Genomic DNA, 55,800 nt, shown 5'->3' with positions numbered 1-55,800 from the left:
CCGGTCAGACGGACGAACAGGCCATCGCCGAAGCGGTTGGGGCGGCACCAGTCGGCATAGAACTCCGTGTTCGTGTTGGGGAGGATCAGTTCGGTCCCCGTGTGGATATGGCCGATCGGAGACTTCTCCACGGCTTCTGCCACATAGTCGAGCCGACCGTAATAGGCGTTGTAGGTCGATAGCGCGGAAGGATCTTTACCTATCTGCTTTACCATCACGTCGGATTTCCGGTTGGTCGGTCCCGAGGTCAGCAGGCCGCAACCGACACCGTCGAAGGCTCGCACAAAATCGGCAAGCGTCGAATTCCAGTGTTCAGGATCGACGGCCGATGCGTAGATCGCGGCCACGAGCCGGGAGAATTCGTCAACTGTGATCATCGACCACCCCTGTGGGGTCAGGTGTGCGGCGTCGCGCGTGTCCATTCGATTATCGCGGATCTCATCTGTTTGCACGAGGACAAAGCCGACAGCGAGTGATGTGCTGGTGGTGGATCCCGAACCCGGATTCGATCACGATGCCCGACCGGGGGCGCTGACAGATCAACCTGCGACCCGAAACTCCAAGGAGATCACGATCACTCTCCTGGTCGAGTCAGTCGAAACCGCTCCGCACACTCCGAGCTAGGCAGGTTGAAATGAATAGTCCAAGTCCAGCACTATCAGGGCCACTCATGGATCAGTGCGATGTTTGCATCGTCGGCGCCGGGATCGCGGGACTGAATGCTGCAGCGGTCGCTTCACAGTATCTATCGCGCGACCACAAGATCATTCTCATCGACCGACGCCACCGGCCCGGCGGGATGTGGAGCGACACCTACCCTTACATTCGGTTGCACCAGCCCCACCCACTGTTCACCGCCGGAAACATCAAGTGGACCTTGGGCCAAGAGAGATCGTATTTGGCGACCAAGCCCGAGGTTCTCGATCACTTCACGCATTGCCTCGACGTCATCAAGAAACGCGTTCAAGTCATCGAGTACTTCGGGTGGACAGTCGATTCCCACGCTGAGTCGGCGGATGGCAATCGCATCACTGCGCAATCGGAAACAGGACAACGCCTTGCGATCGCCGCAACGCGCGTCATCAAAGCGAATGGCTTCGGGGTCAACCCAAACGAACCGCTGTCGGTATCGAGTGAACAGATCCACTCTGTATCGCCGGATTTCTTCGACATCCGAAGCGAGGAGATGCATGCAAGCGATACGCCGATCTGGATCGTCGGCGGCGGAAAAACGGCAATGGATACCGCCTACGCAGCGGTAACCGAATACCCGGGCAGGGAAGTCAACGTCATCGCCGGGGCCGGAACGTACTTCATCAACAGGGACGACATGTTTCCCAACGGTGCCCGACGATTGTGGAAGGGAACGCTACCAACCCGCATGTTCAATGAGATCGCGCTTCGATTCGATGGCACAAACGAGGACGAGGTCAGGGACTGGTTTCAGGCAACCCACGGACTGGAACCGATCCAGCCATCACGACGATTCTTCAACGGACTGCTCTCGGAATCGGAGGCCGCGACGATCTCGTCCGGACTTAACACTGTCGACATGGAGTACTTTGACGACGCGATCGACCAGCCCGACGGACTCGAAATCCTATATCGCAGTGGAGAAACGAGGCTCATACAGCCCGGGAGCTGGCTGGTGAACTGCTCGGGTTATCTTCTCCGGAATGACACTGAATACGAACCCTATATTTCGACTTACGGTACGACATTGTCGATCAATACGCGGTCAGTGACGATTGGATTCTCATCGTTCGCCAGCTACTTTCTGACCCACCTGTTGTTCCTCGGCAAGCTCGACGAGGCACCACTCTACGAGCTCGATGGTGAAGATCTGGCCCGCAAGTCCAGAGAGACCTTGATCTGGACAGCACTTACGCTTGGTCAGTACAACCTCAGCCTCATCTTCGACGCCGTCCCGAACAAGGTCTTCCTGAACTGCGGTCTCAACTTCGATCGTTGGTACCCCATTCCGCGCAGGATGCTTGAAACTCTCCGATTCATGCGGACGCATCACAAGGACCGGGAACACCATCGGCAGACACTTGGCGCCGTTCGTGAGCGCTTTGACGTCAGATGCGGACCACTTTGATATCCGAGCACGTCGCAGTCGCGGTTCACCGATAGTACTTCGGGCGTCGGGATGCTGCAGAAATGCTGCTCATGACGTCCTCCCAGACGTCCATGACCGCTGATTCGGTTGGGGGCGGTTCGTATCGCTTCGAAGGCGAGGCGATCGGAGGCCGCGTCAGGTAGGTGGTGTGGGAACTGGACCCGTGGGTGTCGAACACCGTGCTCGGCGACCACCTCGCGCAACGCGTCGTCGACGTCCTTTGCCATCCGGGTGGCGTCGCCGCAGACGTACACGTGGGCGCCCTTTTCTAGCCAGGCAAGCAACTCCCGGCCCTGCTCGCGCATACGAGTCTGGACGTAGATCTTCTCGGACTGATCACGCGAGAGGGCCAGATCCAGGCGCGTCAGTACGCCGTCGCGGGTCAGTCCGTTCAGTTCGTCCTCGTAGATGAAGTCACTCGACTGATGCTGATCACCGAAGAAGTACTCGAACAGCGCCCGCGCTGCGGGGGAGATGCCGCCTGCCTGGGAAAACGACACCTGGCTGCCCGGCAATGGTTCGTCTGGGCAGATATGACGGCATGTATCCGTCAGGGCAAGGCGTCGCTGCTTCGCTGAAGCGACACCCGAATGGGATCAGATTACTGAGTGAAGCCTTAGTCAAGCTTCATCGATGTGAAATTCATCGTTGCAGGTCAGAGGGTTGCTTTGTAGGCCAGTGAGTAGGCGATCTTGCCCGGCTTCTCATCCGAGTACGGCTTCGACAGCTTGGCGAACTCGCCCTTCGATTCCGCTTTCCCGTCATTCCAGGCGGTCAGTACGCCAAGATCGCTGGCGGTGAAACCGCTGTCGACGACGGCGTTACCGGGCAATGCAGTCTGAGCCTGTGACACGGACTTGACGGTGCTGAGGTAGCTGGTGAGATCGTTGTTGTTCCAGCCGCTCAGATCGACCGGCGAGGCGTCGCGAACCCAGGCACCCCAGTAGAACTCCTGGAACGGGATCGAGCCGGGCGCAAAGCCGATGTCGCGGGCGAAGTACAGGAGGCTGCGGTACTTGTCGTCGGCGAAGTTGGCCAGGCCGACGCCCTTAGGCAATGACTGCACCGAAACCTGGTTGCCGTCGACGTCGCGCGTCCACACCCACTTGTTCTTCTCCATCTCGGCCCAGAATGCCGACTCGCTCAGGTTGCTGAGGTTGCCGAGCACTCGCAGTCGAACGTGCATGTCAGGGCCGCCGTCCGGTGTTTCGTAGAACGACGTGAGGGTGTGGTGTCCGTCGGTGAGGTAGAGCTCGCCGCGTGGCCCGACCACAACTGTCTTCATGGGCGCGATGCTCTCGGCGGTTTCCGAGCCGACCGGTTGTGCGCAGGTGAAGGATGCCGGATCCTTCAGTGATGATGTCTCCGAGGCTGTTTCGGCCTCAATTTGACCGTTGGCTTCGCACCAGTCGTCGAACTTCTTGTTGATCTTGTCTTTTCCGAGTGTGTATCGACCGAGTTTGTAGTACACCTCGTCGTATCCGAGGGAAGGCTGCGTGGCGTGTACGTCGCCGATGCGTACGTCGAGAAGGTCACCTTCCTGCGCACACAGGTACTCCGAACCGCCGGCCGAGCCGGAGAATGAACCAGTCGAGATACCGCCACACGCGAGCGGAGCGGCGACGGCGGGTGTGCCGGCCAATGTTCCGGTGCCGAGAAGCGCCAGCGTAGTGAGAGCCGAGATAGCGGAACGACGCATGTAGGGAAGTCTCCTGAGGATGTGGTCACACGTGAAGAAGCTTGCGCCACAATCGCTCAGAAGTGTTTCGGGCATACTGCCAACAGGCGACCGCACGGTGGCCGCCACGTGAATTCACGTAGCGGCCACCGTTGAGAGTGCCTGTGGTGTCAGCTCTTGTAGTTGTAGAAGCCCTCGCCGACTGCGATGCCGAGCTTGCCTTCGTCGATGTAGTTCTTCTTGATGTAGTCAGCGAATTCGCGCTGCTTCTCGCCGCCCTGGGAGGAAATGTTGTAGACGGTGGTCAGCCCGACGACATCCATGATCTGGAAGGGCCCGAACGGGGCCCCGGTGCCGATACGCCAAGTCTTGTCGACCATGTCGGGATCGGCAATGCCGTCGATCAGTAGGTCGGAGGCAGCATTGAGGAGCGGGACCAGGAGGGAGTTGAGTACGTAACCTGCCTTCTCCTTCTTGAGCTCGATCGGCACCATGCCGATGTTCTTCGCGAACTCGACAACCTCTCGGTACACGGCGGGGTCGGTGGACTCGGTGCCCATGACCTCGGCAGTGTTGTTGACCCACACGTGATTTGCGAAGTGCAGAGCCAGGAACTTCTCGGGGCGACCAGTGAACTCCTTGAGATCGCTCGGCAGGAGCGTCGAGGAGTTGGTCGCAAACACCGTGTGTTCCGGAGCTACTGCAGCGAGCTTCTCGTACGTATCGCGCTTGATGCCGATGTCTTCGGGAATCGCCTCGATGACCAGATCGGCCTTGGCCACGGCTTCGGCGAGATCGTGCGAGTACGTAATACGTTGCAGCGCTTCGTCAGCCTTGCCTTCGGCAGCGCCCTTGACGTTCTCCGCCTTGTAGGCGGCGGCCAACGATGCAAACCGGGCCTTGGCCTTGTCGATGACCTCCGCGTTGATGTCGTACGCGACCACGTCGAATCCGTGGTACGCGGTCTGATAGGCGATCTGCGAGCCGAGAACCCCGGTACCCAGAACGGTGATCTGCTTCAGTTCAGACATTGTGATCCTCAATCCTTTTCGGTGGGTAGTCCGGCAAGCGTCAATCGGACCTGTGCGGCAACGATGTTCGTGAGTTCGTCAGCCGTGATCCGGTCCAAGGCCGCGCGGGCTATCTCGAAATGCAGCACGTTCGAAATTGTTCGAGCTGCGGTGGTGGTGTGGGCGGTGTGGTCGGGATGAGCCTCGGCCAAGATCGCTGCAATCCGCGCTTGCAGGCGCTGCGACAGTTCCAGGCCTTCGGCCCGGAAACATTCGGTCGGCTCGCCGAACAACACTTCTCGTTGATAGATGCCGGTGTTCTCGTCGTTTCGGCGGCTGGCGATCAGCAGCGGTGAAACAAGCTCGAGTACACGGGTTTCCGTGTCCGTCGACTTGGCTTCACGTTCTTCTCCCAGTTCGATCTGCTTCCGAAACTCCGCGTTGTAGACCATGAGCAGTAGCTCGGCTTTGCTTGCGGCGTAACGAAAGAGGGTGCCGCCGGCTACATCGGCGCGGTCGGCGATTTCTTGTGTTGTGACCGCGCTGTAGCCCTTTTCTGCGAACAGTTCGGCTGCGGCTTCAAAGATGCGTGTCTGTTTCTCGAGTTTGTTGCGTTCGCGACGACCCAACTCGTGGTCTGGCTTCGTCATCCCGCTCACCTCGTTTCATTTCGGATCACGCTCATAAATGAGTCTACTCCGAAATGTTTCGAGTGGTTGTCTACCTCGTCACATCACTGCAGGCCGGCAACCCATCGCGCAAAGATGTCGCTGAAAACATCGTCCTCACACGCGTGCGCGGTGTCCGGGAAAGCGCAGTCCGGGAATCCCGAGACAATGTCGGTCAAGTCCACCCCGCAACATTGCGCCAGAAGTCCACGCAGCAGATCGGCCACCGACCAGTTTTCGGCAGCGGAGGCCAGGACACCTTCGTCCTCGTAGATGTTCACGAGATCGCCGTGATGCCAGGACATCTCCTCTGCGACTAGGGCATCGGGGTTGAATTCCATCGCGCGGTCGAGTGCTTCGCGCAGCATGAAGTGCGGATCTTCCTGTCCGCGAAGGAGAATCGCGATATCGGCCGGTGCTTTCTGCATGATGAACATCCAGGGTTTGCCGTCTGGAAAGGTTCCGCCGAATCCGGCGACGTGAAACGGCAGATGGCTACTCAGGAAGTCGGCTTCGACGTCGACGTGCTGATCGTCGCCGAGGTGAATGAAGTGACCCGACGCGATCTCTTCACTCTTCGCTTCGTCGGCCCACGTGTTGTTCCACAGATCCGTCATCCGACTGCCGTCGGGGAAATCGAGAAGTTCGAACAGGAATCCCATGGCTACGCCTCCCCGTCGAAATGCGAGCTCGTCCGACCACTGAGTCGGCTAACCGATTGAGCTGAGGTAGCGAGGACGACTCTGCTTGTCTCGAAGCCCATTTCATCGCGTTCGGAGTCCGATCCGGTCGCGTCTCCGGCAAGCGAGAATTCGAGTTCGACGCGCTGATCGGTGCTGGAGCGGACGGAGATCGTCAAGCCGAGGGTCTCGTCACTGAAAGTTGGCAGTGACAGCTCCGGGTGGAAGTCGGCCGCGGCGTGGAAGAAGAATGTCGACAGCCGTTCCACGAACCCGTCGTCGGCACGTCGGCTGAGGTACTGGTTGTATTCGTCGGGGCTGAGCAATCCTACGTCGAACACCAGGATCGGGGCCGCTGTGTCGAGCACCCGAGCCGGAACAGCGTGGCTGCGTAGGAAAACCGCGGCACCGCCGTAGCCGGGTAAGCGAAAACCTTCACGCATGTGGTGTGCTCCCGTCGATGCGATGTCCTACACACGGTAGGCCACCGGGCCGACAAGTGCTTTAGCTGTGCTCGTCATGGGCAGGCTGGTGTCACCAATTTGTAGATCTGCTCGGCTTGAGTCTGCGTCGCTTCCGTGCCGTCGTTCGCGGCGAGATCCCGGATCTCCTTGGTGACCTCTTGCTCGGTCGCACCGTCGGCGATGGCGTTGCACGAGCTGAACACAATTTCCTGGATGCTTTCGTCGTCGCGATCCTGAGAGAGATCCGCGTAGGCGGTGCGGAAGGCCACAACAAATGCTGCCAGTTTTGCCTGGTCGATCATTCCCAGATCGGCGGTGGAGGTGACGGAGCTGATTTGAACGGTCGTAGATTCGGCAGTGTTGCTGGTTCTGGTTGCCGTCTCTGTGTTTGTGTCGTCATTGCCACAGGCGGGCAGGGACACGAGGGCACCCGCGACGATGAGTGCTGCGATCATTCGTTTCATGAGTTCTCCACCCGTCGGCCGTTCTCGCTGCATATCCCGCACATCGGTGAGCGAAACATGCCGCCTGACGGGTCGTCGAATTATTCTGGTGGACAATGTTTTTGGAAAGTCGATGTTCGCCGACGGGTGCTCGGATGGCAGGATCGATCCATGAGTGCTTACTTGTTTCCTCCGGTTGATCCGTACGAATCAGGGATGCTCGACACCTCGGACGGGCAAACCTTGTACTGGGAGAGCGTCGGGATATCTACGGGTGTTCCGGTTCTGTATCTCCACGGTGGGCCGGGTTCGGGGTGCACGCTCGGCGCCAGACGGTTCTTCGACCCCGATATTTTCCGCGCCGTCCTGTTCGATCAACGTGGTTGTGGGCGTAGCCGCCCGCTGGCGGACGGGCCCGACGTCGATCTCACGGTGAACACAACGGCCCACATCCTCGACGATATCGAGCGCCTGCGCGAGTATCTCGGTATCGAACGATGGATCGTCACCGGTCTTTCCTGGGGCGTCAGTTTGGGGCTGGTGTACGCGCAGGCCTTTCCCGAGCGTGTGATCGCGATGGTGTTGGGTGCGGTCACCGGTGGCACCAACACCGAAATCGAGTGGATCACCCGCGCCATGGGCAGAGTGTTCCCTCGCGAGTGGGAGGAGTTCATCGAGCCGGTGCCGATGGATGAACGTGACGGAAACCTTCCGGCGGCGTACGCGCGGTTGCTTGCGGATCCGAATCCTTTTGTGCGGGAAAATGCTGCGCTTCAGTGGTGCCGGTGGGAAGACGTACATGTATCGCTGATGCCAGGGTGGACTCCGAGTAAGCGATACGAAAATCCGGACTTCCGGCGGGTGTTCACCCGATTGGTGACGCACTTCTGGAGCCACGATTGCTTCCTCGTGCCCAATCAGATCATGGACGGAATGCATCGTCTCGCAGAGATACCGGCGATTCTCGTACATGGGCGCTACGACGTCTCCGGGCCGCTCGATACTGCCTGGGCGATTCACAAAAGCTGGCCGGGTAGTGAATTGGTGGTTCGGGGCGACGCCGGTCACGGCGGCGGTGGATTCAACGAGGCAATAGTGGAAGCGCTGAATGCGGTTGGCCGCTCCGCGTAGGGCACGTCATTTCCGGGCAGGTAATTTCCACTGAAGCCCGCTCGGGCAATAGTGTTCTCGGTTGTGGTGCTCAGTACGCGTTTCCCCGGTAGTAAGACCTTCGCGAAGGTTCGCGTTCTACCGCCAGTTGTGAAGCTACTGCTTCTGTCGATGGTGTTGTTCAACATCGGGTTCTACCTCGTTGTGCCCTTTCTCGCGGTACATCTCTCGGAAGATCTTGGCTTTGCGGCATGGATTGTCGGCCTGGTTCTCGGGCTACGCATGTTCAGTCAGCAGGGCATGTTCTTCATCGGCGGAAGCCTCGCCGACCGATTCGGTAAGCGTCCGATCATTCTGTTGGGCATCGCCGTTCGAGTAGTCGGTTTTTTGATGCTCGGATTGGCCGAGAGTATGGCCGCCGTGATTGTCGGAGTACTCCTGGTGGGATTTGCCGCTGCGCTCTTTGCTCCGGCGGTGGAGTCGGCCAACGCTGAATACGGTCGCGAACTCGAGTCCTCGGGCATCATGCGTCGTACCGATTTGTTTGCAGTGGAACAGATGTGCAGCCGACTGGGAACCGTGATCGGTCCGGCGCTCGGTGCTGCTCTGCTGGTGTTTCCGTTCTCGTGGACGGCGTCGGCGGCAGCCCTGTTGTTCGCGATTATGTGGGTGGGGTTCTTCGTCTGGTTTCCCCGTCCGGGCGACGCGCACGAGGGTCCGGTGTCGACTTATACGCTGCGCGACGTGTGGCGAAGTGTGTTGACCAACAAAAGCTTCCTGATCTTCGCCACCCTGTGCAGCTTTCAGTTGGTTGCCTACAGCCAGCTGTACCTGATGCTTCCCGAACAACTCGAGCGCGGAATCGGGTCCCAGTCTGCGCTCGGTTGGTTTTACGTGGGCGCGGCGATACTGGTGATAGTGGGGCAGGGGCCGACGGTTGCAGTGGCTCACCGCATTGGTCATCGCCGAGCGATCGCCTTCGGGCTGGTGCTGATTTCCGGTTCGTTCCTGGTGCCACTGGCTACCGGTGTGAGTACCGAGGCGTCGGCGTCGACGCAGATAGTCGGGCTGGCGCTCTGGATCGGACTGCTCCACTTGGGTCAGATGCTGATGGTGCCACCGATGCGCGACACCATCGCGATCCTCGGCCGTGAAAGCAATCTCGGGGCGCACTTCGGCATGCTCAACACGATCGGAGGGCTGCTTGCGCTGCTGGGAACGGTGGGAGTCGGCTTTGTGTACGACCTCGTCGACAACGGCCACGCAGCGCCGGCGTCACCGTGGGTGATCGTTTCGGTCTGTGTGGCCGTGTCAGCTGTGGCGTTGTGGGTGTGGTCAGGTCGAACGAAGGCTATCGAGCCGCGATCGTCTGATTGATCTTCGCGACGAAGTCTTCCAGGACAAACGGAATGGTGAGTGGATTCGGCATGGACACCGCATCACTGACGATGGGGTCCAAGCTGATCAGGCCACCGGACTTCACGACGTTCAAATTGGTGAACGCAGCCTGCGTCTCCATCTCGGGGCGAGCCTTCTCGTAGTTGTCGAAGAGTAGGTAGTCGCATTCGAGAAGGTCGTAGTTCTCGGCGGAGATCTCGTAGTTCAGCTTGCCCGCAAATCGCTCCTTCAGTGCGGCAGGCGCCGTGAACCCCAACTGAGTAAGCAGCTGAGCCCGTGCGGCCTCGGGGCTGAATGCGCGCAGATTGCCGTCGCTCCACCGAATGACGAGTGCTGCTGTCTTGCCTTCGAACTGAGGGTTCTCGGCGCGAGTGCGAGTGATCAGATCCTGGACGTCCTGCACCTCTTGCTTGGCCTGTGCGGGAACGCCCACGGCAGTACCGATACGGGTTGTCACTTCCTGCCAGGGCAGAACCCAATCGGTCTGATCGGCAGCGTGCAGCACCGTGGGTGCGATTGCACTGAGCTGCTTGTACAGGTCTTCGTCGATCGCGTTGTTGACCGCGATGATCAAGTCCGGAGCCGCAGCGATAATCGTCTCGATATCGAACTCGGTGGTGGCGTTGGCCAATGGTGTCGGCTCAGCGCCCTGAACGGCCGAGTCGGCCCAGACACCGATTCCGTCGTCGGTTGAGCCCTTCCACACCGGGACCAGGACGGGCGTCAGCCCGAGGGAAAGTAGGACATCGGCGTCACCGATACCGACAGCTGCGATACGACTGGGGGCCTGCTCGATTGTGGTGGACCCGAATTTGTGATCGATCGTGACAGGGAAGGCGCCCGGTTCGGCGTGGCCGCCCTCGGCGCTCGTAGTGGACTCGTCATTCGCACTGTCACCGCAGGCAGCAAGGACAAAACCTGCTGCAGTGGCGAAGGTGACCGACAACATGGCACGGCGGCTCAACATGGGATTCACAGCAATCTCGTCCTTCAGTTATTGGGGTACCCTAACCATAGACGAGAAACACCTGACAAAGCGTCGGTACCTCTCTTCTGGGATGCTTGCGCCATGAATTCGGAACATCGCCAACTCGAGTACGGACTTCGATTCGACTGGGGCCGAGCAGGTGCCGAAGCGATTGCTACTGGTGTTGACCTGGCCATTGTGGTTGATGTTCTCTCGTTCACGACGACTCTGAGCGTCGCCGCTGATGCAGGAATCGAGGTCTTTCCTTATTCCTGGTACGACGAGAGTGCGGCTGACTACGCTCGCGACGTCGACGCGGTTCTGGCTGTGCGACGGAGTGTGGCTTCTGAAGGCCAGATCAGTTTGTCTCCCAAGTCGATTCGCGATTCGGAACGTCCGCGACGGTTGGTATTGCCGTCGCCGAACGGGTCGACGATCGCGTTTGCGCTGGCGGCCATTGTTCCGGTTTGTGTGGGTGCTTCGTTGAGGAACGTATCTGCCGTTGCAGATTGGGTTGTGCACGAACACGGTTCGCGATCCCGGGTGGCGATCGTTGCGTCCGGAGAGAAGTGGCCTGGTGGAGAATTGCGTCCGGCGGTGGAAGATCTGTGGGGAGCGGGTGCTGTTATCGAGGCGTTGATCGAGGCCGGCTGGAACGGGTCCGTATCGCCGGAGTCTCGGATGGCAGCAGATGCATGGGCGGCGGTATCGGATTCGATCGAAGACCGCCTACGGGACTGCGCCTCCGGGCGCGAGTTGATTGTTCTCGGGTTTCCGCACGACGTCGCCATCGCCTCCGAACTCGACGACAGCGACACCGTACCTGTTCTCGAAGATCGTGTGTTTCGAGCTCAGCGCACCGGGCGACGGTTGAACAAACTACGCGCCCAGAGGTAGGAGAGGAAGGTGATCGCGACGCACCACGCGACTGCGAGAATTGCGTTGTTTCCGATCGCTTCGCCGAGAAGTAGTCCCCGGAGCGTTTCGATGATCGGAGTGAACGGCTGATACTCGGCGAACCATCGTAATACGGTTGGCATCGACTCGGTCGGCACGAATCCGCTTCCGAGGAAAGGCAAGAGGATCAACACCATTGGAAGATTGCTTGCCGTCTCGACGCTCTTGCTCACAAGTCCGAAGGCAACGGACAACCAGATCATGGCAATCGACACCAAGATGAGGAGCGCAAACGTGGCGACCCATTCGACAACGCCGGCGCTCGGCCGGAAGCCGACGGCGACGGCCACCGCGATGACAACAACGAGGCTTACTATCGTTTGAAGAAGACTGCCCAGAACGTGGCCAGTGAGAACAGAAGTGCGTGTGATTGCCATCGTGCGGAATCGTGCGATGATCCCCGCAGTCATGTCGGTGGCAACGGAGATGGCAGTACCCTGCGCAGCCGCGGCAACCGTCATCAGAATGATCGCCGGGGCAACATAATTGACGTATTCCGCCCGGCCGCCACCACCGCCGCCCGGGGTGAGGCCGTTCCCGAGTGTCCCGCCGAGAACGTAGACGAACAGCAACAGGAAGACGACCGGCATCCCGACCAGCATCACCGTCATCGACGGATATCGCACGATGTGGCGAATGCTGCGGCGCAGCATGGTTTTCGAGTCCTGGTAGGCAAGAGTTGCAGTAGTCATCGCGCGTCGGTCCTTTCGGTGGCGGTCAGCGTCAGGAACACGTCGTCCAGGTCCGGTGTGTGGACGGAGAGTTCCTTGACATCGATCGAGTGAGCGTCGAGTTGGTCGAGAACAGAGCGCAGTGACCTGACGCCGCCGTCGCTGGGAACTTGCAGAACATAAGCAGCCTCGTCACGCGAGGAGTGGTCGAGAATATCTGCAGCAGAGTCGAGTTGGACTCGGTCTGCGAAATGCAGGCGAATATGTCCGCCTGGGATGTGTCGTTTGAGTTCTGCAGCGGTTCCTTCGGCCACGATCCGGCCGTGGTCGAGTACGGCGATGTGGTCGGCCAGTTGGTCGGCTTCCTCGAGGTACTGCGTTGTGAGGAAGATGGTGACGCCGCCACTCACCAACTCGCGGATGATCTGCCACATCGAGCGTCGACTCCGAGGATCGAGGCCGGTGGTGGGCTCGTCCAGGAAGATGATCTCCGGCCGGCCGATCAATGTCATTGCAAGATCGAGCTTTCGGCGCATTCCACCCGAGTATGTCGATGCGAGCTTTCCGGCGGAGTCGACTAGATCGAACTTCTTCAGGAGATCGTCAGTGCGAGTGCGGCGTTCGTCTTTGCTCAGGTGATGAAGGTCGGCCATGAGGAGAAGGTTCTCCTCGCCGCTGAGATAGTCGTCCACCGCCGAGAATTGTCCGGTGACACCGATGCGCGCACGCACCGCGTCTGGATCGTCGGATGGGTTGTACCCCGCGATGCGGATGTTGCCGCCGTCCGCGGGAACAAGGGTCGAAAGGATTTCCACGATGGTGGTCTTGCCGGCGCCGTTTGGGCCGAGAAGCGCAAAGACGGTGCCACTGTCGACGGAAATGTCGATTCCGTCCAGTACCGTTTTGTCGGAGTAAGACTTTGTCAGGCCCGTTGCGGTGATAGCTGGTTTGCGGGTCATCAGCGTTCCTTTCGCTAGATTTTTGGAGGCTCCGAACGTCGAATGACGATGTCGCCGTAGCTGGTATGTGCGCGGACATCCACCCTGCGCTCGGTCGATGCCGGTCCGTGTGTGGTGTTCATCTGGTTGTCGACGCGGCCGAAGGAGGTATGGGCGTCGAATCGAGCGGCGGTTCCGGATCGAACGCCGATATGAATCTTCCCGGCAGCGGTTTTTGCGGAGACAACTCCACTCTCGATGCTGTCGAAGCGAATGTCCCCGTTGGCTGTTGCGGCAGTGGCATCAGATTCGGCGTGCTCCACGATAACGTCGCCGTTTGCCGTTTTTGCCTTGAGCGTGCCCGTAATCGCGCCGATGTTGTTGTCGCCATTGGAGTTCTTGATGACCGCGTTGCCGTCGATGCGGCGTATGCGGATGGTTCCTGATCCGGTGCTCGCATCGAGGTCGCCCACGACGTGCTCGACCGTGATTGTGCCTGCGCCGGTGCTGATGTCGAGTGGTCCGGTGGTGTCGAGTGCGCATTCCCCGCTCGAGAGTTTCACGCGAGATCTTCCCAGTGTGCCGGTGGCGTGGAGGCTTGCGACTGCCGCGGTGCCCTCGAGTTCCGAGCCGGAGGGAAGTTGAACGGAGACGTCGACAGATCCGGTTTTGCCGAAGATGCCGAGTCCACGCTGTTTCGGCGTCTTGATCTGGAGTCGTCCACCAGCGAATTCGACGCGAGTCTGTTCGGCGACGCGGATGTCGGCGTCGTGAGATGAGTTGGTGGGCAGTACTTCCACGATGGTGTCGTCACGGTCGCTTGCGCTGATCCGGATATGTCCGACAGTTACGTCGATGCTCGCGATGATGGGGTCTGGTGTGCTGAATACAGGCATGGTGATACTCCCGATGATGTTGTCTTCGGTTGGTGAAAGGGGTTGGTGCGAGAAGAGAGTCTGGTGTCAGTGCACCCAGCCGGTGAAGCTCTCGGAACCTCGGGACGGTTGTTGCCTCGGCGTGTTTCGGCTCGGATTGCCTTCCAGTGCGGCCGCAGCCGAGCGGACCAGCCACGCGTTGACCGATATCCCGGCCTCTCGGGCAGCTGCCTCCACCCGGTCCTTGAGTTCTTGACCCAGGCGCAGGTTTATTCGAGTCATCGCCGCGTCGTCGGACTCCGTGATGGCGCGTGGAACTGGCGTCGGTTGCTCTTCGACGTCTGCCGGAGTCGGTTCGCTGAGGGCGGGTGTCACAACGAATTCTGGTTCGCGTCCCCGGAGGCGGAGATCCACCGAGCCTGGTGCGAGGTCGCGAGTGATTTCTGCTGCCGCCGCGGACAACGCGTCGAGGAGAGTGAGTCGCACTGCTGATTCCAGCGGTGCGGTCAAACGTTCGGCGAGTGCCTTTGCGTTTTCTCCGCCGGCTTCGGCAGCCACCGCGAGTTCGTGGCGAAGGTTGTCGACGTACGGTGTCAAGTCCATGGCACCACTATGGCACCACTTTGATGCCATGGCAATAGGCATGTGGCACACATTGTGATGCGTCAGGACATCGCAGGCACTTTTTCGGACTTTTCCGACTGATTTCGAATAACTATTCTATTCGAACAGGATTTCGATTACGGTTGGGGAATGTTCGATCCGGGGGTGGGAAGTTTCGGTATCTCAGCAGAGCTGAGTGGTACCGAAACCGATTGCGCCCTCGTTGATTTGATGGCCCAGTTACAGTCGTGTGAAGCGATGTTGGTCGAGCGGAAACTGGCCGTGGTGGCGGAGTTCTTCACCCGCCGCAGCGCTGAGCATGTCGAGGGCGATACCTGGACGTCGTCGGCGCACGAGTTGGCCGAATCCGAGGTCGGTGCGGTGTTGACGATGGGCCGTGCTGCTGCTGGAAAGCTCATCGGGTTGGGTTTTGCTTTGAAGACGCGGTTGCATCGCACGCGGGCGGCGATGGCCCGCGGCGAACTCGACTTCTACCGGGTCACGTTGATCGAATCCGCGACCGCGAATGTCAGTGACGAGCTGATCGACGAAGTAGAACGGCTCCTCCTAGAGCAGGTTCTCGCTCCACCCGTGGACGGCGGTACCGGTTTGACGGGTCGCCGGTTGACGGCGGCGATCGACCGGATCGTCGCCCGCGTCGATCCGGAGGGGATGCGGGAACGCCGCCGCCGGGCCCTGGCGGATCGGTTCGTGGGGGTCAGTGCCGCCGAGGACGGGATGGCCCGCATCTTGGGCAGTATCCCGGCGGAGCAGGCCCGCGCCTTTGACGGCCGGTTGCGGGAGTTGGCGATGTCGGTGTGTCGCCGTGATTCCCGTACGTATGAGCAGCGGCGCGCGGATGCGTTGGGCGCTTTGGTGAGTGGTTCGACGGTGTTGGTGTGCGACTGCGACCGCGGTGATTGCCCGCAGGACCGCAGTGGTTTGGTGATCATGCGCCGGCCGTTGGTCATGTCGTAGTACACGATTCCACCCTGAGTCCAGGATCGAACGAACCTGCACATCTCGACGGCTTTGGCGTGATCAGTGCCGAGCATGCCCGCGACATCGTGAAAGACGCAGACGTTCGGGAAGTGCGAGTACCGGAATCACCTGATCCCGCCTCGGCGACGGTGTACCGCCCCGGAGCGGCACTCGATGCGTGGCTGCGGGTCATCGCGGGAAGCTGCCAATGGCCGCACTGCGATGTCCCGGCCTGGAACTGCGACCTCGACCACAACGATCCGTTCAAGCACGCGGACCCTGCGAGCGGTGGGAAGACGGTTGCGTCGAATCTGAGCGCGTTGTGCCGCAACCATCACCGCCTCAAGCACTCCGGACGTTGGCAGCTCCACCCGAACCCGGATCGGAGCATCACTCTGACCTCGCAGACGGGCCATTGCTACCGCACCAGAGATGCCGGACTACTCGCGGGGATGCAGGAACCACCGCCACAGGAAGGCGGCAAACCGCGACGGACTCGTCTGGAAAACAAAGCTGCCCGCATCCGAGGTGAGCGGAAGCTCCGGCGTGTCAAGATTCAGCACCGCACAGCAACACACGCGGAACGGAAACGCCGCCGAACCTTCCCGATCTCCACACCCCGAAAGCGCGTGCCCCACAAAACCGTCGACTACGGCAACGACCCGCCGCCATTCTGAATCAAGCCATGGGAATTCTCAGCCGCCGACTCCGTCCCGGCAAGACAACAACAAGAGAACAATTGGAAGATGGATCACATGGCACACGTACAACGTTTCGACCACATCGGTATCACCGTCGCGGACCTCGACTCCGCAACGGCGTTCTTCGTCGGACTGGGTCTAGAGCTAGAGGGCACCGGGTCCGTGGAGGGTGAATTCGTGGAGACCGTCTGTGGCATCCCCGGCGCGCACTGTCAGATTGCAATGCTGCGGCCACCTGGCGAAGGGTCCCGGCTGGAGCTCTCGTCCTTCGTTACGCCCGATCACGTGCCCGGATCGCCAACGGCGATGGCCAACGAGCTTGGGCTGCGCAATGTGTCCTTCGAGGTCGGCGACCTCCAGGCGGCCGTCGACGCGGTGGCCGCAGACGGGTACGGCCTCATCGGCGGTATCGGAGAGTACGAGAACAGCGTGCGGATGGCCTACGTGCGTGGGCCAGAAGGGATCATCGTGTCCCTGTTCGAGCAGATCGGCTGACTGGCATGCGCCTGACCCACATAGTGCGGACATAACCTCTCGCTCAGCGATTGGATTCCGAGCGAGCTGGCACACTCGTCAGGGTGAGTCCTGCCGAACCGAACCGTCGACGTCGAATCCTGATCTGGATTGCCGGGGTCCTTGGCATCGTTGTTGTGGTCGGTGCCGTCGTTGTGGCATTCGCACCCTCGCGTTACTTGCCGTGGGATACTGCCGATTTCCCGGAAGTTGATGCGAGCAGACTCTCCTCGGATCAAGTGCGCGTACTCGAATTACTGCAGTCCGAGCATGAGCAGGACCGTCCAGGCACCTTCTACTCCGAGGGAATTGACGAGGAATGGTGCGCTGATTTTGTCAGCTGGATCATGCGAGAAGCCGGACGCCCGCTCTCCAATCCGAACTCCGGAAGTTGGCGTATTCCAGGTGTTTACACCCTCCAGGAGTATTACCAGGGAATTGACGCCTACGCCGAGAACGACGGCAGTTACACACCTGAAATCGGCGACGTCGTGATCTACGACAGTTCACGATGGTCCGGTCAGCACACCAATATTGTTGTATCCGTCGACGGAGACAAGGCAATCACCGTAGGTGGCAACGAGTTCGGGAAGGTTCGAGTACACGATTTGGATTGGGCATCCGATTCTGCGGTCGTTGGTTTCGGTCTCTTTACCCCCGATTCAACCTCGTAGTAGGGGTAGGGCTGAGATTCGTCTGCCGCCGCGCTGGCGTATTCGCCGTATTTATTGGCGCTGGTGGGAGCTGTTTTCCCATTCCCGACGCAAGTTCCTAAGGCTAACCTAATTAACATGACGCGACTTCTTTCTCCGACCACCACCGATCGTGACTACTGGGCGATCGTGAACAACCTGACCCGACGCGGATTCTTCGGCGTCGGAGCAGGCGTTGCCGCCGCTGCATTTCTAGCCGCTTGCAGCAGTTCAGAGGGTGCGACGACCGAAAACGCGGAGACCTTCGAGTTCACGCGCGGCGACGAGAAGCTGATCATTCCGACGGACCCGCAGAATGTGGTTGCTCTCGATCCGCGAGACGGCCTCGAACTCTCGATCCTCGCCGGATACCCGGTGACCGCCTACCCCGCCGGCGCCGCTGAACATCTCCGTCGTGAAGTTCCTGGTGCCACAGGCGTCGAGATCTTCGCCGAAGGTGCTTCGGATCCCAACTTCGAGTACATCTCGACCCTCGGTGCAGACCTTCTTGTCCTCAGTGCCGGGTGGTGGGACACCGGGTCGTACGGCAACGACCGGATGCAGCAGATCGCACCAGTCCTGCCCGTCGGCAAGGACTTCACCCCGGAGTGGCGAAAGGTCATGTCGGACTTCCTCACCGGCATCGGGCGCAGCGATCGCGCCGAAGAAGTACTCGCCGAGTACGACGCCCATGTGGCTCAGGTCCGCCCTACCGTCGAACCGCTGATGGCCGGCAAGAAGGTTGCCTTCGTTGCCGCCGCAGAGGATCAGATCGCGTGGTTCCAGAACGATTTCCGCACCGCCGTCGCCGAGGACCTGGGGTTCGAGGTGCTCCGTGAGGGCCCCGACCTTCGCGTGATGCTCGGGTCGGAGCAGTTCAACCGTCTCGAAGAAGCTGACGTCATCTTCGCCTTGGATCGCAGCGCCTCCGGCAGCGTGTACACCTCGCCCACATGGCAGCGACTGCCCGCCGCACAGGCCGGTCGAGTGATTCCCTTCGACTACTACAAGGCCGCGGGATACGCCTTGACCGCCAAGGTGCTGGTCGACGACTTGGCGGCCGGGGTCAAGCGCTAGAACTACCTTTTCAGCAGGGCGCGGATCGCGTCGGCCACGTCGGTGGGCGCCTCCTCTGCCATGAAGTGACCTGCGGACAGCGTGCGGTGCTCGAGATCGGGCGCCCACGCTTTCCACAGGGCCTCGGCGTCGTAGCCGAGCATCGAACCCCAGTCCTGCTGGATGGCGGTGACCGGCATACGCAGCTGGTGGCCTGAATCGCGATCAGCCTGATCGTGTTCGACGTCTATGCCTGCCGACGCGCGGTAATCGGCAACGATCGACGGCACCGCCCCCCTCGAGGCCCGCAGGTACTCCGCTCGCACGTCGGCCGGAATTGCTTCGCGATCAGTCGTCCAGACGTCGAGAAAATACTCGAAGAACGCGTCGGCGCTGGCGCTGATCATCTGTTCGGGGAGGCCAGGTGGCTGAGCCATCAAGTAGAGATGGAATGCCACGGCCGCATTCGATCCATGCAGGATGTCCCACATATCCAAGGTGGGCAGCACGTCCAGTGAACCGAGGTGTGTGATCACATCCGGATGATCCAGCCCGGCTCTGATGGCAACCAATGCACCTCGATCGTGACCGACGAGAGCGAATCTCTCGTGTCCCAGATTCTGCGCCACCTCGACGACGTCGGCAGCCATTGTTCTTTTGGAGTAGGTGTCGGGGCTTTTCTCGACAGGCTTGTCGCTGGCTCCGTATCCGCGGAGATCCGGGCAGATGACGGTGTGATCCGACGCCAATTCGGTGGCCACGTGACGCCACATGAGGTGGGTCTGAGGAAAGCCGTGAAGAAGGACGAGCGGTGCGCCGCTTCCGCCGATCGCGAGGTTGAGCCGCACGCCGTCGTGGGTGGAAATCTGCTGGTAGGCGAAGCCTGGGATGGTGATCGTCATCGGTCGCTCTCGTTTGTCGGGGTGATGGCAATCAGCATCGCCGCATTCGATGAGCATTCGATGAGCGCGATAGCGTGGGGACATGCGAGACCACACAGTTGGAAGCCCGGTTTTCGGAGTGCTGGGTCCGGTGGTCGCATGGAATAACTCGGGAGACCTGATCGATCTGAAGGGTCCACGACACCGAGCTGTCCTCGCTCGCCTGATCGTTGCCCGCGGCCGTGTGGTTCCGGTGGACGTGATTGTCGACGATCTCTGGGTCGATCCTCCGGCCGGAGCGACCAGCGCACTACGTACGTTCGTCTCGGCGCTGCGACGTGCGCTCGAACCCGGTCGTCCGCCTCGAACGAAGCCGAAAGTTATTGTGACGGAAGGGCGCGGCTATGCCGTTCAGGCCGCACCCGAAGCGGTCGATGCCTGGAAATTCGAGAGTCTGGTGCGGGAAGCCGCAGATTCATCGCCAGCGCAAACACTCGAACTGCTCCGAACCGCCCTCGAGTTGTGGCGAGGGCCGGCATACGCGGAGTTCACCGAAGAACCCTGGGCTCGATCGGAGCGATCCCGCTTGGAGGAACTGCGTCTGACAGCCGTCGAACGCTTGGCCTCTGCCCATCTGGATCTCGGGCAGACCACCGAAGCGATTCCCGATCTGGATGCCCATATGACGGAACACCCCTGGCGAGAAGATGGTTGGCGACTGCTAGCTCTCGCGCTGTACCGCTCCGACCGTCAGGGCGACGCCCTGGCTGTCCTGCGTCGCGCACGAAAGTTACTCGCCGAGGAACTCGGCATCGACCCTGGTCCGCGACTGACCGACCTCGAGTCCGACATACTTCGACGAGAGGGGCATCTGGATCCTGGAGCGGCAGAGCAGATCTTCAGTCAGGTGTCTGCAGCGTACGACCGAACCGTAGCGGCGGGATCGAAGTCGAGATTGGAGTCCACGGTCGGACTGCTCCGAAGTTTGGCAGTTGCGGGCGGAAGCGGACTGGAGACTGCTCGAAACCAGCGACTGGCAATCATCAGTGCCGCTGAACAATTGGACGACGTCGAACTCACCGCACGGATTATCGGTAATTACGACGTGCCTGCCATCTGGACGCGATCCGACGATCCGGGGCAGGCTGCTCAGATCGTCGAGGCCGCTCAGCGCACCATCGATCGACTTCCTGACGGGAACGACCTCGCTCGGGCAAGACTCTTGGCGACAATCGCACTCGAATCACGCGGACTTGCCGGCGACCCCGGACTCGAACCTGCCCGCGCTGCCGTTCAGATCGCCCGCTCCCTCGACGACCCCGGACTTCTTGCCTTCACACTCAACGGGTTGTTCATACAGAGTTTCTGGCGAACTGGTCTGGCTCCAGAGCGCGACGCCATCGGGGGTGAACTGATAACGCTCTCCGCTCGGCACGATCTGGCCACCTTCGAAATTCTCGGGCATCTGGTGCGTATGCAAGCTCTCGGTGCACTCGGGCAATTCGATGCCGCCGAACAACATGCCGACGCAGTGGATCGATTGGCCGGACGTCACGAGCGTCCGTTGGCAGCGGTATTCACCACCTGGTTCCGCGCGATGCGAATTGCCGCCACAGGCGCGGACGTGTCGCACTGCGAGGAGCTGTACGAAGCCGCCGCGGTCAGTCTTCCCGGTTCCGGCATGCCCGGCCTCGAGGACGGAATTCTCCCGCTGGCAATTCTCGCACTCCGAGTCTGGCACGGCGTGCCGGCGGCTTTCGACGCCGATACGAACTGGGGCCAGTACGAGCCCTGGGCTCGGCCACATCTGCTTCTCGCGCAGGGGAAAGTGAACGAGGCCGCAGAAGCGGTGCGCGCGTTGCCCAACCCGCCGAACGACCTACTTTCCGAAGCGCTGTGGTGCCTTATCGCAGCAGCTTCCGTCGCGGTCGGTGACCGTCAGGTCATGGAACGAGCGCGGGCTGCTCTTATGTCTGCTGAAGACGAAATTGCCGGTGCGGGCAGTGGAATGCTCACTGTCGGCCGGGTCTCGGACCATCTTGCTGGGCTTAACGAGCACACCTGAGGTCCCGGTCGGTGATCGCCGCGGACGGGATTCATCCGCGATGGGTGATGTCTTCCCTAAATGGGTACTCGAGACTTAGAGAGGGAAGTGCTTTCTCGTCGAAAGGAACGCTGATGACTGCTCCACCACGAGAACCCGCCGAACACCCTGTCAAGCAGGGGTTCGCGGTCGGTACGACGTTCGCGGCGGCGATTCTGCTGCTGACAGCCGGCATCGTTGCCCTGCTGCAGGGGATCGCTGCTGTCGCCGACAACAATCTGTTTGTCGTCGGAATCAACTACACCTACAAGTTCGATATCTCGACGTGGGGTTGGATCCATATCGTTCTGGGCATCATCGGAATTGTGGTCTCCCTTGGCCTCTTCACGGGTGCGGTGTGGGCAAGGGCGTCGGCAATCGTGATTGCGTCACTCTCCATCATCGCGAACTTCTTGTGGCTCCCGTACTACCCGATGTGGTCGATCCTGGTGATTGCGCTTGACATCGTGGTCATTTGGGCAGTCGCAACGTGGGATACCGCGTAGATCATCGCGTCAGAAACTGTGGCCCCGGCTGATTCCCCCAGTCGGGGCCACAGTCATGTGAATGTCGATCAGTCTGGGAGTCTGCGTAATTCGGCGACGGTCAGTCCCAGCGAATCGAGCCGTGCCATGATGCTCCGCATGGCGCTGTGATCGGCAACGGGACCGTACAGGCTGGTGTAGCCACCGGCGGTTGGTGCAACACTCAATTCGGGGAACGCAGCTTTCACGCGATCCGACACTTCGCCGTCGATGAGAAATTGGTAGCGAGTGGGAGCAGTCATCGTTTCTCTCTCCCATCACACGTGTTGCGCATCGATTTAGTCTGTACCCATTTATTTTTACGTTGCCACGTGGTGAATACGTCATCCCCTTCGGGTGAATGCCGGACATGCGGCCACGACGTCTCATCGGGACAGCATCCTCTTCCAGGGTTCTCGCTGGTGTTCATCCTTTTTGTGTGAGGTCGAATCCGACTGTTTTCCCTAGTCTCTAGCGGGAGAGAGAAGAGGCCGAAATGGGTTCTGTCATCGGAGATCTGTTGCCACTCGCGTTGGGAGTGGCAATCTCGCCGATTCCGATCATCGCGGCCATCCTGATGCTCCTGTCCAAGCGAGCAGGAAGTACCAGCATCGGTTTTGCCTTGGGTTGGTTACTCGGAATCGTCGTTGCAACAGTAATATTCGTTCTCCTGTCGAATCAATTGGAGAAATCCTCCGATTCTTCGGCTGGTGTTTCGTGGATCAAGATCGCCTTGGGTGTTCTCCTGCTTGCGTTCGGCGCAAAGCAGTGGCGCGGACGCGGCGGTGAACATGAGACTCCCAAATGGATGCAGGCCATTGACGACATGACGGCAGCCAAGGGATTCGGCCTCGGATTCGCACTGGCCGCCGTCAACCCCAAAAATCTGATGATGTGTATCGCCGCAGGTGTCTCGATCGGTGCTGCATCGTTGCCGACCGGGCAGGTAGTCATCGCCGTCGCGGTTTTCACCGTCATCGCTGCATCGACTGTCTGTCTACCCGTGATCGGGTATCTGATTGCGGCGGACCGTTTGCGCACACCGTTGGCAGAGTTGAAGGTCTGGCTGCAGGCGAACAACGCGACGGTGATGAGCGTGCTGATCCTGGTCATCGGAGTTGTGCTGATCGGCAAGGGAATCGGCGGATTCTAACCGAGCGGAGGTAGTCATGGGGTCGTTGTTGTTGCAGCAGATTCCGCTGGCGCTCGGCATCATCATGAGCCCACTTGCGATAGTGGCTGTAGTCGCAGTGTTGTTCTCCGAGCGGGCGCGGATCAACAGCATCGCGTATCTCGTCGGATGGTTCCTCGGAATCATTGTGTCGCTGGCCGTCTCGTTTGCAATTTTGACAGCGCTGGAAGTTCATCAGCGGACACACCCGCCGCTGTGGGTACCTATCCTGCACTTGATCCTCGGAACGGTACTTCTGGGCGGGGCCTGGTTCGTGTACACCCGTAGTCATCGGCGGATGCAGGCAATGGCGGCGGCAACCGGACCGGGTGACATTGCCGCGGCGGCCCCTCAGTTGCCGAAGATGCTGCAATCGGTGGAACATTTCTCACCGTGGCGCTCCGGTGTTCTCGGCTTTGCTCTCTTCGTCCTCAATCCCATCGACATGTCCTGTGCCATAGCAGCGGCCATGAATTTTCGATTGAGCAGCGCAGCACCGTCCGCGGAGTGGGCATCCGCTGTTGTGTTCGCGCTGGTATCGGCTAGTTCGGTCGCAGTTCCGGTCGCGCTGCTCCTGATCAAGAAGGAGAAGGCAACAGAGCCGTTGCAGCGTATTCGGACGTGGATCGCCACCAATACCCATCTGCTGAACGTCGGACTGCTGATCTTGATCTCGGCAATGCAGATAAGCAAAGGGATCCAAGGACTATGAGCACTCGACACACGCACACCCCGCTTGTCTTCGGTTCGCTGGCCGGCTATCAACGTGCGTGGCTGCGGCCCGACATCATCGCCGGGCTCACGGTCTGGGCGGTGCTGGTGCCGGAAGCCCTGGCATACGCCACCATTGCCGGCGTCCCACCCGTTGTGGGGCTTTACGCAGCAGTGCCCGCGCTGGTTCTCTATGCGGCCGCTGGTAGTTCACGCCACCTTGTTGTCGGTCCGATGTCGGCAACCGCGGCATTGTCTGCTGCATTGATCGCTCCATTTGCCGGTGGCGACGACTCACGTTTTGTTGCCCTGTCTGTCGGACTTGCCGTCGTCACCGGTCTGGTCGGGTTGCTCGCCGGATTTGTGCGGCTGGGATTCATCGCCTCGTTCATCTCCGAACCGGTGCTCAAGGGGTTCATCGTCGGATTGGCGCTGACCATCATCATCGGGCAGGTTCCGAAGCTACTGGGCGTCGAGAAGGGCGAAGGCAATTTCTTCGTCCAAGCCGCGACGGTTGTGCGTGAGTTGGGGAGCGTCGACGGACTCACGGTCTTTGTCGGATTACTCAGCCTGACTTTGGTGTTGGCGGTCAAGAGGTGGTTACCGCTGGTTCCAGGGTCACTCCTGGTCGTTCTGCTGGGCATCACGGCGGTTGCACTGTTCGGCCTCGACGATCGGGGCATCGACATTGTCGGCCACATCGACGCGGGGCTGCCGAGCGTCGGGCTACCGGAGGGAGTGCGAGCCGAGGATTACCTGGACTTGATCGGTCCGGCCATCGGCGTGCTGCTCATCGGTTTTGCCGAAGGTCTCGGCGCAGCAAAGACATACGCAGCCAAGGCCGGTTACACCGTCGACGCGAACCGGGAACTGACTGGACTCGGTGCCGCGAACTTGGGAGCCGGCCTGTGCTCGGGCATGGTGGTCAACGGCAGTCTCTCCAAGACGGCAGTCAATGGTGGGGCCGGAGCCAAGACGCAGGTCAGTGGGCTCACGGTTGCAGTGCTCACGGTGCTGACACTTCTCTTTCTCACCGGGTTGTTCGAGAAACTGCCCGAAGCGACACTCGCTGCCGTGGTGATCGCCGCGGTGGTCGAGTTGGTCGACTTCGCTTCTCTCGCAGCGTTGTACCGGGTGTGGACCAAGCGGTTGGGCACCATCTACGGCGTGGCGGCACGTGCCGATTTCGCGGCAGCCGTAGCGGCTATGTTCGGTGTGCTGCTCTTCGACACATTGCCGGGTTTGATCATCGGAATCGCCGTGTCGATGTTGCTGCTTCTGTACCGCGTCTCTAAACCGCATGTGGCGGAACTGGCCAAGAGCGGCTCGCGATGGGTGGACATTGCAGCTCATCCGGAATTGCAGCCTTCCGACGGCGTGATCGTCGTGCGGGTGGAAGCCGGCCTGTTCTTTGCCAACGCCGATCATGTTCGAGACCGGATCGACGATCTTGTCACCGACGGTACGTCCATGATCATCCTCGACGCCGAGACGTCACCGTTCATCGATGTGAGCGGTGCGCAAATGCTCGAACAGTTGCGGGATTCGCTGGCGCGGAAGAACATCGTGTTCAGGGTGGCCCGCGACGTTGGGCAGTTCAGGGACGTTCTTGCCGGTACGCCTGGTGGTGGTGTGAAACTCGATGTCTACCCGAGCGTTGCGGAAGCCATGGCTGATCCCAATGATCGCCGGAGTTCATGATCGACTCGAGCTCACGATCCTCGCAGCCAACGCCCCAACGGCCCGTCGTCTTTGGCAACTGATCCCACGATCGTTCCGGCGACGACAACAATCGCGGAGAAGACGAACAACCAACTGATGAGGGTGAACATCACTCCGAGAAGACCGAATTGGTCTTGCGATGTGCGCGTGATCCGCGGAAGGAAGAGGGTGCTGGCAACGTGAAGGGCACTCAGGCCGGTGGCCGTCAACAGCCCGGAGCCGATGCACATCCGGGTGGTCATCCGGTTGGCTGTCAGCAGCATCGGAACCAATGTCCAGACCAGTGCCCATACGCCGTAGACGGCCGTGAATCCGAGCAATTGCCCTACTGCGGGAATCGAATCCAGCTTGTGACACACCGCGGCGATGGCAACCGAACCTGCGATGACAAAAACGACGGCGAGCCACCGCCAGGCTTGTCGAAGCGTGGCAATCGGTACATGCCAGATCCGCCCGTACATCCGACCCAGTGCTCGGGCATACGACGTCGAACTGATCAGCAGCATCAGCAGACCCACGATGCCGAAAGCTGTCGCGGATCCGGTGGTGACATCGCTCGGTGGGAATTCGGCGCCGAGATTGTCGCGCGCTGCGTCCGAGAGTGGTTGCAGACGTTGAAGGGTTGATGCGGCGATCATCACCGGCAGCAGGGACGTGAATGCCTGCGCCGCCAGGGTCATCGCACTGTCCACCAACCCGACTTCGACGATGTCGAACGTAACGCGCGATGCGAGCCGTCGACGTGGTGTGACGGTCACCCACACCTTCATGCGGTCGCGGGTGTCGTTGTAGATCTGCGGGGGCAACTGCATGCGCTTCGGGCGGCGCGTCTGCTCAGATGAGTCCGCCACGCCGCGCGGCTTTCAGAGCGTCGCGACGATTACTGACGTCGAGTTTGCGGTAGATCCCGCGCAGGTGGGTCTTGATGGTGTTGACCGAGAGGAACAGGGTTTCCGCGATCGATTCCGTGGTGTCGCCCGAAGCGAGTTCGCGCAGTACCGTGTACTCGCCCGGAGTCAGAATCGGAGCGATGGCAAGTTCATGTGGTTGCAGGTGTGACCGTACGTGTTCGGCAAACAGTTCTTGGTCTCCGAAATGTCCGGTGAAATCATCAAGGATTCCTCGCAGAGCGCGACCGTAATCGAGGAAGGGGCGCAGAAGGTTTCCGTTCTCGGCGGCGCGTAATGCGTCGTGCAGTGATCGAAATGCCTTGCGTGGTTGGTGATTGGCGGAATGAATGACGGATTGCAACACCGATGTGTAGATGCCGTGAGCGAGTAGTGGGTGTTCGGGTGATTCCACAGCGGCGGTCAACTCGGCCTGTGCCTCGGTGAGCTTGCCGCCGGCCAGTCGCAGAGACGACAACGCCAAGTGTGCCTCGGTGGTAGCGCCGAATTGCTGTGTCGCGTCGTGTATCAGCCGGCTCGCCCAGTCCAATTCGCCCACCGAGAGGCAGACACTGACCACGGTCGGTAGCAGTGCGGATGTCGCGATCGGGAAGGTCCCCAGTTCGATGGCTTTGATCATGGCATCACGGATGTCCGCGGCAGTCGAGCGTCGATCGTCAGAGGTGTCGAGTCGACACAATCCGAAAGTGATGACACTGTGCCAGCCGAATGCGGGCATGCTGACGCCGAGAACATCTGCCTGGCGGCAGTTTTCGATGGTGGGGATCCGATACGGGAGATCCGGTGAACTGCAGAGATATGTGCCGAGGGCTGCTACCGATGTTGCCAACTCGTACTCCGCGGTGCCCATGAGATTGTGCTCGCCAGCGTAGGTCAGGGCGTGTGTGATGTGGGCGATCATCGCCTCGATGTCGCCGTTCATGGCGGCCGAGAATCCGATACCGGTGAGGGCTCTCAACACTAAACTGCTTCGGCCACGAAGTACTCCGAGTGCGGCGGCCTCGGTGTATTCGGTGCTTGCGCGCTCGAAGTCGCGGTCGAGGAAGTATCCGGTCGCAGTTTGCAGGTGTGCAAACGCTTCGATGTCGGAGTGAGTGCTGCGTTGCCGTTCGGCGTGCCCGGCGAATGCGGTGTCGAATCCCGCGCCGGCGTATAGAGCCTGCAGCTTCAACGCGCAGAACAGCGGGTCGCGATCCAGCCCGGATGACGCAGTTTCGAGGAAATTCAGGTACGTCCTGGCAGTAGTCACGTCACCGCTGTGGAGGGCTGAGGCGGCGAGGAGCATTCGAGTGCGCGGTGACTCGGATACGAGAGTAGGTACCGACTCGAGTATTCGGGTCAGATCGCTGCCGTATCCGTCCAGAACGAGCCCGAGACCGCAGCGATCGAGGAAGGCGATAATACGTTCCGGATCACCGATGGAGGCTTCGAGTTCGAGTGCTTCGAGTTCGTGTTGATGCGCCTCGAACCACGTTGCGGCTTCATGATGCGCTCGGATGCGTTCGTTCTGATCGACCCGGCGAAACTCTGCGCGAAGGTGTTCGCGCAGCAGTGGATGGTAACTGAACCAAGTTGTGTGATCGGTTGAATCGGTGCGTGTGAGTGGCAAATTGAACTGAATCAGTGTGTCGATTTCTGTCACTGCGTCTTCGTCGGTGATCGCCTCTGCCAAGTCGACGGAAAATGCTTCGGCCACAGAGGTCTTGAGCATAAAGCTCGTGAGGTGGGTGGGGAGTGCGGCCAATACCTCGTCTACCAGGAAATCGGCAACAGGCCTGGGGGTGTGTGTGAATTCGTCGACGGCATCCGCGGTGTCACCTCGTCCTGCGAGATAGGTAGCAGCCAACCGAACCACGGCACCCCATCCCTTGGTGAACGATTCGATGAGCGCAAGCTGTCGCTGGTCCAGTTCGATGTCGTATTCGCCTAACAGCACGCTGATTTCGTCGCTGTCGAATGCAAGATCATGTGCTTCGAATCGAGTCAGACGACCGTCGAGGGCTAGTCGATGCCAGGTCAAAGGCGGTTCGTACCTTGCCGCGAGAACGATCGTGAGGTTCGGCGGTGCGTCCGCGAGAACCTGGTCGAGGGTGCTGATCGACATCGGATCGTGAAGGGCATGAACGTCATCGAGAATCAGCGTGATCGATTCTCCGCTGGCCTCGATCGCTTTCATGAAGCGGGAGTGCCAGAACTGCGTCGGTGCACCGCATGCGACGGGGTCGACATGCGTGGCCAGTGCTTCGGCGAGGGAGGTGCACAACACTTGCGCGTTGTTCTCACGCTCCGCCAACGTCAGCCAGGAAACCGCTGCGGGAGCCTGTTTACGGGCCCAGTCGGCCAGCAGCAGTGTCTTGCCTGCCCCAGCAGGGGCGCACAGTAAGCTCACCGCGCGAGCGTGATGTGCGGCTGAGAGCTTGCGATGCAGACGGGGTCGCGAGATGACGTTGGAGATCGCCGACGGAGGACGGAAGCGGTTCTCGTTTTCGCGCGCGGCTATAACTGGACCCGACAATTTAGCCGTCGAAACGGATGCACGAACCGAGCTGCTCATCAAACTCCTGAAGTTGGTGAGTGCGACGCGGTGTAGTCCCGTTAGGACAATTACCCAAACCGGACGTTTGCTAATCAGCGGGCAAGGAGATGGTGACCAAGGTCCCGGTGCGAGGTGTATCAGCCATTTCCGATTGTGGAACACTGTGAACGGTGAATCGGAAGTCGGGAATCGTTCTTGCCGCAGGCGTTGTTCTTGCCGTGGCTGGTTGTGGTTCGGCGGCGTCACCTGCAACTTCGCCTTCGGCGTCCGTCGCTTCTGTCGAAGCATCCAAGTCATCAGAGCCATCGGTTGCCCCGGCTCAGTCGACTCCTGAATCCGAGCGGGCGTTGATCGCGGCCACCAAATCCAACGACGTGGAGGCGGCAACCGCCCTGATCCTGGCCGGTGCCGACGTGAACGCCAAGGATTCCATTCAGGATTCGGCCTTCCTGTACGCCGGAGCGGAAGGTTTGAACCAGATTCTCGCGTTGACGCTCAGTCACGGAGCGGATGTCCACAGTGTCAACACTAATAATGGTTGTTGCGTCGAGCAGCGTCGTCTGACTCGAATGTCAACTGACCGCACTGTGTCCTTCTTCGGATGTGTCGGCGATTGTTGCTCGACGCTGCTGGTTCCATCATCCGGTTGAACCAGCAGTGCCCGCGGGACTGGTGTGCGTGACCTGATAGGAGCCTTGATCTCATCGTTAGTGTTTTGTCCGTTGCACCTCGTCCGTCGGCACCTCGAGAAATAGCCGATGCAGAAGAACAGGGGTTGACGTGCCAGAACCAGATAACGACGCAGCCGGGACGTACGCGGGCATAGACACGCACAAGGACTTTCACGTCGTCGCCGTGATCGATCATCTTGGTCGACTACTCGACACCCACACCGCCATGACCACGGAGGAAGGCTACCGCCAACTACTGCAATGGCTCTCGACGTTCCAGCCGGTCATTCGTATCGGCGTCGAAGGCACCGGCTCGTACGGAGCAGCCGTCACCGCCACGCTCGGTGAGCGCGGCTTCAACGTCGTCGAAGTCAACCGACCCAACCGACAGATGCGCCGATTTCGCGGCAAGAACGACACCGTCGATGCCGAAGCCGCCGCCAGATCCGTCCTCTCTGAAACGTCGAGCGCGATCCCTAAGTCCCACGACGGTCTCGTCGAATCCATAAGACTGCTCCGTATCAGCCTCACCAGTTTACGTAAATGCCGTACAGCCCTGACGAATTCGCTTCGCAATGTCATCGTCGGTGCCCCGCCCCGCATGCGCGAGCAACTCGAGGCGATGACCTCAACTGGACTCGTGGCGCACTGTGCCCGTCTGCGAGTTTCCGCAGGGGCACCTACCGATCCGGTACAGGCACTGAAATTGACATTGCGTGCACTGGCCACACATATCCTCGCGCAGACCGCGGAGCTGAACGGACTCCGCGCACACCTCACCGAACTGACCCGCACAGCCAATCCCGCACTCCTGGCTACGCCGGGAGTCGGAGTCGACAGCGCATCGGCGCTACTGGTCACGGCCGGAGATAATCCCGAAAGACTACGCAGCGAAGCATCTTTCGCTGCACTGTGCGGTGTCTCACCCATCGAGGCGTCCTCCGGCAAACATGTGCGGCACCGCCTCAATCGCGGTGGTGACAGGCAGGCGAACAACGCACTGTGGCGGATCGCGATGATCCGCGGCAACAGCGATGAACGTACTCGCCTCTACACCGCTCGCAGAACGGCGGAAGGTAAATCACCGCGGGAAATCAGCCGTTGCCTTAAACGTCACATCGCACGAGAAGTCTATTCACTGCTTACGGCGCCACCCCCGATCGCCGGCACCGACGACCTGCGGCCACTACGACACCGCACAGGTCTCGCGATGCAGGCTGCAGCAGACCATTTCGAAGTCTCACTGACGACAGTCTCGCGCACCGAACGTGGAATAAAACCCAACCATGAATTCGCTGCGCGCTACCGGACGTGGCTCAGTGAACATGAACCCGTTCCTGCCGTTTGACACCAATAGGAGCGTCCGATTCGGTGGCACCGCTTTGATTCCCGCCAGCGAGCACGCGCACGTCGACACGGTTCGGATGCTGATCGCGGCCGGAGTGCCTGTCAATCACATCAACGACCCGGGGTGGACGGCTTTGCTCGAGGCTGTTGTCTACGGTGACGGCTCACCGCGCTACCTCGATGTGATCACACAGCTGCTCGATGCCGGGGCGGATCAGGAGATCAGGGACGCACGCGGACGGACAGCGTTGGAGAACGCGCAGAATCTTGGGCAGGCCGATGTTGTTGCGCTGCTGACTTCTCGGCGCTGACGGGATCAATACGGAGTTCTGACCCGTCGGTTTTCATCGGTGGGATGGGGGTATTCCGCTGGGCGTGATGTCTCGCCCGAGCTGATCGCCCATCCGACTCGAAGGAAACACATGAAGATTTCCCGTGTATTCACCGCAATTCTGTCGGTAGTGGTGGTGTCGACTGCTGGAATCATCCTCGGTTCCGGCGGCGCGAGTGCCGCGCCCCAGCCAACCGTGGTCCTGGTCCACGGGGCTTTTGCCGACGCAACAAGCTGGGATGGTGTGGCCGCCGATTTGCGTTCGCGCGGCTATGAGGTTGTGACTCCGGATAATCCGCTGCGGGGGCCGTCGTACGACTCGGCAGTGATCGAGAAGACCGTCGCGGATATCGACGGCCCTGTTGTCCTGGTCGGGCATTCGTACGGCGGCGCAGTGATCACCAATGTGCACGATCCCAAGGTGCAGTCGATGGTGTACATCGCTGCTTTTGCTCCGGTGGAGGGTGAGCCGGTCCAGATCACGATCGATCCCATTCGGTTCCCGGGCAGCCAATTGCTACCTCCCGCACTGGGGTTGAAGATCGTCGACGACGCTCATGCGATTGGTGGTAAGAACGTCGACGGGTACGTCACCGACGAGTATTTCCATTCGGTATTTGCGCAAGATGTCTCAGACGAGACGGCGGCAACGATGTTGGCGCATCAAAAGTCTGCGGCGCTCTGGGCAAACCTCGAACTCGGCGGTCCGCCGTCCTGGGCGAACACACCGACGTGGTACCTCGTGGCTGGTAACGATCGGGTGATTCCGGCTACCGCACAACGGTTCATGGCAAACCGGATGGGCGCGACCACCAGCGAACTCCCGACGTCTCACGCTTCGCTGGTCTCGCAGCCGGGGGCGGTGGCAGACGTGATCGTGGCGGCCGCTCACAGTTAAGTGTGCGACCGCCACGACAGTAAGGCGGGTTAAGCGGAAACGATCACCGAGGAGCCATGGCCGAACAGGCCCTGGTTGGCGGTGATGCCGATGCGGGCGCCTTCGACCTGACGGCCTTCGGCTTGTCCGCGCAGCTGCCAGGTGAGCTCGCACACCTGCGCAAGTGCCTGGGCGGGAACAGCTTCACCGAAGCAGGCGAGGCCACCGGACGGATTGACCGGGATGCGGCCACCGATGGTGGTGTCGCCTGCGCGCAGGAGGTGTTCGGCTTCGCCGCGCTTGCAGAGTGCAAGGTCTTCGATCCAGTCGAGTTCGACGGACGTGGCGAGGTCGTAGACCTCGGCGACGTCGACGTCCTCCGGGGAGATGCCGGCTTCTTCGTACGCCGCGTAGCCGATGGATTCCTTGAACGTGCGCTCCGGAGCCGAGACCGCGGAGCTGGAGTCGGTCGAGAAGTTCGGCATGTCCATGATCGTCTGCGGGAACGTCGGAGTGACCGTCGAAATTGCCTTGATACGAACAGGTTCGGCGATGCCCATCTTGCGGGCGTATTCCATGGACGTCAGCAGGATGGCTGCGCCGCCGTCCGAAGTGGCGCAGATGTCGAGGAGGTGTAGCGGGTTGGACACCACGGGGGATGCCAGCACGTTCTCGACGGTGACTTCCTTGCGGTAACGCGCGTTGGGGTTGCTCAGACCGTGCTTCGCGTTCTTCACCTTCACGTTTGCGAAGTCCTCGGCGGTGGCGCCGTACAGATCGATGCGTCGACGCGCATTGAGTGCGAAGTACGCCGGGTTGGTCATGCCCATGAGGCGGAAGCGCAGCCAGTCCGGGTCGTCCCAACGCTCACCGGCGACGGGAGCGAGGAAGCCCTTCGGCGTGGTGTCTGCGCCGACGACCAAGGCAACTTCGCTGAGGCCGGCCAGGATTCGGGCGCGAGCTGTGTCGAGTGCCTGCGCACCCGTCGCGCACGCTGCGTACGACGTGGCGACGCGAGCGCCGTTCCAGCCGAGGGCCTGAGCGAACGTGGCTCCGGCGACGTATCCGCCGTATCCGTTGCGGACGGTTTCGCCGCCGACGATGAAGTCGACATCCTTCCAGTCCACGCCGGAATCAGCGAGGGCGGCGCGTGCGGCGGCAACGCCGTACTTCACGAACGACTGGCCCCACTTGCCCCAGGGGTGCATACCTACACCGAGTACTGCGACGTCCTTGCTCATGACTGCGACTCCTGATCAGCTGCGGCGACAGGCTTCCAGCGCCACGTCGTACGAACTCCGGTTTCGTCGGTGTACAGCGGCTCGACTACCAATTCGACGGTATTACCCACCTTGAGATCGTCGACGCCGAATCCGTCGGCTACCTGGCCGAGGATGACGATGCCCTCGGGCAATTCGACGGCGGCCAGTGCAAACGGCACGTACGGGTCGGAGCTGGGGATGTACGGCGGCGGCGGCTGGTACTGCGCGTCGGTGTACGACCAGACCGTGCCCCGGCGGGAAAGTTCGACGTCGCCGAACTCTTCACCCGAGCAGCTCGGGTTCTTGCAGAACGTGGTCTCGCGCGGGAAGGAAATGGTGCCGCAGGATTGGCACTTCGTGCCGATCAGAGCAGGTTCGGGGCCGGTAGTGAACCAACCCTCCACCGCAGGTGTCACGCTGCCGCTCGGTGCCGACGTTGCAGTCTCGCTCATGCAAACCTCATCTGGTGGGCGTGCCGGATCCGAGGATCGTGGCTCGCTGTGCCGCTTACTGGAACAGGTTGCAGTATTACACGATAAGCAGCGCAGATGGGGCGAAATTTTCGGTCAGTGGGACGCTTTCCAGAGCTTTCGACGTGGTGGTTTCACCTGGCCTGCAGCTCCGACGATGGACGACACTTCACCCTGGTCGAGGATCTTCTCCCGAACGCGTCCGTGCGCGACGCCGCGATCGACTTCGGCTTTGTCGATGGCATGCCAACCGGCTCGATCGACGACGCCATTCTGTCGCGCCCGGACCAGCCGATCGAGGGCAGCAGTGTCGGGCGCCGGGGTACGCAGACGTCCGTGGTTGAAGTCGTCGACGAGCATCCGGACGGTTTCCTGTGCGCAGGATTTGTTGGTGCCGATGAAGCCGCTTGGTCCGCGCTTGATCCAGCCCGTCGCGTACACGCCGGGTGCGTCGCTGACGCGGCCTCCCTCGTTCGGGATAACCGAGGCGCGCTCGTCGAATGGAACACCCGCGATGGGTACACCGCGGTATCCGATGGACGTGAGTACCAGGCCGGCATCGATGGTTTCCGTATCTCCGGTGGGTTCGATGCGGACAGTCCCGTCGGCGTCGACAAGCGTGTTGCGCTCGAATTCGATCCCGCTGACGCGGTCCTCACCGGAAATCTCGGTTGGCGTCAGTAGGTAGCGCAAAGTGATGCGTTTGCTTCCGACTTCGACATGATCGCGATTCTTCAGCGCTTCGAGGAGTCGGAGTTTCTGCTCGACAGCGTGCGGCAGTGAGTCGGCTTTCTCGGTGATCGGGTCGAGAACCATGTCGTCTGGGCCGACGGACAGTTCGATATCCGGTAGCGCCAACAGGCCGGTGAACTCGGGAACGGTGAAGGCAGACTGCGCAATTCCGCGTCGGCCGACGATCACTACTTCTTCGATCCGACTCTTCCGTAACGCTGCGAGCGCGTGAGCAGAGATGTCGGTGCCGGCCAGCTTTTCGGGATCTGCCGTCAGAATGCGGGCAACGTCAAGTGCGACGTTGCCGTTTCCGATGATGACGGCCCGCCGATGTGAAAGGTCGAAGACATCGTCGACATGATCGGGATGACCGTTGTACCAGGCCACGAAATCGGTGGCCGACGCAGTTCCGGGGAGGTCTGCGCCCGGGATACCAAGGCCGCGATCGGATGAAGCGCCGACTGCGTAGAGAACGGCATGGTGGTTCTCGAGAAGTTCGTCGTGAGTGAGGTGTTTACCGATCTCCACGTTGAGGTAGAACTCGAAACCCCGCTGCGCGGCGATCTTGTCGAACAGTCGCGTGACCTGCTTGGTCTTCTGATGATCAGGTGCCACGCCGGCGCGAACCAAGCCGTAGGGAACGGGTAGCCGATCGAAGACGTTGACCTGCACACCGGGTTGCGTGAGCAACTCGTCTGCCGCGTACATCGCGGACGGACCGGAGCCGACGATCGCAACTCGCAGCGGTGGACGCCCCTGGTCGATAGTCGCGGCTGGGATCACCTTGGCAAGTAACGGGCGGGGCCGCTGCTCCTTGTAGAAATCTGCGTTGATCGAGAGGAAAACCCGCTGCGGTTCAGCCAGTTTCGACTCGGGAACGATGGCGTCGACCGGGCAGGCCGAGACGCATGCGCCGCAGTCGACGCAGGCCTGTGGATCGATGTGCAACATCTCGGCGGTGAGGAAATCCGGTTCGTCCGGCGTCGGATGAATGCAATTGACCGGGCAGGCGTAGACGCACGAGGCGTCGCTGCAGCAGGACTGCGTGACTACGTGTGGCATGGCGGTTGGGTCCGATCTCGGATTAGGCGGCAGCGTTGTGTGCGCTGCGGTGGGGTTCGCTGCGGAAACGTGATGCGCGGCCGTCCATCTTGCAGGCCTTCCACACCAATCGCGACGCGCGGTTCATCAAACCCGTCTCTGTTGCGAGCATGCGGACGTCGCCGAAGTAGTTGCGCAGCGTCTGACGCGATTCCGGTAGCTCCCAGAACAGGTCCTTCTTGACGGACTTCGGGATGTCGAACTGCTTCCAGAATGTGTTAGGCGGAATCACGATGGCATCGCACAGGATTCGCATGGTGATCGGGAAGAGGAGCGACAGGACAAAGCGGCTCGGCCGCGACATCAGCGGGATGCGTCGGCTCAGAAGTTTGTGCGCAAACGAGATATGACGCGCTTCTTCGGCAACGTGAATTGCCATGACGGACGCCATGATCGGGTGGATATCGCCCCCGGAGCGCAGGATGCTCTTCTGGATGTGGTCGATAGGTTCCTCGCCTGCGAGGACACCCACGAAGAAGAGTTCAGGGAAGGGGCCGGCAGCAAGTGGGATGAACGGCGCCAGCATGCGCATCACGCGATTCATGCCCGGAGCGTCGGCGCCGATGCGGTTCACCATTTCCTGGAACATCATGGTGTGGTTGCACTCTTCGACGGATTCGTGAGTGCAGTAGCGTGCCTCGGCCGACTGGTTGGGAAGTGAAAAAACGTACTGCATCATGCCGCGGATCAGGATGTTCTCGAACTGCAGGCCGACCTTCGCGACGTTGGCCTGACGCCACATCCCGATTTCGATTTGTTTGTCGATCGGCTGAGCCTGGTACCACGGGTGGGCGCCGAGCGGATCCGTCTCAGCCGGGAGGATCCAGCGCGTATCGCCGGGCGTGACCGCGAATTCGGGGGCATCCCAGTCGATATCGAGATACGGATCGAAGTGCTTGTTCACGGATCCTTCGGATAGGAGGCGAAGTGTCTCGTTGTACGAGTCGTCGGATGCTTCCGCGTTCTTGTCGAACGGCGTTGTCAGCGTCATGTGCGTCTCCCTCTTTGTCGCGGTCACCGCTGGTCTTACGTGCGGTTTCGGTGGTATCGAGGGCCGGTTCGTGTGATCGCAGGCACTCGGTCTGGCTTTAATGTAACCGCAGGTATCAGGAAAAGCTAGTCCCAGACAGTTCTCGATCGACAAGCGGCATGAGCTACTGGTGAGTAGCTTTGTGGGTCGACGCTTTGCCTGCTGCTTCGTGGGCGTTTCCGCGATCTTCTGGCGTATGGGCGCGCAATAACTTACTGCTCGGTAATCTCGTCAACCTATAGAAAAGGACAGGCGATGACGATGATCAGCAGGCTGGTGGGCAATTTCGTGTTGAATCCGCCCACGAGGCTTGGTTCGCTGCTTCCGCGCCCCCGCGTCGACCTTTCGGAGAGAACCATCGTGCTGACCGGGGCGTCGTCCGGTATCGGGGAGGCAACCGCGCACATGTTGGCTGCTCGTGGTGCCGAGATGATCCTGGTCGCCCGAGGCACTGACGAACTCGAGCGCGTGCGTGACGACATCCACCGAGAGGGAGGGTGGGCCCACGTTCTACCCGCGGATCTCTCGAACGGTGAAAGCGTCGACGAACTTGCCGACGCGATAGCCGACCAGTTCGGGACCGTCGACGTTTTGATCAACAACGCGGGCCGCTCGATCCGCCGCAGTGCCGCCGATTCCGTAGAACGGTTTCATGATTACGAGCGCACGATGGCGCTCAACTACTTCGGTCCGGCGCGGCTGACGCTTCGACTCTTGCCGTCAATGCTCGAGGCCGGTGCCGGACATATTGTCAACGTCGGGACGTGGGGTGTGAGCGCCGGCGTGATGCCACGGTTCAGTGCGTATCACGCGTCGAAGTCTGCGCTCAGTGCCTTCGGCCGTAGTCTCGGCGCAGAGTGTCATGGCACGGGCGTCGCCGTCAGTACCGTGCAATTTCCACTGATTCGCACGCCGATGATTGCGCCAACCGCCGAATACGTCAGCCAACCGGCATTGACCGCGGAGCAGGCAGCGTCGTGGATCCTGCGGGCAATCGAAACGCGTCCGATCGAGTTGTATCCACGCTATGCCGGCCTGCTCAGGGTCATTGGCGCTATATCACCCTCTGCCACAGATGCATTCGTGCGACGTTCTGGAATCTGAAAGTACTCGCTGCCGAAGTATCGGGTAAATAAATGAGGGTATGGCGTACTTTGAAGACGGCGAATGCGCGCAAAACTTGATCGAGAAATGAAGTAGGGGAATAGCCAGTGGCAGACATTCGCCGGAAACCGGCGCGGGTCAAGAAGATTTCGCTGAGTGCTCGCGAAATTCTATCGCGGAACCCAGCTGTCTTGGCGGTCACTGCCGGAATTCTCAGCCTCGTGTGGATGCTCGTCGCAACCTGGTCGGTGGCGCGGGGTAGTGGTTATTCGGGAGAGTCGGCCGCGGACGACCCGGTTGTTCTCATTACGACAGTGCTCATTCTGACTGTCATGACAGTGGCCGCATGTTTCCGTCGGCGGCATCCGGTGTGGATGTATCTTCTGACTCTCGTCGGCACCGTCGCTTTGGCCCTGCTGCTCGAGGACCGAGTAGCAGCGGCCACTCCGCTGTATTGGTTTGCGATCATCGTCATGGCTGGGAGAACTTCCGGAAGTCGCTTGGTACTACTGACGATTGCCGGAATGCTCGCTGATCTGTGGATGACGACCAGATTTCGACCGGGCGACGCTGGTGAAAGCATGACGCTTGCTCAGGTCCCGGCTGGGGATTTGCCAGAGTTCTTGTTAGCACCCGCGGTGAATATCATGACCAGCTACGCGGTCATGATCGTTATCGGGAAAGTTGTGCAGAGATATCGGTCGCAATCGTCCGCCAGCGCCGCAGCCATCGAGCAAATGCAGTTGAACAGCGAAGCCCGAATAAGCGATGCGATCACAGAGGAACGGCAGAATATGGCGCGCGAATTGCACGACGTCGCCGCTCATCACCTCACTGGTCTGCTCATTCAGGCGAGGTCGGCAGACAAATTGTTTTCCTCCAACCCGGCGCAAGCTAAGGCACTGCTCGGTGGTGTGATCGACCATGGCGATCGGGCCCTGAACAGTTTGCGTCAAACTGTGGGGATTCTGCGGTTGGGCGAGGCCGATCCCAAGTACCCCCAACCGATGATCGCCGATATTCCGGAACTCGTGGAGGGATGTCGAGCGTCCATACCGTCCTTGGAACTCGATCTGGAGGATAGCTTCACCGAACTCGACAGTGCTGTGCAACTGTCCTCCTATCGCGTTGTGCAAGAGGCATTGTCGAATATTCTTCGCCACGCGCCGGAAAGTTCCGCGACAGTGACTGTGCGACGTGAGCGCGATTCGATCAGCGTCGACGTCACCAATATTGCCGACAGAGGAACGCCCGCGACAGACGGTCAGAGTCTGGGAATCTCGGGGATGCGTGAACGCGTCACCCTTCTGGGCGGAACCCTTCTCGCCGGACCCAACGACAACGGTTGGACTGTAAAGGCAGTCATTCCCACTGCTGGCCAGATCATCGGATAGTTACCCCGCGGCAAATCGGGCAAGATTCAACCAGGACGTCTCTCGATGATCGTGTTGGCCTTCGTGTTCTCAGTGTCCTTCTTTCTCTCGACACGTTAGGCGAGTCGCTCATTCCCCTGTAGTAACTGCGCTGATGAGCTACGCGTTATTCATAACCTTCGGCAATGTTGTGCAGAACCACCGCGAAGAGTGTTTCTTTTGTCTCTTGACGAAGTCCGGAATCTCGATTCATAGAGGTGGCTTGAATGCGGGATCGCGTTCCTAATACTTTGGTGTTAATTCCTTTTGGTGAGGACATCTCGGGCTCATTGGTTTAAGGCCACCGCACGGTCGAACGTGACGCTGCCGACTCCGTCGCGGGCGCCTCCTTGCCCCCTGTCCACCCGGTATCGATCCCAGTGGTTGCCATTGACGCCGGCATCTCTGGCATGATAGCTATTTAACGAGCGCTAAGTCAGTGGTTGGCTTGCGCAACATGATCTCGGTCCGGTGCCTGATGCATGCGTCTTGGGTGCCGGACCGTCTCAAGTGCACGTCCTCGAAGGGAACGAAGAAGATGACCAAGGCAGTGATTGTCGACGTAGTCCGGATCGCATCAGGCAAGGGCAAGCCAGGCGGGGCACTGTCCGGGACACATCCCGTCGAACTGTTGGCCCACGTACTTCGGTCGATCGTCGAGCGCAACGGCATCGATCCGGCGCTGGTAGACGACGTCATCGGCGGCTGTGTCGGTCAGGCCGGCGAGCAGGCACTGAACATCACCCGAACGGCCGTGCTCTCGGCTGGGTTCCCCGAATCCGTGCCTGCCACTACGATCGACCGCCAGTGCGGATCCAGCCAGCAGGCAGCACATTTCGCCGCTCAGGGCGTTATCGCCGGGGCGTACGACATCGTGATTGCCGCCGGTGTCGAATCCATGAGCCGTGTACCTATGGGGTTCACCTCGATGGGTAAGGACGCATCCGGTCCCGGTATCGCCGCTCGCTACCCCGAGGGCTTGGTCAACCAAGGCATTTCGGCTGAACTGATTGCGGCGAAGTGGAAGTTCGACCGGGACACGCTCGACGCTTTCTCGGCTCAGTCCCATCAGCGCGCTGCGGCTGCGGCGGCGGAGGGACTGTTCGACAAGGAGATCGTGCCGATCTCGGTGACCAATGCCGCTGGTGAGACCGTTTCGCACACCGTCGACGAGACTGTGCGCGCATCGACCACCGCCGAGGGCCTGGCCGGTTTGAAGCCGTCGTTCTACTCCGAGAAGTACGCAGCTCGTTTCCCGGAAGCACAGTGGTCGATCACTCCCGGCAACTCCTCACCGCTCACCGACGGCGCTTCGGCTGCTCTGATCATGAGCGAAGAGATGGCCTCCAAGCTGGGTCTGACGCCCCGAGCGCGTTTCCACTCGTTCTCCGTGATGGGCGACGACCCGGTCTTCATGCTCACCGCACCGATCCCGGCCACCCACAAGGTCCTTGCTCGCGCAGGACTGAGCATCGACGACATCGACACCTACGAGGTCAACGAAGCATTTGCGCCCGTGCCACTCGCGTGGGCACACGAATTCGGTGCCGACCCGGCCAAGCTCAACCCGTGGGGCGGAGCCATCTCGCTCGGCCACGCACTCGGATCCTCGGGCACGCGTTTGCTGACGACGATGGTCAACCACCTCGAGGCCACCGGCGGACGCTACGGCCTGCAGACCATGTGTGAAGGTGCCGGCATGGCAAACGCCACCATTATCGAACGTATCTGACACACAACATCTTTCGAAAGGGAATCACATGATCGTCAACGACAGCGTAGCCGTCGTCACCGGTGGAGCCTCCGGGCTCGGCCTGGCCACCGCCAAAGCCCTTCTCGCCGACGGCGCCAGCGTCGTCATCATCGACCTGCCGTCCTCCAACGGTGAGGCCATCGCCAAGGAACTCGGCGACCGCGTTCGCTTCGCTGCGGCCGACGTCACGGACGAGGCAGCTGTGTCGGCCGCTCTCGATCTCGCGGAGACCCTCGGACCGATCCGCGTCACGGTCAACTGCGCCGGAATCGGCAACGCCATCAAGACCGTCAGCAAGAAGGGCGCATTCCCCCTCGATGCGTTCAAGAAGGTCGTGGACGTCAACCTGATCGGCACGTTCAACGTGCTTCGCCTTGCTGCAGAGCGCATTTCGAAGACCGAGCCCATTGACGGCGAGCGGGGTGTCATCATCAACACCGCCTCGGTCGCAGCATACGACGGACAGATCGGCCAGGCTGCTTACTCCGCATCCAAGGGCGGCGTTGTCGGTATGACGCTCCCCATCGCCCGCGACCTCGCGTCGCTGCTGATCCGCGTCAACACGATTGCTCCTGGCCTGTTCAAGACGCCGTTGCTCGCCAGCCTGCCGGAAGAGGCTCAGGCGTCGCTCGGTACTCAGGTGCCGCACCCCTCCCGCTTGGGTGACCCCAGCGAGTACGGTGCACTCGCAGCGCACATCGTCTCCAACCCGATGCTCAACGGTGAGACGATCCGCCTCGACGGTGCAATCCGTATGGCACCGCGGTAATTTCGGAGACAAGATGACTGGCGAAGCGATGAGTGTAGATTCGGTAGCAGTGGACTGGAGGTCTTTTCCGCCGCTGTTGATGAGTGACATCCTGACGGCTTCGCTGGAACTGTTCAACGAGAACGGTTACCACGGCACAACTGTGCGGCAGATTGCCAACCGCGTCGGGGTAACCGTTCCCGCGCTCTACTATCACCACGCGAACAAAGAGGCCGTTCTGGTCGCGCTGTTCGACGTATCGATGAGCGAACTGAATACCAGAACCGAAGCGGCAGAAGCAGAAGCCGGAGAAAAACCGGTGGAGCGCTTTGCGCTGGTGGTCGAGGCGATCGTTCTGTACATGACTCATCGGGCGCATCACGCTGCGTTGGACACCGAGATCCGGCATGTCTCGCCGGAAAGCCGAAGCCGATACGCGGCCAGTCGCAAGCGACTCGAATTGCTGATGCGCAGGATTGTCGATAACGGTGTGGCATCAGGAGATTTCTCGGTCACCGACACCGAAGAAACCGTCCGGGCCATACTCGGAATGGCTCAATCTTTACCACGTTGGTTCCAGACCGGTGGTCCGATGTCGCCGTCCCAATTGGCAGAGAAGTACGTCGACATCGCGTTTCATACAGTCGGGTATCGACCGTAAACGAAGGCGGGCAACAGGTTTAAGACCTGTTGCCCGCCTTGTGGTGTTTACCCTGTGTCAGAGCCGCGTGACGTTGAGTCCGCCGTCGTGGTAGTCGGCCCGCAGACGCTTCTTGTCGAACTTGCCGACACTCGTCTTCGGAACTTCCTGCACCACAGCCCAGTTCTCGGGAAGCTGCCACTTTGCGATCTTGTCCGAGAGGAACTCTTGCAGTTCGGCCATCGTTGTTGCCGAATCCGCGCGCAGGACTACCGCCACCAGCGGTCGCTCATCCCACTTCTCGTCGGGAATGCCGATTACAGCTGCTTCCGTGACATCGGGATGACCCATGACTGCGTTCTCGAGGTCGACCGACGAAATCCACTCGCCGCCCGACTTGATGATGTCCTTGGAACGGTCCGAGAGGCTGAGGAAGCCGTCGGCAGTGATGGATCCGACGTCGCCGGTCTTGAGCCAGCCGTCGTTGAACTTGTCTGCTGCCTCGACACCGTAATACGACGCCGTAATCCAGGGGCCGCGCACTTCGAGCTCGCCAACGGAGACGCCGTCGTGGGCAACAGTTTTGCCGTCATCGTCGATGAGGCGTGCTTCGACGGATGCGGGGAAGCGGCCCTGCGAGTATCGGTACTTCCACATCTCGTCACCCGTGATACCGAGCGGCGGGCGAGCCACGGAGCCGAGTGGCGAGGTTTCGGTCATGCCCCACGCATGCAGGACGCTGACGTTGTGATCGTCTTCGAACGCGTGCATCAGTGCCGGCGGAACTGCCGAGCCGCCGATCAGAACCTCACGCATAGACGAGATGTCCTGAGGATTCTGTTCGAGGTAGAGGTGCAGACCCTGCCAGATCGTGGGGACCGCGGCGGCGAACGTCGGCTTCTCGCTGGCGATGATCGCGGCCAACGGAGCCGGCTGGAGGAAGCGATCGGGCATGATCAGCGAAGCGCCGATCATGAACGCGGCGTAGGGAAGTCCCCACGACATCGCATGGAACTGCGGAACGACGGCAAGTGCGCGGTCGCCCTGCTTGAGGTTGGGTCCGTCGCTCATGCAGACCTGCATCGAGTGCAGGTAGATCGAACGATGGGAATACACAACACCTTTGGGGTCGCCTGTGGTGCCGGAGGTGTAACACATCGCGGCAGCGCTGCGCTCATCCAGTTCGGGCCAGTCGAACTCTGTCGGCTGCTCTGCGATCAGGCCTTCGTACGTGTGTACCTCAACACCGGCGGGCGCTTCGAGGCCGGCGGCGGAAGAGCCCGTCACGATGATGTGCTTGACGGTCGTGAGCGAAGGCAGTTGGGGTGCGAGCAACGGGATCAGCGACGGATCCACGATGATCACGTGATCCTCGGCGTGATTGGCAACGTGGATCAGCTGCTCGGGGAACAATCGGATGTTGAGGGTGTGCAGGACAGCGCCCATCGCAGGAATGCCGAGGTACGCCTCGAGGTGCTCCGAGTTGTTCCACATGAACGTGGCCACTCGCTGATCCCCGTCGACGCCGAGTCCGCGCAGTGCGTGTGCCAGCTGAGCGCAGCGACGTCCCACCTCGGCATACGACGTACGGCGCGGACCACTTTCGGTCCAGGTCACAACCTCGGAGTCACCGTGGACGGAGGCTCCGTGCCGCAGGATTTGAGCAATGGAGAGTGGGGCGTCTTGCATCGTGCTCAGCATGGGCTACTCCTGGGTGTCATGCGATCCTGTGCTTTCCAGACCGGCCGCAATCGAGGTTGTGTGATGTCAGGCTAGTCATATCGCCGGGGCGCCGTGTTAGTGACCCACTGCACACTCGAAGAACCATGCGATAACGAGTGCGCCCGGGTCGACGACGCCTCGAGCCGCCTCGCCGACATAGCTTGCGCGGCCCCGGCTGGCGACCATGACTTCCGTCGACTCGGCTCCGGCGCGGGCGGCTTCCGAGGTTCGTTGCAACACGTCCGCGCGTACGCCGTCGAGTCGAACTCCTTCCTCGAGAGCGTCCACTGCGGGGGCAATCGCATCCACCATGGTCTTGTCTCCGGGGCGTGCTCCCCCGAGTGCGGTGATGTTGTCCAGACCTGCGCGTGCCGCAGCGGCAATGGTCGCGAGATCCAGTGTGCCCTCTCGGGCTACTCGGAAGAAATGACGGAACCAGATGCCGAACAGCGCTCCGGACGTTCCACCCGCATGGCCGAGATAGGCTTGCGAGATGGCATCGAATGTTGTTGCTGCGGAATAGGTATTGCGCATCTCGGTCAAATCCAATTGTTCCAGTGCGGCCACCATGTTGGTACCGAAATCGCCGTCGCCCGCACGTCGATCGAGATCGGTGAGGGCAGGTTCCTCGTCGAGTACCTTCTGCGCCCAATCGGCTACCCAGGCCCCGATGTTTCCGTCGGAAGTCGGGGTTGTCGGTGGCGTGTACGAAGGGCCGAAGGATTCCCGCGGACCCACAGCCGAGTAACTTCGTGCCGGCGAATTCGGCCAGGCCGGCGCGGCGCTCGGGGCATCCCACAGTTCGAGGATCTGATCGTCGACGCGTACCAGGGTGATGGATGCGCCTGCCATGTTCATCGCCGTCACAAATGTTCCGACGAGGGGGCGTTCGATGTGAATTCCCTTCTCGCCTAGATATTCTCCGAGCTCCGCGAACAGTAACTGCAGTTCCAGGGGATGTGTTGCACCTAATCCGTTGACCAGCGCGATAACACGATCTCCCTTGGCCAGTTGGAGTGAGTCGATGATCGGATCGGTCAGTCGGCGCACCAGTTCGGGAGCCGGCAACGCGTCGATCCGCTCTCGCCCTCGCTCGCCGTGGATACCGATGCCCAGTTCCATCTGGCCCGCGGGTAGATCGAACGAAGGTTCTGTTGCTCCGGGGAGCGTGCATGGCGCAAGCGCGACCGCCATACTGCGGGCCGATTGTGCGACAAGGCGCCCGATCCGGACAACCTCTGCCAAAGACTCGCCGCGCTCGGCTGCGGCACCGCATACCTTCTCCACGACGACGGTGGCTGCCGTGCCTCGGCGTCCTGGTCCGTCGCCGTCAGCTCGTTCGGTTGCCACATCGTCCTCGACGAGGACCACATCGGTATCGATGTTGTCTTCCTGCAGCAACTCTCGTGCGATACCGAAGTTCATGACGTCGCCGGTGTAGTTCTTCACGATGTGGAGGACACCGCCGCCGGCGTCGACGGCTTTGCACGCCTCGTGAATTTGCAGTGCGTTGGGTGAGGTGAAAACCAAGCCGGGGCAGACTGCGGTCAGCATGCCTGCGCCGAGGAACCCGGCGTGCATCGGTTCGTGTCCGGATCCGCCGCCGGAGACGATCGCGACCTGTCCATTGGGCAGCGGTTGTGCCCGTGTGAGGTATCCGGGGTCGGGATTCCACGCGATGTCGTCGGTGGATGCGGTCAACCCGCGAAGTGCGTCGGGAACAAATGTCTTTGCGCTGCGCATGAACATCACTTCAGAGTAGGTCTAACGTCGAGTTCGGGCACGGGTCGTGATCGACGAGAGGTGGACGGCGTGAAATTGGGATTGGTACTGGCCGGTGGCGGCGTTGCGGGAATCGCCTGGGAAACAGGCTTTCTACTGGGCGTTCAGGACAATTCGGCGGACGCCGCCGCAGCGCTGCTGGCAGCGGACGTGTTGATCGGCACTTCTGCAGGTTCCACCGTGACCGCTCAGATCGCGGGCGGCGCGACACTGCAGGAACTTTTCGATGCACAAACAGCGGAGCCGACGGGGGAGATCGATCCGAAGGTCGATGTCGAAGTGCTCGGTCAGATGTTCGTCGACGCGATCGCAGGTTCCGAGGATCGGCCCGAACAACTCCGGCTTCTCGGTGAGGCCGCGATGAGCGCGGGCACCGTAGAGCCATCCTTGCGTCGTGCGGTCATCGAGGCGAGGCTGCGCAATCGGGCGTGGCCCGACCGAGAGTTGCGCATCCCGGCAATCAATGCAGAGACCGGTGAGTTGACGGTGTTCGGCAAAGCAGCCGGTGTGGATCTGATCGATGCAGTCGGGGCGAGTTGCGCCGTCCCCGGTGTGTGGCCGACGGTCACGATCGACGGGCGCCGATACATGGATGGCGGAATGGCAAGTGGCTCGAATGTTCATTTGGCTGCCGACTGTGATGTGGTCGTGGTTCTTTCACCCGCAGCCGATCCCGCCCCGAATCTTCTGGGCGGCAGTCTGCGAGAGGAAATCGACGCGATGACGCAGTCACGGGTACTGCCGATCTTCGCCGACGACGCCGTCGTCGAGGCGATCGGAACGAACTCCCTCTCGCCGGCCACCCGGCGTCCGGCAGCTGAACTCGGTCGCGAACAGGGCCGCCGAACGGCTGACGAGATCGCTGCGTTTCTGGTGACGACATGAGTGGGGCCCGGATTGCCGTGGTCCTTCGTCCGGAGCAGTCGCCGGAGGATCTGATCCAGCTTGCCAAATATGCCGACGAAGTCGGTATCGACGAGGTCTGGTTGTGGGAGGACTGCTTCTTCGGTGGAGGAATAGCTACTGCTGCAACTGTATTGGCCGCAACCGCGCGGATGAGAGTGGCGATCGGTGTGCTGCCGACGCCGATGCGCAACACCGCGATCACGGCGATGGAGATTTCGGCGCTGGGCAGAATCCATCCGGATCGACTGCGGGTTGGCTTCGGTCACGGCGTTCAGAGTTGGATGCGGCAGATCGGCGCCAAGGTCGAATCGCCGTTGACCCTCCTCCGAGAGCAGTTCGGATCACTCGAGCGGTTACTACGCGGTGAGTCGGTGACGGTATCCGGTCGATACGTGAATCTCACGGACGTCACGCTGGCGTGGCCGCCCGAGAAGGTGCCGCAGTTGCTCGTCGGTGCCACGGGGCCAAAGACTTTGGCGCTCAGTGGTGAGTTGGCGCAGGGCACCGTGCTCTCGGGTGGGACGACCCAGGAAGGCGTCCGCCGGGCGATCGCTCATATCGGAGCGCAGGATCTCGAGGTGGTCGTTTACGTCATCTGTGCATTTGGTTCCAGCGGTCGTGAGCGCGCCCTTGCCGAGGCCGCAGCGTCAGGGTGCGAGTCGCCGGAGGAAGCGATTGCCGTGGGGACCGCGGCCGACGTTGCGGCAGCAGCAGTGCGATGGGTGGACGCGGGTGCAACCACCGTTGTACTCCAACCGACCGTTGACGAGCCGGACGTCCGAGAGTTCATTCGCCTTGTCGCGCAGGAGGTTCAACCGCTGATGGTGTAGCTCAGGAGGTTACTCGGGACAGAACCTCGTCGATGGCGGCAGTGCTCACGTCTCGATGTGTCACGAACCGAACCTTCCCGGCGACGGTGACCGCACCGACGTCGACAGCGGCCAGCTGAGCAACGGTGGCCGATGGATCGGCTGTGGCGGCGAGAACGATGTTGGTGGCGGGTTCGTCGACAGCCCAACCGCGCTCACGAAGCCCCGACGCGAGGCGCTGCGCATTGTCGTGATCGTCGGACAGTCGGGCCTGCGAGCGCAAGGCCACGATGCCGGCCGCGGCAAGCACGCCGCCCTGACGAATGCCGCCGCCGAGCATCTTGCGAATCCTTCGGGCCTCGGTGATCAGTTCGGGTGACGCGGCCAGTATCGAGCCGACCGGCGCGCCCAGTCCCTTGCTCAGGCATACCTGGACGGTGTCGGCGCCGGAAGTCAGTTCGGTGGGCGAAACATCCAGTGCAGCAGCGGCATTCCAGAGGCGTGCACCGTCGAGGTGAATCTTCAAGCCGCGTGATCGGGCCGCGTCGACCAGCGTTGTCCACTCGGCCGGATTCATGACGGCGCCGCCGGCGAAGTTGTGGGTGTTCTCGAGACAGAGCAACGTGGTGTTCAACGTGAAATACGGACCGGGGGAGCCTGCGGCCTTCAGAACCGTCTCGGGCCTGGGCCGTCCGGGCCCTCCGTCGTGCGGCAGCGCCACCGGCATGCCCTGGGCGAGCCAGGCAGCGGTGCCCAACTCGGACCCCAGGACGTGGGAGTGCTCCGGTGCCAGGAACTGATCACCACGGCGGAGGTGCAGCATCAGCGCAATCAGGTTGCCCATCGATCCGCTCGGTACCCACAGAGCCGCCGGAAAACCGAGAGTGTGTGCCACTTCTTCCTCGAGCGCCGCCATGGTCGGGTCGTGATCGAGGACGTCGTCACCGACCTCTGCGTCGGCCATTGCCCTTCGCATCTCTGCGTCAGGTTTGGTGACGGTGTCCGAGCGTAGGTCGATGTACGACGAAGTCATGGTTCATTCGATCAAGTCGCGTGATCCGGCGTCAAACTGCCGTGAGTCGGACGTGAGGGATCAGATTCCCGGCTCCGCGGCGATCGTACCGGCGGATACCGCCCGGCACAGAGCGTCGTGGTCACGTTCGGTTTGATCGGCGTAGAGCCGAGCGAATCGGGTGAGGGCAGTATCGACCGTGTCCGAGGTTCCCAGATAGCCGGAAATCAGTGACGCGCCACTGGTTCGGGCGTGTCCCTTCGCCAGTAGGCGACCGCAGATCGCGACATAGTCGGTCAGCGCTGCTGCGTCGATATTGTTCAGGTCCACTGAACCTTTCATGTTCCGGAACTGGCGGACGTAGTACTGGCGGTCGTCGACGGTGCACCAACCGAGCAGTGGATCGCTGACTGTCTGGAGGGCCTGCTGGTATTCCGCGACACGTCGTCCTTGGTGATCGTGCCAGGCCGAGTCGCCGTGCACGAACGGCGCAACAACGGATCGGCGAGCCTGTTTGAGCTGCAGGAATATGACGTCGTCCGGGATGCTCCCTTCACACAGGGCGACATAGGCTCGTAGGGCGACACTTCCGACGCCGACGACCCGGTGCGCCACGTCGATGACGTTGTATCCCGAGACCACTCGACGCCAGTGCGGTGCAAGGGTTTCGAGATATTCGTCGAGACCTTCCAAGAGGAAGTCGGTGTCCTGTGGGGTGAGTCGTGTTGTGAGCGGCGGGTTCTCGAGTAGTTGTCGTCGTCCGTGATCCTCGACGGTGAATCGGGGAACCGCGTGATCGCTGGTACGTCGGCGGGCGCGTTCCGCTGCGCGTTGGATCTCGGCGAGCAAGCCTGGATCGGTGACGTGGTCGGTCAGTCCGTCGAAATCGACTCGGTCGAAAGAACGATCGAAGAGTGGCCGCTCGGACAGCTTTCCCAGGTGGAGGCGATACGCGGACACACACGAGGTCGTCGCTGTTTCGCATTGAGATTCGGTGAGGCCGTTTTGTCGACCGGCCACCCAGATGCTCGCAGCCAACCTACGCAGGTCCCATTCCCACGGGCCTGGATGTGCTTCGTCGAAATCGTTGAGGTCTATGACAAGTTCGCGTTCCGGGGATCCGTAGAACCCGAAGTTTCCGACGTGGGCGTCACCGCAGATGACCGGTGTGATGCCGGTGGCCGGGAGCGCCGCCATGTCCTCGGCCATCAGTCCGGCAGTGCCGCGGAGGAATCCGTACGGTGAAGCGACCATGCGCCCCACACGAATCGGTACCAACCAGTCGAGTCTTCCCTCGTGGGCAGTGTTGACCTGATCGACCGGGTCACGTCGGTTCGGTGGTGGCGTCCAATCGCCAAGTGACGACCGTGCCACTCGTTTACGTAGACTCTTTCCGATCTTGCGCCGCTCACTGCGAGGGGTTTGACGCGCGCGCAGGGTCGCCCTGCCGTCCGGTTCGTTTTCGAGAGCCAACTGACCGGCAGGCCTACTCAGCGGGTCCATGTCGGGCTCTCTTTCGTCGGGCGTGCGAAACTCGCGCTCGATCTTATGCCCGCTGGAATTAGTACCGCGCGACGAGTTCGTTAACTACTCGCCTGGGCAATCAACTCGACAACGCGGTCGGCGCACAGGTCCGGATCGGGCATTCTCCCGATGCCGAGGCACTCGACGACGGTGAACGACGCATCCGGCATGTCCTCCACACCGAGCGCCCACCCGAAGTAGTGGTTCCACGCGAGTACGGCGCGGTGGCCGCTGTGCTGCGGAATCTCGTTGCCAAGCACAAGTACCGCGTCGAACGCCGGACCGTCGAACCAGATGACCGATTCGGCAAAGGCGGAGGCGGCGACCGCGACTACGTACCTTTGACAAGTGGATTCGCTCGGAATGGCGGTGTGTGCACGCATGCTCGCTCCTCCGGCTCGGTGGTGATCGGAGGGTTCCCCCTTGGTGCCGCCGAAGAAACGCCGTGCAGATTACGTCCCGGCCACAGATTTACGACGCAGGCGATGCCCGAGATGTTTTTTTGGGCTTCGCCGTTGTCGTGGGTGGCCGCGGAAATGAGAAGACGGTGTGCTTTCGGCCGCCCGCGTACCCGCCCATATAGTCGATGTGGATCGTCATACCCGCTCTGGCACTGCGGTATTGAGTCAAAGTAGCGGTTACGTTCCGCTGTGAATCGGGGCCGTGTGTTGTCGTCTTCACCAGCGTCGCCGATGAGTGCGAACCCGTTACCTACGGGGTCGGTGACGGTTGTCGAGAAGCTCAGTCGTCATGTTCGGGCGTTAGGTCCCGAACTGCGGCTCGTATGGACCGTTCACGAAGTTCGTTCTCTCTGCGCAGCTCACGGCGCCTACGGCCCGCCTCGAATCGTTGCCTCGCAATTGTTCCGGTTGGTCGGAGTTGGGGTACTTCAGCTGGTTTTCCGTCGCTGCCCATTGCCACCATCGTGAAATAGCAACTATTGGTGTGTCGAGATTTTCCGAGAAGAATGTCTTCGGTTTCGACTCGTATTCCGATTTCCATCGACGTGCGCCCGGTGTAATTGACGGAAGCGCTGAACGTGACGAGTTCTCCGACATGCACCGGTTCGCGGAACACCACACGATCCACGGACAGGGTCACGACGTACGTCTGGGCGTATCGACTCGCGCACGCGTATGCAACCTGGTCGAGAAACTTCAGAATCGTTCCGCCGTGCACGTTGCCCGAGAAGTTGGACATGTCCGGCGTCATGAGGACGGTCATGGACAGGGTTTGTTTTGCCGTATGCTGCGGTGCTTGCTTGGATTCAGGCAGGGAGATCGATTCAGACATCGAGTGGGCCTCTTGGAGTCGGTGGACGGTGAAGAGACCGTATCCGGCAAAGAGGGTTACCCGCGCGTTCGGAAGAGCGCGGTATCGGAGTTCGGGACAGTGCCAATGTGGAGGATGTATTCGCTGGTGGCGACGGGGCCGGCCGCGCTCGACCTGAGATAGGGCGCGAGCGTCGAGCGGAGGTGCGCTGACATCGAAGCCCAATTCCCTGTGCTTCGAACGGCCTCGCGAAAGTTCTTCAACGCCGGTGCCTGGTCGCACAGTTCCTCGACGGGATCCGATCCGGCTGGTAGTTCCCACTCGAGCAGGTGGGAGGCCGAGCTCACCGACTCCAATCCGGCTGCCGCCTTCTCGAATTCGCTCGAGCTCGACCACGTCGTCGGCAGTGGTGCGATGCCGTCCCACGCAGAAGCTGCCTCGGTGCGAAGTGCTGCTGCCCACCCGTTCGCCGACCACGTTGCGAAACAGATCTTTCCGCCTGGCCGGGTCACCCGCATCATCTCTGCGAGGGCAATCGAGGGGTCGGGGCAGAAGATGATCCCGAAGATGCTGACGCAGGCGTCGGCACTCGAATTCGGCCAGGGTAAAGACTGCGCATCGCCGATCGTGAAGGTGGGTTGGGTAGTGCCGGGGTGGGGAATCCAGCGTTCGCGTGCGACCTCGAGCTGGCTGGCGGAGAGGTCGAGTGCGTGGACCGTCATGCCTGACTGAGCCGCCGGGAGCGCAAAGTTCCCGGTTCCGGCGCAGACGTCGTACACCGTGCTCACATGCCCGATCGAGCGCAGTGCCTCCGTCGATGCCGGTGAGAGTTGCTCGGCAAGAGGCGAATACGTCGTACCATTCCAGTTTCCCTGTTTCACGACAAACTCCTTTCGACTGCGTCGATGACCGTATCGAGCGCTGCGCCCGCCGCGCGCGCTGCTTCGTCGGGGTTGCGTTTCTCGATGGCCGCGATCAAGGGTCGGTGCTCGTCGACGTGGAAACCTGGACCGACACTGACTGCGGACAGCGAATCCGTCACGGCGGCAAGGACTCCCCGGTAGACGTCGATCAGTGCGGAATTGTGGGACGCCTCGACGATCGAAAGGTGCAGGGCCATGCCGGCTTCGACAGTGAAGCCGCCGACGTGACCGGGGTGGGCATTCCAGGCTGCATGTATCCGCGCGAGATCTTCGGGGGTATGGCGCTTCGCTGCAAGTCGCGCGGCTTCGACCTCGAGTCCGCGTCGCAAGCGCAGTACGTCGAGAACGTCACCTCTGGCGAGCCTGCGCCCGAGTAATCCTTCCACCGGCGACGCCGCCAGGACGTAGACGCCGCCGCCATGACGAACGGACAGAACTCCGGCGTGTGCAAGCGCCCGTACCGCTTCGCGCATGGTGTTTCGGGCGACTCCCAATTCCTCGACCAGTGCGGTCTCCGGCGGGAGTTTTGATCCGACGGGCCATCGACCGGTCGATATCGCCTCCTCGATCGCCGCGGCGACGATGTCTACCTTGCGTCCGGAATCGGACATGTGTGCCACCTCGGGTAAGTGGGTCAATGACTTTGTCCGAGGTTAGCGTGCGCTCACGAGTGGGTCAATGACTTGTGAACTATCCGCGTACGTCCAGGCTGCGCGCGTAGTGCTCCTTGAAAACCTCGAGATGCGCCCACGATTCCAAGCCGCTGACACCGTCGATGCCCCGGATTCGCTCGGACAAGGCATGGAGGTCGTTGGACGAGTTGGCGGCGACCGTAGCGATCACGTCGTACCGTCCCAGAGTCCGCGCGAGGAATTCGATTCCCGGGAGCGACTCGATCTCCGATACCGCGTTGTCGTCCCGTGAGCCGAGATTGACGCCGATGCCCATCGCCAGCGACCGGCCACCACCTCGCCGCTTGACGACGGCACCGACGCGCAGTGCCGTGCTCGAGATCAGATGATTGACGCGATTGCGCACAGCGCTCGGCGACAGGCCGGTGTGTTCGGCCAGCTCGAGAAATGGCATGCGACCGTTGCGCTCGAGCAGTTCGATCAAGGCGACGTCCGTCGAATCGAGTCGGATGTCGGCTTGTAAAGCGGTCTCGGGCATGAAGATTCCCTTGATGACGTCGACGTAGACCAGCGTGCTCACGGATCTGACGCCACGCTGTGAGCGGAGTTCGGCGATGGCGCGGTACAGATCGTCGTGGCTGGGCACCCGAAGTTCCGCGATCACGTTGTACTGCCCGCTGACTGCCGAGATGTACACGGCAGCCTCGGATTCGATCAACGCGTCCAGTACCGGGGTCATCGGTCCGGACACGGCGATCGACACGTGTGCGAGTGCCTTCAGGCCGAGAAGTTCGGGGTGTGCGACGGCAACCACGGACACCGTTCCCGAGTCGAGTAGTGCCTGCACCCTGGTGGACACTGCCGCGCGTGGGGCATCGACCGCCACGGACAGTTCGCGGTACGTCGCTCGCCCATTGCGTTGAAGAGCAGCTATGAGCTTGGAATCGAGATCGACTGTCATGGATGCCCCAACTTTTCCAGAGATTTTTCTGTATGAGCTTCCTATTAGAACAGTCGCATGTGGGCATAGATGATGTGGATAAGTGCAGAAATGCACGAAAACTTGTACAAAAAAGTTGTGTACCACCTGGTGTGAAACTTTGATGCATTGCATAGCTCCAGGTCAGGGCGTAGTTTTCGCTCAACACGCAGTGACCTGCACCACCATCTCGACGAAGGACCACCATGCGCAAGTTGCACACGCACGAAGCCTCGCCGCTCGACGCCACCGCCACGATCTTCACCGGCGCCAAGATCCACACCGTTGACGACAGCACGGCGGGAGCCGAAGCGTTCCTGGTGTTCGGAAACCGCTTTGCCGCGGTGGGGACACTCGAGGAATGCCGCACGGAGGCGCGACGCCTGAGCACTCGCACGACCGCGGTGGTCGAACTCGACGGCGCCACCGTCGTCCCCGGATTCGTCGATCCGCACGCACACCCGTTGATGTACGGACAGATGCTCAGCTGGGTGGACTGCGGACCGGAGAAGGCGCACTCGATTCCCGGAATCATTGCCCTGCTTCAGGAAGCGGCACTCACAGCTCCTGAGGGTGTCCCGATTCGCGGATACGGCTATGAGCACCGCAACCTGATCGAAGGGCGCCATCCGCTCAAGGAAGAGCTCGATCAGGTGGCCACCGATCGCGAGGTCTACCTCATGAACGCGAGCGGTCACGGCGGCGTCGTCAACTCCTTCACTTTCGACAAGCACGGCATCGATGCGAGCACTGAGAACCCGGCCGGTGGCGAATTCTTCCGAGATGCAGACGGCGAGTTGACGGGCGAGCTGTCCGACGCCGCGTGCAACATCCTCACCGGTGTCAACGGTGTGAAGGTCGGCCATCACGGACCCAACTTCCATCTCGAGGACGAGCCGGAAGAGCACCTTCGCCAGCTGTCGGTCGCTCAGGACAAGTTCCTGGCCGGCGGCGTCACCACCATCGGCGACTGCCAGGTGACGCGTCGTGAATTCGACATGTACCTGCGTCTGGCCGAGCAGGATCAGCTCAAGACCCGCGTCAGCATGTACATGCTCAGTCATCTCCTCGATCACGTCATCGACACGGGAATGCATGGCGCCTTCGGCAATTCGCGGCTCGCGTTCGGCGGCATCAAGTTCTACGCCGACGGCACTCTCGGCGGCTGGACCGCATACTTCCCCGACGGCTACGTGGGCGACCCGTGCCGCACCGGGCAGCTCTACCATGAGCCGGCGGACTACTCGGAGCTGATTGCCAAGGCGCACTCCGTGGGTCTGCAGACTGCCACGCACGCTCAGTCACCGACGGCCATCGACATGGTGCTCGACGCCATCGAAGCTGCGCAGAAGGCTCACCCCGACGCCGACGCGCGTCACCGCATCGAGCACTGCGGGCTCCCGACGGCCGAGCAGATCGCCCGGATGAACCTGGCCGGTGTGTACCCGGTGAACCAGCCGCAGCACTACTACAACTGGGGCGAGGGCGTCACCGCTGCGATCGGCACTCCGGGTGAGCGGTTCAACCCGCTCGGGGAGTTCATCGCTGCCGAGGTTCCCGTGACCATCAGCTCCGACGCCCCGGTCGCAGAGCCCAAGCCGCTCGAGGCAATTCAAGCAGCCGTCACTCGTGTGACGCGTCAAGGCCATCAGCTCGGCTCCGATGCACTCCGCATCACCGCCGACCAGGCACTGCAGG

General features: G+C 61.0%; 55 protein-coding genes and 1 pseudogene (2 of these 56 running past the window's edge). 26 read left to right on the top strand and 30 right to left on the bottom strand.

Going from position 1 to position 55,800, the window contains the following annotated elements; all coding sequences use genetic code 11:
- Positions 1–377, bottom strand: the 5' end (the start) of a protein-coding gene (locus tag C7T36_RS12100) for a helix-turn-helix transcriptional regulator (RefSeq protein WP_045066779.1). 799 nt of this gene lie to the left of the window's left edge; only the first 377 of its 1,176 coding nucleotides appear in the window; it begins with the start codon at positions 375–377; the stop codon falls past the left edge of the window.
- A gap of 293 nt (positions 378–670) precedes the next feature.
- Here C7T36_RS12100 and C7T36_RS12095 point away from each other — a divergent pair, with 293 nt between their 5' ends.
- The gene (locus C7T36_RS12095; RefSeq protein ID WP_106939717.1) at positions 671–2,101 is read left to right on the top strand and encodes an FAD-dependent oxidoreductase; all 1,431 of its coding nucleotides are present in this window, start codon (positions 671–673) and stop codon (positions 2,099–2,101) included.
- A gap of 197 nt (positions 2,102–2,298) precedes the next feature.
- Here C7T36_RS12095 and C7T36_RS12090 read toward each other — a convergent pair.
- The 7 genes and pseudogenes from C7T36_RS12090 to C7T36_RS12060 form a co-directional block, all read right to left on the bottom strand.
- Positions 2,299–2,565, bottom strand: a pseudogene (locus C7T36_RS12090) (sulfite reductase subunit alpha); the annotation flags it as partial.
- Between the two features lie 212 nt (positions 2,566–2,777).
- On the bottom strand, positions 2,778–3,821 hold the full coding sequence (locus C7T36_RS12085; RefSeq protein WP_045065618.1) for a ParB/Srx family N-terminal domain-containing protein: 1,044 nt from the start codon (positions 3,819–3,821) through the stop codon (positions 2,778–2,780).
- Between the two features lie 149 nt (positions 3,822–3,970).
- Positions 3,971–4,831 carry a 3-hydroxyacyl-CoA dehydrogenase gene (locus C7T36_RS12080; RefSeq protein ID WP_045065616.1) on the bottom strand — a complete coding sequence of 287 codons (861 nt, stop codon included), beginning with the start codon at positions 4,829–4,831 and terminating at the stop codon, positions 3,971–3,973.
- A gap of 8 nt (positions 4,832–4,839) precedes the next feature.
- Positions 4,840–5,460: a TetR/AcrR family transcriptional regulator gene (locus C7T36_RS12075; protein WP_033233725.1), complete on the bottom strand. Its 621-nt coding sequence runs from the start codon at positions 5,458–5,460 to the stop codon at positions 4,840–4,842.
- A gap of 83 nt (positions 5,461–5,543) precedes the next feature.
- Positions 5,544–6,140 (bottom strand): hypothetical protein, encoded by a 597-nt coding sequence (locus C7T36_RS12070; RefSeq protein ID WP_045065614.1) that lies wholly within the window; start codon positions 6,138–6,140, stop codon positions 5,544–5,546.
- 2 nt (positions 6,141–6,142) lie between these two features.
- Entirely contained in the window at positions 6,143–6,601 is a 459-nt protein-coding gene (locus tag C7T36_RS12065; RefSeq protein WP_033233723.1) for a hypothetical protein, read from the bottom strand.
- A gap of 74 nt (positions 6,602–6,675) precedes the next feature.
- A complete protein-coding gene (locus C7T36_RS12060) occupies positions 6,676–7,086 on the bottom strand; it encodes a hypothetical protein (RefSeq protein WP_033233722.1) in 411 nt (136 codons plus the stop codon).
- Positions 7,087–7,236: 150 nt separating this feature from the next.
- On the opposite strand from C7T36_RS12060, the gene pip reads away from it, so the two are divergent.
- Both pip and C7T36_RS12050 read left to right on the top strand, forming a co-directional pair.
- Positions 7,237–8,196: a prolyl aminopeptidase gene (gene pip, locus C7T36_RS12055; protein ID WP_045066778.1), complete on the top strand. Its 960-nt coding sequence runs from the start codon at positions 7,237–7,239 to the stop codon at positions 8,194–8,196.
- Positions 8,197–8,259: 63 nt separating this feature from the next.
- Positions 8,260–9,552 (top strand): MFS transporter, encoded by a 1,293-nt coding sequence (locus C7T36_RS12050; protein ID WP_045066777.1) that lies wholly within the window; start codon positions 8,260–8,262, stop codon positions 9,550–9,552.
- Here C7T36_RS12050 and C7T36_RS12045 read toward each other — a convergent pair.
- The gene (locus C7T36_RS12045) at positions 9,527–10,540 is read right to left on the bottom strand and encodes an ABC transporter substrate-binding protein (RefSeq protein WP_239654691.1); all 1,014 of its coding nucleotides are present in this window, start codon (positions 10,538–10,540) and stop codon (positions 9,527–9,529) included. The two genes, C7T36_RS12050 and C7T36_RS12045, sit on opposite strands and share 26 nt — an antisense overlap.
- A gap of 102 nt (positions 10,541–10,642) precedes the next feature.
- Here C7T36_RS12045 and C7T36_RS12040 point away from each other — a divergent pair, with 102 nt between their 5' ends.
- The gene (locus tag C7T36_RS12040) at positions 10,643–11,437 is read left to right on the top strand and encodes a 2-phosphosulfolactate phosphatase (protein ID WP_045065610.1); all 795 of its coding nucleotides are present in this window, start codon (positions 10,643–10,645) and stop codon (positions 11,435–11,437) included.
- Here the strand turns inward: C7T36_RS12040 and C7T36_RS12035 are convergent.
- The 4 genes from C7T36_RS12035 to C7T36_RS12020 all read right to left on the bottom strand — a co-directional run bounded on the left by C7T36_RS12035 (position 11,392) and on the right by C7T36_RS12020 (position 14,584).
- Entirely contained in the window at positions 11,392–12,189 is a 798-nt protein-coding gene (locus tag C7T36_RS12035; RefSeq protein WP_045065608.1) for an ABC transporter permease, read from the bottom strand. The genes C7T36_RS12040 and C7T36_RS12035 overlap by 46 nt on opposite strands.
- Positions 12,186–13,127, bottom strand: a complete 942-nt coding sequence (locus C7T36_RS12030; protein WP_045065606.1) for a daunorubicin resistance protein DrrA family ABC transporter ATP-binding protein — start codon at positions 13,125–13,127, stop codon at positions 12,186–12,188. Before C7T36_RS12030 ends, C7T36_RS12035 begins: the two co-directional genes overlap by 4 nt.
- A 14-nt stretch (positions 13,128–13,141) precedes the next feature.
- Entirely contained in the window at positions 13,142–14,002 is an 861-nt protein-coding gene (locus C7T36_RS12025; protein WP_033233717.1) for a DUF4097 family beta strand repeat-containing protein, read from the bottom strand.
- 66 nt (positions 14,003–14,068) lie between these two features.
- On the bottom strand, positions 14,069–14,584 hold the full coding sequence (locus tag C7T36_RS12020) for a toxin-antitoxin system HicB family antitoxin (RefSeq protein WP_045065604.1): 516 nt from the start codon (positions 14,582–14,584) through the stop codon (positions 14,069–14,071).
- Positions 14,585–14,734: 150 nt separating this feature from the next.
- Between C7T36_RS12020 and C7T36_RS30525 the strand changes: the two genes are divergently transcribed.
- The 5 genes from C7T36_RS30525 (at position 14,735) to C7T36_RS12000 (ending at position 18,548) form a co-directional block, all read left to right on the top strand.
- Complete coding sequence (locus C7T36_RS30525) at positions 14,735–15,562, top strand: DUF222 domain-containing protein (protein ID WP_239654647.1); 828 nt, start codon at positions 14,735–14,737, stop codon at positions 15,560–15,562.
- A gap of 59 nt (positions 15,563–15,621) precedes the next feature.
- On the top strand, positions 15,622–16,242 hold the full coding sequence (locus C7T36_RS30520) for an HNH endonuclease signature motif containing protein (protein WP_239654646.1): 621 nt from the start codon (positions 15,622–15,624) through the stop codon (positions 16,240–16,242).
- Positions 16,243–16,320: 78 nt separating this feature from the next.
- On the top strand, positions 16,321–16,761 hold the full coding sequence (locus C7T36_RS12010) for a VOC family protein (protein WP_033233714.1): 441 nt from the start codon (positions 16,321–16,323) through the stop codon (positions 16,759–16,761).
- An 83-nt stretch (positions 16,762–16,844) separates the two neighbouring features.
- Positions 16,845–17,453, top strand: a complete 609-nt coding sequence (locus tag C7T36_RS12005) for a CHAP domain-containing protein (RefSeq protein ID WP_172937116.1) — start codon at positions 16,845–16,847, stop codon at positions 17,451–17,453.
- Positions 17,454–17,570: 117 nt separating this feature from the next.
- A complete protein-coding gene (locus C7T36_RS12000; protein WP_045065601.1) occupies positions 17,571–18,548 on the top strand; it encodes an ABC transporter substrate-binding protein in 978 nt (325 codons plus the stop codon).
- A gap of 2 nt (positions 18,549–18,550) precedes the next feature.
- On the opposite strand, the gene C7T36_RS11995 is transcribed toward C7T36_RS12000, so the two are convergent.
- Positions 18,551–19,429 (bottom strand): alpha/beta fold hydrolase, encoded by an 879-nt coding sequence (locus tag C7T36_RS11995; protein WP_045066775.1) that lies wholly within the window; start codon positions 19,427–19,429, stop codon positions 18,551–18,553.
- A gap of 82 nt (positions 19,430–19,511) precedes the next feature.
- On the opposite strand from C7T36_RS11995, the gene C7T36_RS11990 reads away from it, so the two are divergent.
- Positions 19,512–21,473, top strand: a complete 1,962-nt coding sequence (locus C7T36_RS11990; protein ID WP_045065599.1) for a BTAD domain-containing putative transcriptional regulator — start codon at positions 19,512–19,514, stop codon at positions 21,471–21,473.
- Positions 21,474–21,586: 113 nt separating this feature from the next.
- Positions 21,587–21,997 (top strand): hypothetical protein, encoded by a 411-nt coding sequence (locus C7T36_RS11985; RefSeq protein ID WP_033233710.1) that lies wholly within the window; start codon positions 21,587–21,589, stop codon positions 21,995–21,997.
- Between the two features lie 68 nt (positions 21,998–22,065).
- Here the strand turns inward: C7T36_RS11985 and C7T36_RS11980 are convergent, their stop codons facing one another.
- Positions 22,066–22,278: a hypothetical protein gene (locus C7T36_RS11980; RefSeq protein ID WP_045065598.1), complete on the bottom strand. Its 213-nt coding sequence runs from the start codon at positions 22,276–22,278 to the stop codon at positions 22,066–22,068.
- A gap of 233 nt (positions 22,279–22,511) precedes the next feature.
- Here C7T36_RS11980 and C7T36_RS11975 point away from each other — a divergent pair, with 233 nt between their 5' ends.
- Genes C7T36_RS11975 through C7T36_RS11965 form a run of 3 tightly spaced genes read left to right on the top strand, consistent with a single transcriptional unit; the run spans position 22,512 to position 25,598 of the window.
- On the top strand, positions 22,512–23,168 hold the full coding sequence (locus tag C7T36_RS11975; RefSeq protein ID WP_033233708.1) for a GAP family protein: 657 nt from the start codon (positions 22,512–22,514) through the stop codon (positions 23,166–23,168).
- Between the two features lie 16 nt (positions 23,169–23,184).
- Positions 23,185–23,898: a GAP family protein gene (locus tag C7T36_RS11970; protein WP_033233707.1), complete on the top strand. Its 714-nt coding sequence runs from the start codon at positions 23,185–23,187 to the stop codon at positions 23,896–23,898.
- Complete coding sequence (locus tag C7T36_RS11965) at positions 23,895–25,598, top strand: SulP family inorganic anion transporter (RefSeq protein WP_045065597.1); 1,704 nt, start codon at positions 23,895–23,897, stop codon at positions 25,596–25,598. The genes C7T36_RS11970 and C7T36_RS11965 overlap by 4 nt, the downstream gene beginning before the upstream one ends.
- 11 nt (positions 25,599–25,609) lie before the next feature.
- On the opposite strand, the gene C7T36_RS11960 is transcribed toward C7T36_RS11965, so the two are convergent.
- Together C7T36_RS11960 and C7T36_RS11955 are read right to left on the bottom strand one after the other, a co-directional pair.
- The gene (locus C7T36_RS11960; RefSeq protein WP_230590098.1) at positions 25,610–26,470 is read right to left on the bottom strand and encodes a hypothetical protein; all 861 of its coding nucleotides are present in this window, start codon (positions 26,468–26,470) and stop codon (positions 25,610–25,612) included.
- A complete protein-coding gene (locus C7T36_RS11955) occupies positions 26,454–29,081 on the bottom strand; it encodes a LuxR C-terminal-related transcriptional regulator (protein ID WP_045065596.1) in 2,628 nt (875 codons plus the stop codon). Before C7T36_RS11955 ends, C7T36_RS11960 begins: the two co-directional genes overlap by 17 nt.
- Positions 29,082–29,233: 152 nt before the next feature.
- Between C7T36_RS11955 and C7T36_RS30105 the strand changes: the two genes are divergently transcribed.
- From C7T36_RS30105 to C7T36_RS11935, 4 genes are all read left to right on the top strand, one after another.
- Complete coding sequence (locus C7T36_RS30105) at positions 29,234–29,713, top strand: ankyrin repeat domain-containing protein (protein WP_052683405.1); 480 nt, start codon at positions 29,234–29,236, stop codon at positions 29,711–29,713.
- Between the two features lie 130 nt (positions 29,714–29,843).
- Complete coding sequence (locus tag C7T36_RS11945; RefSeq protein ID WP_045065594.1) at positions 29,844–31,082, top strand: IS110 family transposase; 1,239 nt, start codon at positions 29,844–29,846, stop codon at positions 31,080–31,082.
- On the top strand, positions 31,060–31,392 hold the full coding sequence (locus tag C7T36_RS11940; protein WP_239654690.1) for an ankyrin repeat domain-containing protein: 333 nt from the start codon (positions 31,060–31,062) through the stop codon (positions 31,390–31,392). The genes C7T36_RS11945 and C7T36_RS11940 overlap by 23 nt, the downstream gene beginning before the upstream one ends.
- A 111-nt stretch (positions 31,393–31,503) precedes the next feature.
- On the top strand, positions 31,504–32,310 hold the full coding sequence (locus C7T36_RS11935) for an alpha/beta fold hydrolase (protein WP_045065592.1): 807 nt from the start codon (positions 31,504–31,506) through the stop codon (positions 32,308–32,310).
- Positions 32,311–32,339: 29 nt separating this feature from the next.
- Here the strand turns inward: C7T36_RS11935 and C7T36_RS11930 are convergent, their stop codons facing one another.
- The 4 genes from C7T36_RS11930 to C7T36_RS11915 form a co-directional block, all read right to left on the bottom strand.
- Complete coding sequence (locus C7T36_RS11930) at positions 32,340–33,530, bottom strand: lipid-transfer protein (protein ID WP_033233703.1); 1,191 nt, start codon at positions 33,528–33,530, stop codon at positions 32,340–32,342.
- On the bottom strand, positions 33,527–34,003 hold the full coding sequence (locus C7T36_RS11925) for a Zn-ribbon domain-containing OB-fold protein (RefSeq protein ID WP_033233702.1): 477 nt from the start codon (positions 34,001–34,003) through the stop codon (positions 33,527–33,529). Before C7T36_RS11925 ends, C7T36_RS11930 begins: the two co-directional genes overlap by 4 nt.
- A 114-nt stretch (positions 34,004–34,117) precedes the next feature.
- Positions 34,118–35,815, bottom strand: a complete 1,698-nt coding sequence (locus tag C7T36_RS11920) for an FAD-dependent oxidoreductase (RefSeq protein ID WP_045065590.1) — start codon at positions 35,813–35,815, stop codon at positions 34,118–34,120.
- Positions 35,816–35,837: 22 nt separating this feature from the next.
- Complete coding sequence (locus tag C7T36_RS11915; protein ID WP_033233700.1) at positions 35,838–36,845, bottom strand: diiron oxygenase; 1,008 nt, start codon at positions 36,843–36,845, stop codon at positions 35,838–35,840.
- A gap of 294 nt (positions 36,846–37,139) precedes the next feature.
- On the opposite strand from C7T36_RS11915, the gene C7T36_RS11910 reads away from it, so the two are divergent.
- The 5 genes from C7T36_RS11910 to C7T36_RS11890 all read left to right on the top strand — a co-directional run bounded on the left by C7T36_RS11910 (position 37,140) and on the right by C7T36_RS11890 (position 42,562).
- Positions 37,140–37,988, top strand: a complete 849-nt coding sequence (locus C7T36_RS11910; RefSeq protein ID WP_373557458.1) for an SDR family oxidoreductase — start codon at positions 37,140–37,142, stop codon at positions 37,986–37,988.
- 227 nt (positions 37,989–38,215) lie between these two features.
- A complete protein-coding gene (locus tag C7T36_RS11905) occupies positions 38,216–39,382 on the top strand; it encodes a sensor histidine kinase (protein ID WP_146153436.1) in 1,167 nt (388 codons plus the stop codon).
- 556 nt (positions 39,383–39,938) lie between these two features.
- A complete protein-coding gene (locus C7T36_RS11900; RefSeq protein WP_045066769.1) occupies positions 39,939–41,132 on the top strand; it encodes an acetyl-CoA C-acyltransferase in 1,194 nt (397 codons plus the stop codon).
- A 28-nt stretch (positions 41,133–41,160) separates the two neighbouring features.
- Positions 41,161–41,922 (top strand): 3-hydroxyacyl-CoA dehydrogenase, encoded by a 762-nt coding sequence (locus C7T36_RS11895; protein WP_045065589.1) that lies wholly within the window; start codon positions 41,161–41,163, stop codon positions 41,920–41,922.
- Positions 41,923–41,935: 13 nt separating this feature from the next.
- Entirely contained in the window at positions 41,936–42,562 is a 627-nt protein-coding gene (locus C7T36_RS11890; protein ID WP_033233698.1) for a TetR/AcrR family transcriptional regulator, read from the top strand.
- 57 nt (positions 42,563–42,619) lie between these two features.
- Here C7T36_RS11890 and C7T36_RS11885 read toward each other — a convergent pair whose 3' ends face one another.
- Both C7T36_RS11885 and C7T36_RS11880 read right to left on the bottom strand, forming a co-directional pair.
- Complete coding sequence (locus tag C7T36_RS11885; protein ID WP_045065587.1) at positions 42,620–44,242, bottom strand: long-chain fatty acid--CoA ligase; 1,623 nt, start codon at positions 44,240–44,242, stop codon at positions 42,620–42,622.
- Between the two features lie 96 nt (positions 44,243–44,338).
- A complete protein-coding gene (locus C7T36_RS11880) occupies positions 44,339–46,012 on the bottom strand; it encodes a dihydroxyacetone kinase family protein (RefSeq protein ID WP_045065585.1) in 1,674 nt (557 codons plus the stop codon).
- A 54-nt stretch (positions 46,013–46,066) separates the two neighbouring features.
- Between C7T36_RS11880 and C7T36_RS11875 the strand changes: the two genes are divergently transcribed.
- Positions 46,067–46,930: a patatin-like phospholipase family protein gene (locus tag C7T36_RS11875; RefSeq protein ID WP_045065582.1), complete on the top strand. Its 864-nt coding sequence runs from the start codon at positions 46,067–46,069 to the stop codon at positions 46,928–46,930.
- Positions 46,927–47,781 carry an LLM class flavin-dependent oxidoreductase gene (locus C7T36_RS11870; protein ID WP_045065579.1) on the top strand — a complete coding sequence of 285 codons (855 nt, stop codon included), beginning with the start codon at positions 46,927–46,929 and terminating at the stop codon, positions 47,779–47,781. The genes C7T36_RS11875 and C7T36_RS11870 overlap by 4 nt, the downstream gene beginning before the upstream one ends.
- 1 nt (position 47,782) lies before the next feature.
- On the opposite strand, the gene C7T36_RS11865 is transcribed toward C7T36_RS11870, so the two are convergent.
- The 7 genes from C7T36_RS11865 to C7T36_RS11830 form a co-directional block, all read right to left on the bottom strand.
- On the bottom strand, positions 47,783–48,793 hold the full coding sequence (locus tag C7T36_RS11865) for a low specificity L-threonine aldolase (RefSeq protein WP_045065576.1): 1,011 nt from the start codon (positions 48,791–48,793) through the stop codon (positions 47,783–47,785).
- Between the two features lie 60 nt (positions 48,794–48,853).
- Positions 48,854–50,275, bottom strand: coding sequence for a DUF2252 domain-containing protein (locus C7T36_RS11860; RefSeq protein WP_033233692.1), 1,422 nt, complete (start codon positions 50,273–50,275; stop codon positions 48,854–48,856).
- 80 nt (positions 50,276–50,355) lie between these two features.
- Complete coding sequence (locus C7T36_RS11855) at positions 50,356–50,679, bottom strand: DUF6292 family protein (protein WP_033233691.1); 324 nt, start codon at positions 50,677–50,679, stop codon at positions 50,356–50,358.
- A 358-nt stretch (positions 50,680–51,037) separates the two neighbouring features.
- Positions 51,038–51,520 carry an acyl-CoA thioesterase gene (locus C7T36_RS11845; RefSeq protein WP_033233880.1) on the bottom strand — a complete coding sequence of 161 codons (483 nt, stop codon included), beginning with the start codon at positions 51,518–51,520 and terminating at the stop codon, positions 51,038–51,040.
- Between the two features lie 125 nt (positions 51,521–51,645).
- The gene (locus C7T36_RS11840; RefSeq protein ID WP_045065574.1) at positions 51,646–52,449 is read right to left on the bottom strand and encodes a class I SAM-dependent methyltransferase; all 804 of its coding nucleotides are present in this window, start codon (positions 52,447–52,449) and stop codon (positions 51,646–51,648) included.
- Positions 52,446–53,102 carry a FadR/GntR family transcriptional regulator gene (locus C7T36_RS11835; protein WP_045065573.1) on the bottom strand — a complete coding sequence of 219 codons (657 nt, stop codon included), beginning with the start codon at positions 53,100–53,102 and terminating at the stop codon, positions 52,446–52,448. The genes C7T36_RS11840 and C7T36_RS11835 overlap by 4 nt, the downstream gene beginning before the upstream one ends.
- A 79-nt stretch (positions 53,103–53,181) precedes the next feature.
- Entirely contained in the window at positions 53,182–54,084 is a 903-nt protein-coding gene (locus C7T36_RS11830) for an Lrp/AsnC family transcriptional regulator (RefSeq protein ID WP_045065572.1), read from the bottom strand.
- A 224-nt stretch (positions 54,085–54,308) separates the two neighbouring features.
- On the opposite strand from C7T36_RS11830, the gene C7T36_RS11825 reads away from it, so the two are divergent.
- Positions 54,309–55,800 carry the 5' portion of an amidohydrolase gene (locus C7T36_RS11825; protein ID WP_045065569.1) on the top strand. It continues 224 nt past the right edge of the window, so 1,492 of the gene's 1,716 nt are visible here — the first part of the coding sequence; its start codon is at positions 54,309–54,311; its stop codon lies off the right edge, out of view.

The sequence above is a fragment of the Rhodococcus sp. AD45-ID genome (assembly GCF_003023755.1).
GTDB classification, from domain to species: domain Bacteria; phylum Actinomycetota; class Actinomycetes; order Mycobacteriales; family Mycobacteriaceae; genus Rhodococcus_F; species Rhodococcus_F globerula.
This window is presented reverse-complemented; position numbering and strand designations above follow the sequence as displayed.

Excerpts from the sequence above, each read along its gene's own strand:
- C7T36_RS12095 (WP_106939717.1), top strand. The coding sequence starts at position 671 with ATGGATCAGTGCGATGTTTGCATCGTCGGCGCCGGGATCGCGGGACTG.
- C7T36_RS12085 (WP_045065618.1), bottom strand. The coding sequence starts at position 3,821 with ATGCGTCGTTCCGCTATCTCGGCTCTCACTACGCTGGCGCTTCTCGGC.
- C7T36_RS12080 (WP_045065616.1), bottom strand. The coding sequence starts at position 4,831 with ATGTCTGAACTGAAGCAGATCACCGTTCTGGGTACCGGGGTTCTCGGC.
- C7T36_RS12075 (WP_033233725.1), bottom strand. The coding sequence starts at position 5,460 with ATGACGAAGCCAGACCACGAGTTGGGTCGTCGCGAACGCAACAAACTC.
- C7T36_RS12070 (WP_045065614.1), bottom strand. The coding sequence starts at position 6,140 with ATGGGATTCCTGTTCGAACTTCTCGATTTCCCCGACGGCAGTCGGATG.
- C7T36_RS12065 (WP_033233723.1), bottom strand. The coding sequence starts at position 6,601 with ATGCGTGAAGGTTTTCGCTTACCCGGCTACGGCGGTGCCGCGGTTTTC.
- C7T36_RS12060 (WP_033233722.1), bottom strand. The coding sequence starts at position 7,086 with ATGAAACGAATGATCGCAGCACTCATCGTCGCGGGTGCCCTCGTGTCC.
- pip (WP_045066778.1), top strand. The coding sequence starts at position 7,237 with ATGAGTGCTTACTTGTTTCCTCCGGTTGATCCGTACGAATCAGGGATG.
- C7T36_RS12045 (WP_239654691.1), bottom strand. The coding sequence starts at position 10,540 with ATGTTGAGCCGCCGTGCCATGTTGTCGGTCACCTTCGCCACTGCAGCA.
- C7T36_RS12040 (WP_045065610.1), top strand. The coding sequence starts at position 10,643 with ATGAATTCGGAACATCGCCAACTCGAGTACGGACTTCGATTCGACTGG.
- C7T36_RS12035 (WP_045065608.1), bottom strand. The coding sequence starts at position 12,189 with ATGACTACTGCAACTCTTGCCTACCAGGACTCGAAAACCATGCTGCGC.
- C7T36_RS12030 (WP_045065606.1), bottom strand. The coding sequence starts at position 13,127 with ATGACCCGCAAACCAGCTATCACCGCAACGGGCCTGACAAAGTCTTAC.
- C7T36_RS12025 (WP_033233717.1), bottom strand. The coding sequence starts at position 14,002 with ATGCCTGTATTCAGCACACCAGACCCCATCATCGCGAGCATCGACGTA.
- C7T36_RS12020 (WP_045065604.1), bottom strand. The coding sequence starts at position 14,584 with ATGGACTTGACACCGTACGTCGACAACCTTCGCCACGAACTCGCGGTG.
- C7T36_RS30525 (WP_239654647.1), top strand. The coding sequence starts at position 14,735 with ATGTTCGATCCGGGGGTGGGAAGTTTCGGTATCTCAGCAGAGCTGAGT.
- C7T36_RS12010 (WP_033233714.1), top strand. The coding sequence starts at position 16,321 with ATGGCACACGTACAACGTTTCGACCACATCGGTATCACCGTCGCGGAC.
- C7T36_RS12000 (WP_045065601.1), top strand. The coding sequence starts at position 17,571 with ATGACGCGACTTCTTTCTCCGACCACCACCGATCGTGACTACTGGGCG.
- C7T36_RS11995 (WP_045066775.1), bottom strand. The coding sequence starts at position 19,429 with ATGACGATCACCATCCCAGGCTTCGCCTACCAGCAGATTTCCACCCAC.
- C7T36_RS11990 (WP_045065599.1), top strand. The coding sequence starts at position 19,512 with ATGCGAGACCACACAGTTGGAAGCCCGGTTTTCGGAGTGCTGGGTCCG.
- C7T36_RS11985 (WP_033233710.1), top strand. The coding sequence starts at position 21,587 with ATGACTGCTCCACCACGAGAACCCGCCGAACACCCTGTCAAGCAGGGG.
- C7T36_RS11980 (WP_045065598.1), bottom strand. The coding sequence starts at position 22,278 with ATGACTGCTCCCACTCGCTACCAATTTCTCATCGACGGCGAAGTGTCG.
- C7T36_RS11975 (WP_033233708.1), top strand. The coding sequence starts at position 22,512 with ATGGGTTCTGTCATCGGAGATCTGTTGCCACTCGCGTTGGGAGTGGCA.
- C7T36_RS11970 (WP_033233707.1), top strand. The coding sequence starts at position 23,185 with ATGGGGTCGTTGTTGTTGCAGCAGATTCCGCTGGCGCTCGGCATCATC.
- C7T36_RS11965 (WP_045065597.1), top strand. The coding sequence starts at position 23,895 with ATGAGCACTCGACACACGCACACCCCGCTTGTCTTCGGTTCGCTGGCC.
- C7T36_RS11955 (WP_045065596.1), bottom strand. The coding sequence starts at position 29,081 with ATGAGCAGCTCGGTTCGTGCATCCGTTTCGACGGCTAAATTGTCGGGT.
- C7T36_RS11940 (WP_239654690.1), top strand. The coding sequence starts at position 31,060 with ATGAACCCGTTCCTGCCGTTTGACACCAATAGGAGCGTCCGATTCGGT.
- C7T36_RS11935 (WP_045065592.1), top strand. The coding sequence starts at position 31,504 with ATGAAGATTTCCCGTGTATTCACCGCAATTCTGTCGGTAGTGGTGGTG.
- C7T36_RS11930 (WP_033233703.1), bottom strand. The coding sequence starts at position 33,530 with ATGAGCAAGGACGTCGCAGTACTCGGTGTAGGTATGCACCCCTGGGGC.
- C7T36_RS11925 (WP_033233702.1), bottom strand. The coding sequence starts at position 34,003 with ATGAGCGAGACTGCAACGTCGGCACCGAGCGGCAGCGTGACACCTGCG.
- C7T36_RS11920 (WP_045065590.1), bottom strand. The coding sequence starts at position 35,815 with ATGCCACACGTAGTCACGCAGTCCTGCTGCAGCGACGCCTCGTGCGTC.
- C7T36_RS11915 (WP_033233700.1), bottom strand. The coding sequence starts at position 36,845 with ATGACGCTGACAACGCCGTTCGACAAGAACGCGGAAGCATCCGACGAC.
- C7T36_RS11910 (WP_373557458.1), top strand. The coding sequence starts at position 37,140 with ATGACGATGATCAGCAGGCTGGTGGGCAATTTCGTGTTGAATCCGCCC.
- C7T36_RS11905 (WP_146153436.1), top strand. The coding sequence starts at position 38,216 with ATGCTCGTCGCAACCTGGTCGGTGGCGCGGGGTAGTGGTTATTCGGGA.
- C7T36_RS11900 (WP_045066769.1), top strand. The coding sequence starts at position 39,939 with ATGACCAAGGCAGTGATTGTCGACGTAGTCCGGATCGCATCAGGCAAG.
- C7T36_RS11895 (WP_045065589.1), top strand. The coding sequence starts at position 41,161 with ATGATCGTCAACGACAGCGTAGCCGTCGTCACCGGTGGAGCCTCCGGG.
- C7T36_RS11890 (WP_033233698.1), top strand. The coding sequence starts at position 41,936 with ATGACTGGCGAAGCGATGAGTGTAGATTCGGTAGCAGTGGACTGGAGG.
- C7T36_RS11885 (WP_045065587.1), bottom strand. The coding sequence starts at position 44,242 with ATGCTGAGCACGATGCAAGACGCCCCACTCTCCATTGCTCAAATCCTG.
- C7T36_RS11880 (WP_045065585.1), bottom strand. The coding sequence starts at position 46,012 with ATGTTCATGCGCAGCGCAAAGACATTTGTTCCCGACGCACTTCGCGGG.
- C7T36_RS11870 (WP_045065579.1), top strand. The coding sequence starts at position 46,927 with ATGAGTGGGGCCCGGATTGCCGTGGTCCTTCGTCCGGAGCAGTCGCCG.
- C7T36_RS11865 (WP_045065576.1), bottom strand. The coding sequence starts at position 48,793 with ATGACTTCGTCGTACATCGACCTACGCTCGGACACCGTCACCAAACCT.
- C7T36_RS11860 (WP_033233692.1), bottom strand. The coding sequence starts at position 50,275 with ATGGACCCGCTGAGTAGGCCTGCCGGTCAGTTGGCTCTCGAAAACGAA.
- C7T36_RS11855 (WP_033233691.1), bottom strand. The coding sequence starts at position 50,679 with ATGCGTGCACACACCGCCATTCCGAGCGAATCCACTTGTCAAAGGTAC.
- C7T36_RS11845 (WP_033233880.1), bottom strand. The coding sequence starts at position 51,520 with ATGACCGTCCTCATGACGCCGGACATGTCCAACTTCTCGGGCAACGTG.
- C7T36_RS11835 (WP_045065573.1), bottom strand. The coding sequence starts at position 53,102 with ATGTCCGATTCCGGACGCAAGGTAGACATCGTCGCCGCGGCGATCGAG.
- C7T36_RS11830 (WP_045065572.1), bottom strand. The coding sequence starts at position 54,084 with ATGACAGTCGATCTCGATTCCAAGCTCATAGCTGCTCTTCAACGCAAT.